Here is a 51,787-nt window from a genome sequence, read left to right as displayed (position 1 = left end):
GGCGGGCCCCGGACGCGGCGAGCAGCGGCGCGACCAGTCCCCCGGCGAGCAGCCCGGCCAGCAGGGCGGCCCCCGCGGACGGCAGCAGCCACCACTCCAGGACGACGGCCCCGCCGCACGCGATCGCGGCGGACGCCATCGGCAGGACGCCGCGCAGCCAGCGGTCCGCGACGCCTTCGGCGTTGTCGAGGACGACGCCGAGCGGCCCGCCGTCCCCGCTCGGCCGGACGGCCGGGGTCAGGTCGGCGAGCCGTTCGAAGACGCGCACGCGGGTGCGCGCGAGGAGCCGCAGCGCCGCGTCGTGGGAGACGAGCCGTTCGGCGTACCGGAGCACGCCGCGTCCCATGCCGAACGCGCGAACCGACACGATCGCGACCATCAGGTACAGGACGGGCGGGTGCTGCGAGGCCCGCGAGATCAGCCACGCCGAGGTCGCCATGAGCGCGATCCCGCAGGCCAGCGCCCCGGCTCCGGCCAGGACGGCCAGCCCGAGCCGGAACCCGGGCCGCCGCGTCGCCATCTCGTGGGCCGTCGTCTCATTCGTCGTCATGCGGGCACCGCCACTGCGTCGGCGTCGAGGCGGACGAGGTGGTCCGCGCGTTCCAGGAGGGCGCTGCGATGGGTGGTCGCGATGACCGTCCGGCCGCGCAGCGGGCCGTCGAGCAGGTCGAGGATCTCCAGTTCGGTGCGGGGGTCGAGGTGCGCGGTCGGCTCGTCCAGCAGGACGAGCTGGGTGTCGAGCACGTCGATCCGCAGGACGGCCCGCGCGAGCGCCACGCGCTGCCGCTGCCCCGCCGAGAGCGCCGCCCCGTCGGCGTCCAGCGAGGTGAAGCGGGTGACGCCGACCGCCTCGGCGGCGCGCCGCACGGCCTCGTCGGACGCGCCGGGAACGGCGAGCGCGATGTTCTCCGCGACCGTCCCGGCGATGAGGAACGTCCGCTGCGGCACCCAGGCGACGCCGCGCCGCCACTCGTCCCCGGGTGTGGCCTCGGAGCCGTCCGCGAGGACGCGGCCGGACGCCGCCGGGGTGAACCCGAGCAGGACGTCCAGCAGGGTCGTCTTGCCGAGGCCGGACGGCCCGGCCAGCACGGTCAGCTCCCCGGCCGGGGCCGTGAAGGAGAACGGGCCGACCACGTCGCGGCGCTCGACCGTGACGTCCTCGACGCGGATCTCCCCGCGCGGGCGCGCCGACCCGCCCTCGGGGACGGACCCGCCGGGCGCGTCCAGCACGGCGAAGATCTTCTCGGCCGCGGCGACGCCGTCCTGCGCGGCGTGGAACTGCGCGCCCGCCGCGCGCAGCGGCAGGTACGCCTCCGGCGCGAGGATCAGGACGAACAGGGCGGTCTCGAACGTCAGCGACCCCGACACCAGCCGCAGGCCGACCGAGACGGCGACGAGCGCGACCGACAGGGTGGCCGCGACCTCCAGGACCAGCGCGGACAGGAACGCGATCTTCAGCGTGCCCATCGTCGCGCGCCGGTGCTCGCCGGTGATCCGCTCGATCTGCGCGGCCTGCGCCTTCGCCCGCCCGAACGCCTTGAGCGTGGGCAGGCCGGTGACGACGTCGGTGAAGTGCCCGGCGAGCACCTCCAGGCTGCGCCAGCGGCGGCGCGTCCGGCCGGCGGTGTAGAGGCCGATCAGCGCGCCGAACATCGGGATCAGCGGCAGCGTCACCGCGACGATCACGGCCGACTGGAGGTCGGACACGGCCAGCGCGACGACCACGGTCACCGGGACCACGACCGACAGCACCAGCTGCGGCAGGTAGCCCGCGAAGTAGGGGTCGAGCGCGTCGACCCCTCGGGTGACCAGCGCGGTGATCTCGCCGGACGAGCCGTCCGGGCGGTCCCGGACGACCTTGTCCAGCACCCGCGCGCGCAGCTGCGCCTTCACTCCGGCGGCGGCGCGATGGGCGGCGACCTGCTGCCCCCACACCAGCAGCCCCCGGAACGCGACGACGCCGAGCAGCGCGAGCGGGACGGTCAGCCGGGCGATCCCGTGGGCCAGGAGCGCCGCCTGCGCGAGCGCGCAGGCGGCGGCCAGACCGCCGGACACGGCGCAGGCGACCAGGTAGGGCGCGGTCGCGCGGGCCTCGCGGACGAGCCTCGGGTCAAGCGGTCTGGGCATCGGGAACCCGTTCCTCGTGCGCCGGTTTCTAATGTGCCTGGTAGGCGGGGATGTCGCGCACGCCGATGCGCTTGCGGAACACCCAGTACGTCCAGCCCTGGTAGAGCAGCACCAGGGGCAGGAAGACCACCGCGACCCAGGTCATGATGCCGAGGGTCTTCGGCGTCGCGGACGCGTTGTCCACGGTCAGGCTGTTCGCCGGGTCGATCGTGGACGGCAGCACGTTCGGGTACAGCGACACGAACAGCGTGACCACCGCGAAGACGATCGCGACGCCGGAGAGCGCGAACCGCCAGCCGTCCCGGCCGTCCGCCCGGGTCATGACCCAGGACGCGACCAGCGCGAGCGCGGCCACCACGGCGGTGATCGCGGTCGCGACCGAGCCGTGCTCGACCTGCGTCCAGATCAGGAACAGCGCCGCCAGGACGATGGTCGCGACGCCGACCCTCGCGGCCAGGGCGCGGGCCCGGTCGCGGATGTCGCCGTGGGTCTTCAGCACCGCGAAGACCGCGCCGTGGAAGGTGAACAGCAGCAGCGTCGTGAGGCCGCCGACCAGGGAGTAGACGTTCAGCAGGTCCCAGAACGAGCCGACGTACAGGTGCCGTCCGTCCAGCGCGACACCGCGGACGATGTTCGCGAACGCCACGCCCCACAGGATCGCGGGCAGCAGCGACCCGAAGAAGATCGCCAGGTCCCAGCCGTCACGCCAGCGCTTGGAGTCGCGCTTGCCGCGGTACTCGAACGCCACGCCGCGCACGATCAGCGCGACCAGGATGATCAGCAGCGGCAGGTAGAACCCGCTGAACAGGGAGGCGTACCACTCGGGGAAGGCGGCGAAGGTCGCGCCGCCCGCCGTGAGCAGCCACACCTCGTTGCCGTCCCAGACCGGCGCGATCGTGTTGATCAGGACGCGCCGCTCGGTCTCGTCCTTCGCCAGGACGCGGGTCAGGACGCCGACGCCGAAGTCGAAGCCCTCGAGGAAGAAGTAGCCGATCCACAGGACGGCGATGGCGATGAACCAGAGGTCTTGGAGATGCATCGTCGCGGTCCCCTCAGTACGCGAAGGCGAGGGGCTTGTCCTCGCCGTCCGACTCGTCGGGCTCGGGGGTCACGTCCGGCGGGTCGGACTTGGCGTACTTGACCATCAGTCCCACCTCCACCACGGCCAGCCCCCCGTAGAGCAGCGTGAACACGATCATCGAGGTCAGCACGGAGCCCGCGCCGACGGTCGGGGACACGCCGTCCTTGGTCTGCATCAGCCCGAACACCACCCAGGGCTGCCGCGCCATCTCCGTGAAGATCCATCCGGCGGAGTGCGCGATGAACGGGAGCGCGACGGCGAGCAGGGATGCGCGCCAGAACCAGCGGGAGTCGGGCAGCCGCCCGCGGCGGGTCAGCCACAGTCCGGCGAGCGCGATCAGCGCCGCCAGCCCGCCCGCGCCGATCATGACGCGGAAGCCCCAGAAGGCGACCGGGATGATCGGCCGGTAGTCGCCCGGCCCGTAGAGCTGCTGGTACTCGGCGTTCAGGTCGTTGATGCCCTTGACCTCGCCGTTCCAGCTGCCCGTCCCGAGGAAGGACAGCAGGTGCGGCACCTGCACCTGGAAGAGCGGCCGCGAGCCGTCCAGCGTCCCGATGGTGAGGATGGAGAAGGACGCGGGCTTCTCGGTGTTGTAGAGCGCCTCCGCGGCGGCCATCTTCATCGGCTGCGTCTCGGTCATGACCTTGCCGAGGAAGTCACCGGAGATCCCGACGCCCAGGAACCCGACGAGGGTCGCGACCAGGCCGAGCCGGAACGAGGTGCGCATGACCTCGGTGTTGCGCTTGCGCGCCAGGTGCCAGGCGGCGATCCCGGAGACCAGGACGCCCGCGGTGACCCAGCAGCCGAAGATCGTGTGGGGGAAGGTCGCGAGGGAGACCTTGTTGGTCAGCACCGCCCAGAAGTCGGTGAGCTCGGCGCGGTTGCGTCCCTGGTCGAAGCGGTAGCCGACCGGGTGCTGCATGAACGAGTTGGCGATCAGGATGAAGTACGCCGACAGCATCGTCCCGATGGCCACGGCCCATATGCAGGCGAGGTGGACCGCCCGGGGCAACCGGTCCCAGCCGAAGATCCACAACCCCAGGAACGTCGACTCCAGGAAGAACGCCAGCAGCGCCTCGATCGCCAGCGGCGCCCCGAAGATGTCGCCGACGAACCTGGAGTAGTCCGACCAGTTCATGCCGAACTGGAACTCCTGCACGATCCCGGTCACCAGGCCCATGCCGAAGTTGATCAGGAAGAGCTTCCCCCAGAACTTCGTGGCCTTGAGGTATCGCTCCTTGCCGGTGCGCATCCATGCGGTCTGCAGGATGGCCACCAGGAGAGACATGCCGATCGTGACCGGCACGAACAGGAAGTGGTACACGGTGGTCACACCGAACTGCCACCTCGCGAGAAGCAACTCGTTCACGCCTTGCCTCCTCGATCTACTACAGAGCGTAGATCTACTACACAGCGTAGAACTTAGACCCACCGGCCCGGCCGGACCGGGGTGTGAATCCGGTCATTGCCCCAAACTTGGCGAGAATTTGCCCAAGCCGGTTCCGGGCCCGAAGCGCCCTCCCCCGGCCCGATAGCCTGGACTCATGCCGCTCTCCCAACCCGAGCGCGACTGGGTCGCGCCCGTGGCGCACGGCCCGGTGAACGCCGTCGTTCCCCTGCCCGGCTCCAAGTCGATGACCAACCGGGCGCTGATCCTCGCCGCGACCGCGTCCGGCTCGTCCCGGATCGGGCATCCGCTGGCCAGCCGCGACACGCGCCTCATGGCGCACGCGCTGCGGGCCCTCGGCGCCGACGTCCTCGAGACCGACACGGCGGCGGAGGACGGCCAGGACTGGCTGGTCGACCCGGGCGAGCGCCTGCGCGGCCCCGCCGACATCGACGTCGGCCTCGCCGGGACGGTCATGCGGTTCCTGCCGCCCGTCGCGGCCCTCGCGGACGGCGACGTCGCGATCGACGGCGACCCGTACGCCCGCCGCCGCCCGATGGGCCCGATCCTCGACGCGCTCCGCGCGCTCGGCGCCGACATCGACGACGGCGGACGCGGCGCGCTCCCGTTCACCGTCCGGGGGAGGGGCGGCCTGCGCGGCGGCACCGTCACCCTGGACGCGTCGGCGTCGTCCCAGCTCATCTCGGGTCTGCTGCTGTCCGCGCCCCGGTTCGGCGAGGGCGTGGAGGTGCGGCACGAGGGGCCGCCGGTGCCGTCCGCTCCGCACCTGGCGATGACGGTCGCGATGCTCCGCGAGGCCGGGGCCGTCGTGGACGACACGCGCCCGGACGTCTGGCGCGTCGAGCCCGGCGCCCTCAAGGGACGCGACTGGGACATCGAGCCCGACCTGTCGAACGCGGCGCAGTTCCTCGGCGCGGCCCTGGTGACCGGCGGACGGGTGACCGTCCCCGGCTGGCCGCCGGCGACGACGCAGCCCGGCGACGCGCTGCGCGGCCTGCTCGCCGACATGGGCGGCGAGGTCGCCCTGGGCGCGGACGGCCTGACCGTGCGCGGCGGCTCCGGCTTCCACGGCCTCACCGCCGACCTGCACGACGTCGGCGAGCTCACGCCCGTGCTGACCGCGCTCGCCGCCCTCGCGGACGGGCCGTCCCGGCTGACCGGCATCGCGCACCTGCGCGGCCACGAGACCGACCGGCTCGCCGCGCTCGTCACCGAGATCAACGGGCTCGGCGGCGACGTCCGCGAACTGCCGGACGGCCTGGAGATCCACCCGCGCCCGCTGAGCGGCGGCGTCTTCCACACCTACGACGACCACCGGATGGTCATGGCGGGCGCCGTGCTCGGCCTCGCCGTCCCCGGCGTCCGGGTCGAGAACGTGGGCACCGTGGGCAAGACACTTCCCGACTTCACCGAACGGTGGGCCTCGATGCTGACCACGGCCGGATAAGGGGCGGACCACTGGCACGCCGAACACGCGACTACGACGAGGACGACGTCCGGATCCGGCCGGGACGCAAGGGCTCCCGGCCGCGCACCCGGATCCGTCCCGCGCACGAGGACGCCGTCATCGCGCTGGTGACGGCCGTCGACCGGGGCCGCTACCGCTGCCTCGTCCAGGGCGGCTCCGGCGACCGCGAGGTCACGGCCATGCGCGCGCGCGAGCTCGGCCGCAAGAGCGTCGTGGTCGGCGACCGCGTCGCCCTGGTCGGGGACGTATCCGGCAGGCCCGACACGCTCGCCCGGATCGTCCGGATCGAACCGCGGACGTCCACGCTGCGCCGCACCGCCGACGACACCGACCCGTTCGAGCGGGTGATCGTCGCGAACGCCGACCAGCTCGCGATCGTCGCCGCGCTCGCCGACCCCGAGCCGCGGCCCCGGCTGATCGACCGGCAGCTCGTCGCCGCCTACGACGCGGGCATGGACCCGCTGCTCGTCCTCACCAAGGCCGACCTCGCGCCCCCGGCGTCCCTGCTGGAGATCTACGAGCCGCTCGGCGTCCCGTATGTGGTGACGCAGCGCGGCGGCGAGACGGCGGAGCTGCGCGAGCTGCTCACCGGACGCGTCACCGTGCTCGTCGGGCACAGCGGCGTCGGCAAGTCCACGCTGGTGAACGCCCTGGTCCCGGACGCGGGCCGGGCCGTCTCGCACGTCAACGCCGTCACCGGGCGCGGACGGCACACCTCGTCGTCCGCGCTGGCCCTGGAGCTGCCGGACGACGCGGGCTGGATCATCGACACGCCCGGCGTGCGGAGCTTCGGCCTCGCGCACGTCAAGCCCGAGAACGTCATCGACGCGTTCGAGGACCTCGCCGAGGGCGCGGCCGAGCGGTGCCCGCCCCTGTGCGACCACCTGCAGGACGACTGCGGGCTCGACTCGTGGGTCGCCGACGGCCACGCCGGGCAGGCCCGGCTCGACTCGCTCCGCCGTCTGCTGCGCAGCCGGGAGGGCGAGCCCGAATAATTCGGGACGACCCCGGACGTATCGGTATGGTCTGGGGCCATGCCCCCCAAGGTGATCGCAGGGCGGTACGAACTCCTGGAGGTGCTCGGCCGCGGCGGGATGGGCGCCGTGTGGCGCGCCCGCGACCGGACGCTCGACCGCGAGGTCGCGGTCAAGGAGGTCGACCTCCCGCCGGGTCTCTCCGGCGACCAGCTCCGGCAGGTCCACGAGCGGACGTTCCGCGAGGCCCGGTCCGCGGCCCGGCTCGACCATCCCGGCATCGTGACCGTCCACGACGTCGTCGAGGAGGACGGGCGTCCCTGGATCGTCATGAGCCTCGTCCGCGCGCCCGCGCTCGACACGGTCATCGGCCGGCAGGGCCGTCCGCTGCCGCCCGCGCGCGTCGCCGCGATCGGCCTCGACCTGCTGGACGCGCTGCGCCACGCGCACGCCGCCGGGGTCGTCCACCGGGACGTCAAACCCGGGAACGTGCTGGTCAGAGACGACCGCGCCGTCCTGACCGACTTCGGGATCGCCTCGATCGCGGGCGACGAGACGCTGACGCGGACCGGCGTGGTCGTCGGCTCCCCCGCCTACCTCGCGCCCGAGCAGGCCCGGCACCAGAAGGCGACGCCCGCGTCCGACCTGTGGTCGCTGGGCGCGACCCTGTACGCGGCCGTCGAGGGGCGCCCGCCGTACAAGCGCGACGACGTGTGGGGCGTCATGGCCGCGCTCCTCGCGGACGAACCGGACCCGACGCGCCTCGCCGGGCCGCTCACGCCCGTCCTGGCCGGGCTGCTCCAGCGCGACCCGGACCGCCGGATGGGCGCGGACGAGGCCGAGCGGGCGCTGCGCCAGGTCGTCCAGGCGCCCCTGTCCGTCCCGGCGTCCCGGCCCGTCCCGCCGCCACTGCCGGGCGCTCCCGTCCTGGAGCCGCCCAAAGACCCTTCGGTGAACGGCCTGCCCTTCCCGCCACCGTCTCCCCCGCCCGGCTACATGGACGTACCGACCCAGCCGCCGCAGAGGCATGTCACGCGGGTCTCGCTTCCGCTGATCATCCCGGCCGCGGTGTTCGGGGTGCTGCTGCTGGTCACGGCCATCGTCCTGATCAACTTCCTGCACGGCACCAAGGAGAACGGCGCGGGCGTCGGCAGCTCCCCGACGACGGGCGCGACGAGCGGCGGCACGAGCGGCGGGACAACCGGCCAGACCTCGTCACCAGGCCCGCAGCCCGTCCCCAGCGGCTACACGCGCTACGACGGCGCCGCCTTCACCGCCGCCTACCCCAAGGGCTGGAAGGTGAACGACAGCGGAAGCGAACCCACGTTCCAGGACCCGGCGCCCGGCGTCGTCCGAGGCATCTCGGCGTTCCGGACGTCCGGCCTGTTCATCAGCAACGCGCTGACGCTCGACCAGGTCAGCACGTCCCTCAGCCGGAGCGGCGACTACCGCGACTACCACGAGGTCGCGCGGAAGAACTCGGTGCCCGTCGCCGGGCACGACGCCGGGGAGCTGGAGTTCACCTTCACGCGCACGACCAACGGGAAGGACGTCCCGGGCAGGGCCAAGGTGCGGGTCTTCGCGGTGAGCGGGGGCGCGGAGGGCATCCTCCTCGCCGCCGCGCAGAAGGACTGGGACGGCGGCCAGGCGGCCTACGAGGAGTTCTGCGCGTCCTTCCGGCTCAAGTGAGGGGCCGGCTCAAGTGAGGGGCCCCTCAAGTGACCGGCCCCTCAACTGACCGGCCGCCCCGGGGAGGTCAGCTCTCGGCGAGCAGGTCGAACAGCGTCGCCGCGCGCGCCTCGGTCTCCTGCAGCACCCGGACGTGCTCGGGCGCGAGCTCCTCGACGCAGTCGGTCATCGCCTGCGTGACGTGCGAGAACGCCGTCTCCTCGGCGCCCCGCAGCGCGGCCCGGACGGTCGCCGACCGGGCCCCGAGCGTGGCCCACTCCAGCTCCAGCCGCGCCACGGCCTCGTCGAACGTCCGGGACAGCTCGGTGCTCTCCTCGCGCAGCTCGTCCGGGACCTGGCCGCGCCCGGCCTGCCGGGCCCGCGTCGACAGGCCGGAGATGCGGCTCGCGAGCCCCAGCCCCTCCCGCGCCATCGGCAGGACGCCGTGGATCAGCTCGGTGACCGCCTTCGCCAGCTCCTCCACCCGCGTGAGCAGGGTCTGGGTGGCCTCCTCCAGCGCCGCCGACGTCCTCGCGGCGACCTGCTCGGCGACGTCCCGCTGCCGCCGGGTCAGCTCCGGGACGATGTCGCCCTCGAGCCGCCGCCGCAGCTCCCGCGCGCGCCCGCCGGACCGGTCCGTGGTGCGGACGCGCTCGAGCCACTCGGCCCAGATCCGCTCCACCCGCTCGGCCCCGGACGCCGCGATCTCGGCGGTGATCTCGTCCATCGCCTCACCGGCCCGTGTCTTCAGCCGGTCGACCCGCCCGTACAGGGCGTCCCGCTTGAACGGGTCGTTCAGTTCGTTCAGCAACGCCTGGAGCCTGCGGGACACGTCGATCGCGTGCTCCGCCAGCGGGACGAGCCGGTCGGCGAGTTCGTCGAGCGTGGAGGCCCGGCGCGGGTCGGTCAGCTCGGCCACCCACCCGGGAAGGTCGTGCGCCATGCGGCCATCGTCCCATCCCGGCACGCTCCGCCGCCCCTCCGCCACGCTCCGGCGGCGACCTTGGGGGGATGGCTGTCGCCGGACGAGCAGGTCACGGTAGCGTGTGCGGCCGTGGCGAGCTTTTCCGATGACCTGCGGCTGGCGCATGTGCTGGCGGACGCGGCCGACGACATCACCACCAGGCGGTTCCGGGCGCTGGACCTCACGATCGAGACCAAGCCGGACCTGACCCCGGTCAGCGACGCGGACCGCAGTGTGGAGGAGCAGATCCGCTCCACGCTGAGCCGGGCGCGGCCCCGGGACGCGGTGCTCGGCGAAGAGTACGGGCGCACCGCCGGGACCGGGGCCGGCAGGCGGTGCTGGGTCATCGACCCCATCGACGCCACCAAGAACTTCGTCCGGGGCGTCCCGGTGTGGGCGACGCTCATCGCGCTGATGGAGCACGACGAGGTCGTGGTGGGCGTGGTGTCCGCGCCGTCGCTGAACCGGCGCTGGTGGGCGATGCGCGACGGCGGCGCGTGGACGGGCCGCAGCCTGAACCGGGCGCAGCGGATCCAGGTGTCGCAGGTCACCGACCTGTCGGACGCGTCGCTCTCCTTCTCCTCGCTGAGCGGCTGGGAGGAGCAGGGGCGCCTGGACCGGTTCCTCGACCTCACCCGGTCGGTGTGGCGGACACGGGCGTTCGGCGACTTCTGGTCGCACATGATGGTCGCCGAGGGCGCCGTCGACATCTCCGCCGAACCCGAGGTGTCGCTGTGGGACCTGGCCGCCCTCCAGGTGATCGTCGAGGAGGCGGGCGGCATGTTCACCGACCTGTCCGGCATCCCCGGACCGGACGGCGGCAGCGTCGTGTGCACCAACGGGCAGCTGCACGCCGAGGTGCTGAAGGCCCTCGGCGGCGGGCGCCTCACCCTCCGCGTCTGACCCGCTCCCGGGCCGCTCCGAGGCCGCTCCCGGGGCCGCTCCCCGCCCGTCCCGCGACCGTCCCGCGACCGGCGTGGCGGCGTCCGGGGCGCCTGCCTGCGGGATCTTCCCGGGGCGCGGCGCTCGACCACCGGGGAAACGCGACATATCGTGGAACCGGCGGCCCGCCCCGGCCGTCTGAACAAGTGGGCGGCCGTATGGAGGTTCGGACATGTCATCGCCGGCAAAATTCGCCATCGGCGGCGTGATCGTCGCGTTGGTGCTCTGGCTCTTCCTGCCGACCTGGGTGGTCGGTCTCCTGGTGCTCGCCGCGATCGGCATCCCGGTCGCGGGGTACCTGATGCTCGACCCGTCGCAGCGCAAGCGGGTCCGCTCCCAGGGCCGCAAGCGGCTCGGCAGCTGACCGGCGCCTGACGACCCGGCCGATGGCCCAGGCGGGCCTGGGCAGTGGAACGGTCCGGGTCGTAAGGTGCCCGGGTGACCGGAATGCGCATCGGCGTGATCGGCGCGGGCATCCTCGGCCTGGCCGTGGCGCGCCGTCTGGGAGAGGTCCGTCCGGGCGCGGAGATCACCGTCCTCGACAAGGAGGACCGGGTCGCCGCGCACCAGACCGGGCACAACAGCGGCGTCGCGCACGCGGGCCTGTACTACGCGCCCGGGTCGCTCAAGGCGACCCTGTGCCGCCAGGGGATCGTCCTGCTCAAGGAGTACTGCGCCGAGCGCGGCCTGCCGTACGAGGAGTGCGGCAAGGTCGTCGTGGCGCGGACGACGCGCGAGCTGGAGCCGCTCCTGGAGATCGAGCGGCGCGCGACCGCCAACGGCGTCCCCGGGCTGCGGCGGCTGACGGCGGCCGGGCTCCGCGAGGTCGAGCCGAACGCGCGGGGCGTCGCCGCGCTGCACTCCCCCACGACCGCGATCGTCGACTTCCCGGCCGTCGCCCGGTCGTACGCGGCGGACGTGGTGAAGGCGGGCGGCGAGGTCCGGCTCGGGTTCGAGGTGGTCCGCATCGCGCGCCGGGGCGACCGGGTCGCCGTCGCGTCCCGGGACGAGGAGCTGGTGTTCGACCGGCTGGTGATCTGCGCGGGACTCCAGTCCGACCGGGTGGCCCGGCTGGCGGGCGACGGCCCGGGTCCGGCGATCATCCCGTTCCGCGGCGAGTACTACCGGCTGACCAGGCCGGACCTGGTGCGCGGGCTGATCTATCCCGTCCCCGACCCGCGCTACCCGTTCCTCGGCGTCCACTTCACGCGGCGGGTGGACGGCGGCGTGGACGTGGGCCCGAACGCCGTCCTCGCACTGGCCCGCGAGGGCTACCGCCGGCGTGACCTGAACCTCCGCGACGTCCGGGACACCCTGACCTGGCCCGGTTTCGGCGCGCTCGCCCGGCGGCACTGGCGGACGGGCGCGAAGGAGGTGTACGGGTCGCTGTTCAAGCCCGCGTTCGTGCGGGAGGCGCGCTCGTTCGTCCCCTCGCTGAGGACGTCGGACGTGGTGCCCGCGCCGTCCGGCGTGCGCGCGCAGGCCATCGACCCGGACGGCTCGCTCGTGGACGACTTCCGCATCAGCACGCTGGGGCCGGTCACGTCCGTCCGGAACGCTCCCTCGCCGGGGGCGACGTCGTCCCTGGCCATCGCCCGACACATCGTCGCCGAGGCGTTCGGGTAGGGGGTTCCGGGCCTCCCGGGTCCCCTTAGCGGAGCGCCTTCCGCATGACGACCGTCGGGCGGCCCTTCGCCACGTCCGGTCGCCGGCCGACCTCCGTGTGGCCGAGGGCCGTCCAGAACGCGAACGCCTCGGGGTTGTTCTCCAGTACGCCGAGGCCGACCGCGGTCGCCCCGCGCTCACGAAGCCGCGCCTCCACCGCGCTCACGATGGCCCGCCCGAGGCCCCGCCGCCGATGCCCGCCGTGCACGAGCAGGAACCCGATCCACGGATACCCGTCCCGCGGGTGGTGCAGGAGCAACTCGACATACCCGACGAGCACTCCGTGCTCGTCCCGCGCGGCGAGCGCCTCGTGCCCGTCCACGTCCGCCTCGGCGCGGACCATCTCCGCGACGGCCTCCCGCGTCACCGCGTCCGGGTCGAGATCGCCGCTGTACCGCCAGTAGTCCGCGTTGGACGCGAAGACCCCGTGCAGTGCGGAGATCTCGGCCTCGCCGAACGTCACCGGCATCAAACTGATCATCCCGCGACCCTCCCAGCCCGCCTCCGGCCGCGCACCCCGATTTTCCGCGCGGACGGAGGCGGGCGCGGAGGTCACTCGTCCCAGAGGCTTCGGAGCGGGTCGTTGGAGGTGGTGGTGAGGGGGTTCTTCGGGTCGCCGAAGCGGCGGGTCCGGCGGGTTCCGGGGGTGTACTGGGGCCAGCCGGGGGTGCCGGAGGTGGCGTAGTCGACCCAGGCCTTGTGCATGGTGTCGGCGAGGGGCTGGGGCGGGTTGGGGCCCGCGAGGCCGTCGGGGTCGAGGGTGCCGAGGGTGTCGAAGACGAAGCCGATCTCCAGGGCGTGGCAGGCGCCCAGGTCGTGGACGGGGCTGCGCCAGGTGAACTCGTACATCCAGGTGCGGGCCCGGTGGGACTCGGCGACGCGGATCGCGGGGATGCGGAAGACGGCCTCGCTGATGACGGAGGCCAGCTGCTCGCCGGGGGTGGCGTGGAGCTCGCGGTGGGCGTCGACGACACGCGCCGGAACGCCCATCGCCGACGCCGTGGACGTCATGATCTCGCCGGTGATGAGGCCGGCCAGGCCGTTCGGCATGAGGAAGAAGCGGAACTCCTCGGAGTTGTGGCCGATGAGGAGGTCGGTGTCCGCGCCCGCGCCGTCCGCGATGGCCTCCTGCGGACGGCGGGTGAGCAGCTCGCCGTCCAGGACGGGGACGTGGGACATCGCCGTCCGCGCGGTCGTGGCGCCCCAGCGTCCGGGATCGGGGAGCATCGAGACCTCGGCCGCGATGGCCGCCTGGACCGGGATGATCCGGGACGGCGGGAGCTCGGCGAAGGCCGCCGCGGTCGGCTCGACGCCGAGGCGCGCGGCGGTCTCGGCGGTGACGAGCGCGGCGTCCTCGGCGGTCTGGGCGGCGTTGCCGGCGCCGCTCTGGGCGACGGCGCGGCGGAAGAGGCCGAGGTCGAGGGAGAGCAGGGTGGTGACGCTCATCGCGCCCGCGGACTCCCCGAAGACCGTGACGTTGCCCGGGTCCCCGCCGAAGGCGGCGATGTTGTCGCGGACCCACTCCAGGGCGGAGATCTGGTCGAGCAGGCCGCGGTTGGACGGGGCGTCCGGGAAGTGCGCGAAGCCTTCGACGCCGAGGCGGTAGTTGAGGGTCACGCAGACGACGCCGTCGCGGGCGAAGTTCGCGCCCGCGTAGGTGGGGACGGCACCGGAGCCGTTGCGGAACGCGCCGCCGTGGATCCAGACCATGACGGGCAGGCCGGAGCGTCCGGGGTCGGGCGTCCAGACGTTGAGGTTGAGGAGGTCGTCGCCCGGGACGGCCGGTTCGGGCAGCAGCCGGTCGAAGGGCCTCGGGTAGCCGGGCTTGGGGGCGGTCGGGCCGTACTCGACGGTGTCGCGGACGCCGTCCCACGGACGCGGCGGACGCGGCGCCCGGAAGCGGTTCTCACCGACGGGCGGCGCGGCGTAGGGGATGCCGAGGAAGGCCGAGACGCCGTTCGGGAGGACTCTGCCTCGGACCTTGCCGTGGCGGGTCGCGACGATCGCCGACTCCATGCGCGCCTCCGGTTCTAGAACAGGATTCGGAGGTTGCAGCCTAACCCGGCAGGGCGCGGTCTACCCCGGCAGGAGGCGGGTGAGGTGGACGCGGGCGAAGGCGCGGATCTCGGCGTCGTCGCCGAGCGGGATGCCGCCGTCGGGCAGCAGCAGCACCGACACCGCGACCCGCAGCATCACCTCGGACGCGACGGAGATCTCGGCGGGGTCGGCATCGGGCAGCGCGCGGCGCAGCCGGGCCGCGAGGATGTCGCGGGCGGCCAGCAGCACCGCGCCGCCGTTCATCCCGAGCTGCCGGACGAACACCTCCGGCTCGCTCTGCAGGACGCGGGTGATCAGCGGGTGCGTGCGGGCGGCGGCGAGCCCGGCGGCGAAGCCCTCGACGACGGCGTCCGCGGCGTTCTGCCGGCTCGCGGTGGCGTCCGACAGCGCCGTCAGGAAGTGGCGGACCTCGCGCAGGTGGACGGCCTGGAGCAGCAGTTCCTTGTTGGTGAACCGGCGGTAGATGGTCGTGCGGGCGACCCCGGCGCGACGCGCGACGTCCTCGACGCTGACCCGCCGCAGCCCGTAGGTCACGAACTCGGCGAGCGCCGCGTCCAGGATGCGGGTGTCCAGGTCGTCGGGGTCCGGGGCGGCCTCCAGCAGCCCGGCCAGCGGGAACGCGTCCATCGTCATGACCGAAGCCTATGCTGGCCGAGAGAGAGGAACATAGTTACAATCATGATGCCTTTGTTCCTCTCCGGCCACTCCCGGCGGTGACCCATGACGGCCACGACCCCTCCCACTCCCCTCGGTCCGACCTCGTTGACCTGGGCCTACTTCGCCGATACCCGGATGCTGCTGGTCGGGCCGCGCGCCGCCGTCCTCCAGAACATGCTCCCGGCGCTCGGCCAGGGCGTTCTCGACCACTCGGTGTTCTTCGACGAGACGTTCGCGCGAATCAAGCGCTCGACCGGGCCGATCCTCGACACGATCTACGGCGGGGCGGACGCCGCCGCGTCCGGACGCCGGGTCCGCGACTTCCACCACGGCATCAAGGGCGTCCTGCCGGACGGCACCCGCTACCACGCGCTCGACCCGGACACCTACTTCTGGGCGCACGCGACCTTCCTCGACCATCTGGTCCACGGGATCGAGACGTTCGTCCGGCCGCTGACCACGGCCGACCGGCGGCGCCTCTACGAGGAGTCGAAGACCTGGTACCGGATGTACGGGGTCAGCGACCGGAACATGCCCGCGACCTGGGAGGACTTCGAGGCGTACTGGGAACGGACGCTCGCGGGGGGCATCGTCGCGCACAAGACCGCCCGGTACGGCGTCGGGTACGTGACCAAGGGCCTGCCCGCGCCGCCGAAGGTCCCGAAGGCGCTCTGGCGCGCGGTGTCGCCGCCGCTGAACGCCGTCGCGCGCTTCCTCACGGTCGGCGGCTGCCATCCGCGCATGCGCGAGCTGCTGGACCTGCCGTGGAGCGAGGCGGACGAACGCCGGTACCAGCGGTTCGCGGCGGGAGTGCGGCGTCTCGCCGTCCTTTGGCCGGTTCTGCCGGACGTCGTCCGATACCTTCCACAAGCGAGGCGCGCCTTCGCCCGCGACGGCAGGCCGCGCGTCCGCTGACCCGCGCTCCCCGAGTCGGCCGGATCGCTTTCCGCTGGGCGGAAAGCCCCGGCGCGCGGACGCCGGTCCAGGGCGGAGACTGCGCGGAAACCGACAGGTCGCGACGGCGCGGCCCCTGAAGGAGTCACCATGCCCATCACCCGCGACCTCCTGATCGGCGGCAAGGACGTGCCGGCCCGCTCGGGGCGGACCACAGGCGACGTCTCCCCCTACACCGGCGAGGTGTACGCGACCGTCGCGGCGGCCGGGCCGGAGGACGTCACGGCGGCCGTGGACGCGGCGGACGCGGCGTTCGAGGCGTGGGCGGCGCTGTCCCCCTTCGCCCGCCGAGCGATCTTCCTCCGCGCCGCGGACCTGCTGGACGAGCGGGCGGGCGAGGTCATCGCGCTGATGGCGGCCGAGGTCGGCGGGACGGCGCCGTGGGCCGGGTTCAACGTGATGCTCGCCTCGAACATCCTGCGCGAGGCCGCCGCCGCGATCACCGCACCGCGCGGCGAGGTGCTGACGGCGCAGCAGGAGGGCGTGCTCGGCCTCGCGGTCCGCGAGCCGGTCGGCGTGGTCGCCGCGTTCTCCCCGTGGAACGCGCCGGTCATCCTCGGCGTCCGGTCGGTCGCGGCCGCGCTCGCCGCCGGGAACACCGTCGTGATGAAGCCCAGCGAGGACGCCCCGGTCGCCTGCGGCCTGCTCGTCGCGGACGTGCTGCGCGAGGCGGGCCTCCCGGACGGCGTGCTCAACGTGGTCACCAACGACCCGGCGGACGCCGCCGAGATCGCCGAGACCCTGATCGCGGACCCGCGCGTCCGGGCGGTGAACTTCACCGGCTCCACCGGGATCGGCCGGATCATCGGCACGCACGCGGCCCGGCACCTCAAGCCCGCGCTGCTGGAGCTGGGCGGCAAGAACGCGATCATCGTCCTCGAGGACGCGGACCTGGACTACGCCGTCGACGCCGTGACGTTCGGCGTGTTCATGAACGCGGGCCAGATCTGCATGTCCGGCGACCGGGTGCTGGTGCACGAGTCGCTGGCCGCCGCGTTCACCGAGAGGTTCGCCGCCAAGGTCGCGGCGCTGCCGTCCGGGGACCCGTCGGTGCCGACCACCGTGATCGGGCCGCTGGTCACGCGGACCGCCGCCGAGCGCGTCGCGGCGCTGGTCGAGGACGCCGTGGCCAAGGGCGCCACGGTCGTCACCGGCGGCGGCGAGCCCGACGGCGCCGTCCACCCGGCGACCGTCCTCACCGGCCTGCCGCGGGACGCCGAGCTCTTCCACGGCGAGGCGTTCGGGCCGGTGTGCGTGATCGACACCTTCGCCACCGACGACGAGGCCGTCGCGAAGGCCAACGACACCGAGCACGGCCTGACCGCCGGGATCATCACCGAGAACGGCACCCGCGGCCTGCGCGTGGCGCGCCGCCTGAAGACCGGGATCGTCCACGTGAACGACCAGTCCGTGGGCGACGAGCCGCAGGCGCCGTTCGGCGGGTTCGGCGTGTCCGGGTACGGCCGGTTCGGCGGGCGCTGGGGCCTGGAGGCGTTCTCGAACACCCGCTGGGTGACCGTGGCCACCGAGCAGGCGCACTACCCGTTCTGATCCCGGGAGCCCGCCGGTCCCCGCGCTAGCCCCGGATGCGGGCGTCGTAGGACCGGCGGGCCTCGTGGTCCCAGTCCAGGAAGACCTTGTCGAGGCGGTACGTCCGCATGACGGCCTCCCGGACGCGCTCCGGGAACAGCTGGCCGAGCCGCGTCGGGACGCCGAGGCGCGCGGGGACGACGACCTGCGCGCGCGGCCGCCCGACGACCGCGACGACGGCGTCCGCGACGTCCCCGGGCTCGCAGTTCCGCTGCCCGCGCGGCGACGACGTCCCGGCGATGAGCTCGGTGTCGGTGAAGGACGGCAGGACGGCGCTCACGTGCACGCCGCTGCCCAGCGTCTCCAGCCGGGCGGCCTCGGTGAACGCGACGACGGCGGCCTTGCTCGCGTTGTAGAGCGCGAGGCCGGGCGTCGGGAGCAGGCCCGCGAGCGACGCGATGTTCACGACGTGCCCGCGTCCGCGCGGACGCATCCGGTCGAGCGCGAGCTTGGTGCCGAGCATGACGCCGTGGACGTTGATGTCCAGGCAGCGGCGCGCGTCCGCGTCGGACTCGCCGGTCACGGGCCCGATCGGCATGATCCCGGCGTTGTTGACCAGGACGTCCACGGGCCCGTGCGCGACCTCGGCCTCCGCGAGGAACGTCTCGAACGACTCGCGCGACGTGACGTCCAGCGGGAGGGCGGTCACGCCCAGCTCCTCCCCCGCGGCCTTCACGGCGGACTCGTCGACGTCGCCGATGACGACCGTCCCGCCCTTGGCCTTGCACGCGCGCGCGGTCGCGAGGCCGATCCCGCGCGCTCCGCCGGTGATGACGACGACCTTGCTCATCAGAGACGCTCCAGGTGGACGGGGAGACCGTCCTTCGGGGACGGCAGGGACGTGGTGTCGAGCGGCCAGGTGTAGCGTCCGGGCACGCTCCACCGGTACCGCAGCAGCCACTGGTGCATGACGCTCTTGACCTGCATGCCGGCGAAGTGCAGGCCGATGCACTTGTGCGCGCCGCCGCCGAACGGCGACCAGGCGTACTTGTGGGCCTTGTCCTCGCGCCGCTCCGGCGAGAACCGGGAGGGGTCGAACCGGTCCGGGTCCGCCCAGATGCTCTCCATCCGGTGGTTGGTCAGCTGCGGGACGACCACGGTGGTCCCGGCCGGGATGTGGAAGCCGAGCACCTCGGTGTCCTTGACGGCCTTGCGCGGCAGCGCGGGCACCGGCGACACCAGCCGCAGCGCCTCCTTCATGGCCGCGTCGATGCCGGTCATGGCGTCCAGGTCGGCGTGGTCGAGGACGGGCCTGCCGAGCGCGAGCGACTCGTCCCGCAGCCGCTCCTGCCACTCGGGGTACTTGGCCAGGTAGTACGCCATCGTGGTGAGCGTGATGGTGGTGGTGTCGTGCGCCGCCATCAGCGCGAAGATCATGTGGTTGACGACGTCCTCGTCGGTGAACCGGTGGCCGTCGTCGGTCTCGGCCGCACAGAGCGCCGCGAACAGGTCGTCGCCGCCGTCCCGGCGCTTGGCGGGCAGGTGCGTCCGGAAGAAGTCCTCCAGCGTCCTGCGCGCCCGCAGGCCCTTCTGCCAGCGCAGGCCGGGCACCGGGAAGCGGACGTAGGCCGTCCCGGCGCGGACGGCGTCGACGAACGCGCCGTTGATCCGGTCGGCCTCCGCGCGGTCGAGGTCGACGCCCATGAACACGTCGGTGGCGAGGTCGAGCGTGAGCTGCTTGACGTGGTCGTAGACCTTGAAGCCGCGGCCGGGGACCCACGCGTCCAGGCCCTTGCCGATGCTCGGCGCCAGGGTCTCCTGGTAGCTCTGGAGCCGCTTCCGGGTGAACGCCTGCTGCATGATGCGCCGGTGGTGCAGGTGCTCCTCGAAGTCGAGCAGCATGATCCCGCGGGTGAAGAACGGCCCGATGAAGAAGCCCCAGGCCGGGCCGTTCGCGAACGCCTTGTCCCGGTTGACCAGCACGGCCTCGGCGGCCTCCGGCCCCTGGACGGTCACCGCGCGCTGGCCGAGCAGCCAGGACCAGCTGACCGGGCCGAACTGCTCGTACCGCTCCCGCGACAGCTCGAACGGATGCCGCATCGCCCGCAGCGTGCTCCCGACGAGGGGGATCCCCGGATCGCCGATGACGGGCTTGAGGTCGCTGCCCGCCGGTGGGGCGGCGAGGACGCGTGCGGCCATGCGGTACCTCCTTGGCACTCGGACACGGCGGCCGCCGGGGGTGGCGGCCGGTGCGTCGGGTGCGCTACAAAAGATCAATATTTGTTCCTCTGTTGTAGCGTGCCGCCTCCCGCGTGTCCAGCCCCTGGCGCTCTGCCCGGTACCGGAAGCGCGCCCTCCCCCAGGGGAATCGGCTCGCTTCCAGCGTCGTCCAGGGGAGATGGGCTGGTAAAGGTTGAGTTCGCCGCCGGGTGTCACCGGACGCGGGCAGGGGTCGGGCGGCCTAACGTCCAGGCCATGCTCGCCGGTCTCGCGCTCGCCGCCACCTCCGCCTTCGCCGTCTCGTCCGTCCCTGTCCACGCGGCGGCCGCCGCGCCGGTCTCCGCCGAACCCGCCCGCGCCGTCCGCGCCGTCCACGCCGTCCGCGCGGACCCGTTCCCGGGCGACTACGAAGAGTTCCCCTGGTTCGACCCCGCCGGGGCCTTCGGGCCCTCGTTCATGGGGACGAACGGCGCGTCGGGGGCGGCGAAGGGCAGGCCCGACGGCCCGGCGGATCCCGAGTCCGCCGGACGGCCGGGCTCCGCCGCCGTCCACGCCGCCCAGCCGATCAGGCCCGCCGCCAAGCCGCAGGGGAGGCCCGCCGCCGAGCCGAAGGGGCGGCCCGCCGCCAGGCCCAGGGCGCACCGGCCCGCGGGCAAGGCCGTGGACCTCCGCGCCGTCCAGCTCCGCCTCAAGAAGCTGCACTACGTCCCCGGACCCGCGAACGGCGCCTACACCGAGTTCACCAAGGACGCCGTCTGGGCGTTCCAGAAGGTGAACGGCATGGCCCCCACGGGACGCCTGAGCAGGCGTTTCATGCACGCGCTCGCCCACCCGCGGCGGCCCCGGCGGCTGACCGCCGACCGGACCCGCAACCACGTGGACATCGACGTCCGGCACCAGGTCCTCACCGTGTACCGGGGCGGGAGGATCCGGATGATCTCGCACATCTCCACCGGCTCCGGACGCCACTACTGCGAGAAGGGCCACTGCGGCATCGCGCACACGCCCATCGGCGACTTCCGTGTGACGCACCGCGTCAACGGCTGGCAGCGGTCCCCGCTCGGCTACATGTACCGGCCGCTGTACTTCCACCTGGGCTACGCCATGCACGGCTCACTGGCGGTCCCGAACCGGCGGGCGTCGCACGGCTGCATCCGGCTGCCGATGAACGCCGGGGACGCGCTGCCCCACATGGTGAGGAACGGCGAGCCCGTCCACGTCCACTAGTGACGCCGGCGCCCGTCAGCGCAGGAGGCGGTTCCGGGCCTCGGCGGTGAGCGGGCGGTAGGCGCCCGCCGGGTCGCGGTAGTACGTCTCCCCCGCGTCCGGCTCCGGCACGCCCTCGGCGCGCAGCGCACGGGGATCGAGCCGGTGGCCGGGCGTGACGGGGATGGCGGCCACGATCCGGACGACCGCCGGACGCAGCTCCGGCTCGACGCGCAGCAGCGTCTCGGCCAGGTCGACCGGCTTCAGCTCGCTGCCCGCGCACAGCGTGATCGCGGCGGCGACCAGCTCGGAGTCACCGGCCGGGACGCCGTAGACCGCGACCGCGTCCACCTGCGGGAGGTCGCCGAGGGCGTCGCGCGCCGGGCCGGGCGGGACGATCCCGGCGGCCGTGCGGACCAGCTCGGCGTCCCGTCCGACCAGCCAGAAGTCGCCGCCCTCGTCGCGGCGGAACAGGTCGCCGGTGACCTTCCAGGCGTCCTCGGGCGCGAACACGCCGCGCAGCGGGCGCCGCCCGAGCTGGACGGTCTCCGGCCGGACGCGCGCCAGCAGCATCCCGATCTCGCCGGGCGCGCTCTCCACCGCGAACCCGTCCGGGCCCTCGACGAGCCGCCCGTCCTCCAGGTCGTAGCGGGCGAGCCGGACGTCGGCGCTGCCGGGCAGCGGGCGTCCCAGCGAGCCGGGCTTCTTGCCGCTGAGGTTGACGAGCACCGCCTCGCCCTCGGTGGACGCGTAGAACTCCAGCACGCGCGCGGGCGCGAACCGCTCCTCCACGCGCCGCCACAGCCCGCGCGGCATCCCGGACCCGATGAACAGCCGCACCGGATGGTGCAGCTCGGCCGGGTCGGGCGGGGCGTTGACGAGGTCGCGCAGCAGCGTCCAGGTGTAGGACGCGACGGTCACGCCGTAGCGGCGCGCCTCGTCCCAGAACGTCTCGGGGTCGTAGGCGGACGCGAGCGCCAGCCGCGACCCGGCCGCCGCAGCGCCGCCGAGGCTCATCATCAGCGCGGACGGATGCTGGAGCGGCGTGATGGAGAAGACCGTGTCGGCCGGGGACAGCGCCGCCGACGACGCCGTGCCGAACGCCGACAGCGCCCACCGCCGGTTGGTGACGCGGTTCGCCCGCGTGTGCTCGCCGTCGCCGGCGAACAGGACGAACGCGGCGTCGCCCGCGCGGCCGGGGTTCGGCCGGTACCAGGCGGGGAGCGGCACGGCGTCCGGGTCGATCGCCTCCATGTCGGGGACGTCCGTGCCGTCGCGGCGCTTCCGCACACCGCCCAGCAGGTGGACGGGCAGCCCGAGCGCGGCGGCGGCGGACGCGTTGTCGGGGTCGGCGATGACCCTCGTGACCCCGGCGAGCGCGGCCTCACGCCCGGGGTCGCCGTCCGGGCGCAGCAGCACCGCGACCGCCCCGAGCCTGCTCAGCGCCGCGACGAGCGCGAGCGCCGTGGGACGCGTGTGCATGAGCACGCCGACCGGGTCGCCCTGCCGGACGCCGATGTGGATCAGGCCCTTCACGACGGCGTCGATGCGCTTCTTCGCCGCGTCCTGCGTGTAGGCGCGCCCCTGGTAGAGGAAGAAGACGTCGTCCGGCGCGCGGTCGTGCTGCTCGTCCAGGAGGAGGCCGAGCGACATGCGCGTGTCGTGCTGGATGCGTTCCAGGCGGGCGAGCCGGGGCAGGTTCTGCGTCGCCTCGTGCGCGAGCAGGCGACTGCCGTGGACGGCGCGCGTCGCCGTCCGGACGGCGGACCGCAGCGTGTTCGTGCCGATCCCGAGGGCGAGGTTGAAGCCGTAGCCGGCGGCCCCTCCGGGCGGCGCGGGCGAGGCCGCGTCACCCGCCTCCGGATCACCGCTGCGTTCGCCGTCCACCCTGCGCACCGGGGACGGGAGGTCGGCGGTGCCCGCCCGCCAGCGGGCCCATGCGGCGACGGTCGGCCAGGTCTGCGCCATGGCGAGCGTCCCGACGACGAGGCCGAAGTGCCCGGCGCGCAGCGCCACCTCGTACACCTCGGCGCGCGGCGCGGCCCGCCGGATGCCGCGGACCATCGGCGGCGAGGCGATCTCGTCGACCTCGCCGACGAACATCAGCACCGGGCAGGTGATGTCGGCGAGCGTGACCAGCCGGTCACCGATGACGAAGCCGCCGGTCAGCATCCGGTTGTGCTGGATGAACTGGCGGACGAACTCGTTCAGCGCCGGGCCGGGCCAGGCGACCCAGCCGGTCCGCTCGAGGAACTGGCGCTGCCGCTCGCGCGGCGCGAGCGCCTCGCGGTCGTGCAGCTGGAACAGGAAGTCGACCCGGCTGCGCACCGACTTCACCGGGCTGAGCAGCTGGAACCCGGTGCGCGTCACCCAGCCGGGGACGTCGAAGTTGCGGAGCAGCACGTCCGGGACGCGTTCGGCGGCGTCGGTCGCGAGCCAGCTCGGCAGCCCGAACGGCAGCGCCACGGACGTGTCGGCCGGGCTGCCGAACGTCACCAGCGACGCGATGCCGCGGCTGCGCCGGTAGGCCGCGGTCTGGTAGACGAACATGCCGCCCTGCGAGTAGCCGCCGAGGTGGACGTCGCGTCCGGTCGCGGCGCGCACCCGGTCGATCGCGTCGCTGACCGCGAGGACGTGGTCGGTGACCGTCCGCTCGAGCCCGCCCGGCTCGCGCTCGGGGGCGCCGAAGTCGACCACCCACGGGTCGACGCCGAGCCGGTGCAGCTCGGCGACCGCGCTCACCCGGGACGAGATGTCGTACACCTCGGCCGTGATCATCAGCGGCGGGACGAGCAGCATCACCGGCCGCTTGTCGTCCTCGGGAGCACTCGCCTGGGAAGGAGACCCGGAAGGAAAGTAGTGGCGGAGGCGGTAGATGCGCCGCCGCGCGACGACCTCGCTGGGCGAGGCGTCCTCGTCGGTGGCCAGGCCGCCGAACCGCGCCACCTCCAGGGCGTTCTGCGCGGTCGACCCGAGCCGCGCGCCGAGCCGGAGCAGGGACCTCGCACCAGAGGGCATCGTCGACCTTCCGCCGGTCACGCCATGGACACCGCTATCGACTGTTTTATCAACATGCGATGACCCACGCGTGTGATCTTGCGCCTGACGAAGGTCCAACGTGCCCGACTTCACACCCTGTTCCCGGACGGGCACCCTTCGCCCGCCCGGGAACGCGAGTCCTACTCCGACGCCAGGCGGGCGTTCGGGAGGCGGCCGTCCCGGAACTGCTCCCACATGAAGCGGCGGCGCGGCTTGCCGCTGGACGTCCGCTGGATCAGCCCCGTCCCGACGATGATCGTGACCTCGACGTCCTCGCCGACGCGGCGGCGCAGCATCTCGCGAACGTCGCCCGCCCACGCGTCGTCGTTGGTCTCGGCGAACAGCGCCAGCCCCTTCCGGCCCGCGCCCGGCACGGCCGTGACCGTGATCCGGCCCTTGCCGAGCCGGGTGACCTCGGCGATCCGGGCCTCTAGGTCCTCGACGTAGACGGACCGTCCGCGCACCTTGATGCTGTCGCCCATCCGCCCGAGGACGAACAGCCGTCCCTCGTGGAAGAACCCTGCGTCTCCGGTCAGAACGAGCCTGCCCCGACCAACCGACCCCGACCGACCTCCCGGGCCGTCCGCGAACCGTGTCGACTTGCCCTCGGCGCCCGCGTAGTAGCCGGGGCACGCGGACGCGCCGCCGACGACGATCTCGCCCAGCAGCCCCTCGGCCAGCTCGTTCCCGTCGTCGTCCAGGATCCGGACCGGGACGTCCTCCTCCGGCGTGCCGCAGCCGACGATCCAGCCCGACTTCGCGCCCTTGGACTGCGCGCCCAGCTCGTGCTGCTCGAGGATCCGCACCGGCTCGCCGAACGCCAGCGACGCCGGATCGGGCCGGACGGCCAGTGGACGCCGCCACACGTGGTCCATGGTGACCAGCAGCGTCGTCTCGGCCATGCCGTAGGCGGGGTTGAACGCCTCGCGGTGGAACCCGAACGGCTCCAGCAGCTCGGCGAAGACCTCCAGCGAGTGCGGGTCGATCGGCTCGGCGCCGATCAGCGCCATCCGCCAGCCGGACAGGTCGACGCCCTCGAGCTGCTCGGGCTTCACCCGCCGCGCGCAGTAGGCGTACGCGAACGGCGGCGCGGCGGTGTGCGTCGCGGTCGCGAAGCAGCGGATCCAGCGTGCGGGGTCGCGGATGAAGTGGTCCGGCCGCATCAGCTTCAGGTCGCACTGGAGCGAGATCGGGGTGATGAAACAGCCGATCAGGCCCATGTCGTGGTAGAGCGGCAGCCAGGTCGCGACCTCGTCGCCGTCCCGGAACCCGGCGGTGCGCGCGATCAGCTCGCAGTTGGCCTCCAGGTTCTCCCAGGTGACCATGACGCCGCGCGGCTCCCCCGACGACCCGGACGTGAACTGGAGGATCGCCAGTTCCCCGGCGGGCTGCACCTCCGCCTCGTCCTCGGCCTGGCGGGGGGCCCACGGCTCGCCGTCCAGCCCGGCGTCGGCCATCGCGCGGGCCGCGAGCGGGGCCAGGTCGTCGGACGCGATGGTCAGCACCGGCCTCGCCTGCCGCAGGATCGCGGCGACGTGCGCGACGTAGTCGTCGCCGTCCTGGAACAGCGGCGGGGTGACCAGGCAAACCGTGGCGCCGGCCGCCCAGACCCCGAAGTAGGTCTCCACACAGGTGAAGTCGGTCGGCAGGACGACGCAGACCACGTCGCCGGGCCGGACGCCCGCCTCGATCAGCGCACCGGCGGTGCGCCGCGCCGCGGACGCCAGCCGGCCGTAGTCGCGGTGGTCCCAGCCGCCGTCGTCGGTGGCCAGGCTGACGCCGCGTCCGGTGTTCGGCTTGTCCAGCCAGTCCCGCAGCAGTGCGGATGCCATCGGTGTCCCCTTATGCGCTTTCTCCCGGTCACTCCCGTGACTCGTGGGTAACTTCACCAGCGTCCGGCCGTCCGCGTCAACAGGCGCCGGACGGCCGCGCGACCCGCGCACGGGGCCCGCAAGCCCGGCCCGTTCCGCGCCTCTTCAGCGCCCTTCCAGGCGGCGTGCCCGGGCCGCGTCCGGGCCGGGCTCGGGCCGGGTCACGGCCGGGCTCAGGCCGTCCGGGCGCGGCGGCGGACGAGCGCGGCGACGGCGCGCCAGCCGAGCAGCACCAGCCCGAGGAAGAGCGTCGCGACGATCACGAACGCGACGGCGATCCCCTGCCCGGACACCACCCGCAGCAGCATGCCGATCGCGACGGCCGCGACCCAGATCCCGACGCCGGACGGCACCAGCCGCGCCGGGTCACGCCAGGCGCGCGTGGCGAGCCAGCCGAGGAGCGCGCCGGTCAGGAACGGCCACGCCGTGTTCAGGAACCCGGTGACGCTGCCCGCCTCGTCGTGCGACGCGCGCCCGATCGCCACGAAGACCAGCACGCACACGGCGTCCAGAACCGCCGCTCCTGCCACATTCCGCATATCCCCAGGCTAGTGCGCCCCTCCGAAAGCCCCGAACCGGCCCCGGACGGGCTTCGGACGGGCTTCGGACGGGCTTCGGACGCGAAAACGCGCCGCGATATCGAAGGAACGCGGAAACGCCGAAGGGCCCGATCCTGATTCGGATCGGGCCCTTCGGCTCTTGGTAGCGGGGGCAGGATTTGAACCTGCGACCTCTGGGTTATGAGCCCAGCGAGCTACCGAACTGCTCCACCCCGCGGCGATGTCTTAACTCTATGGGGTCCCGGATCCTTAGGCAAACTGGCGGCGCGGGCGTTGAATGGCGGGGGCCGATACTTCCCGGGAGGCCCGGCATGACCGAAGCGACCGACGTGTACTCCCCGTTCGATCCCGCATTCCAAGCCGACCCCTATCCCGCCTACCGGCGGCTGCGCGACGAGGACCCCGTCCACCGGCACACCGACCCGCCGTTCTGGGCGCTGTCCCGCTTCGAGGACGTGTGGGACGCCGTCCGCGACCACGGCACGTTCTCGTCCGCGAGCGGCCTCACGTTCTACGAGGACGAGATCGGAAAGCTCGGGCTGGCCCCGACGATGGTGATGCTCGACCCGCCGCGGCACACCGTCCTGAGGCGGCTGATCAGCCACGGGTTCACGCCGCGCCGCACCGCCGCCATGGAGGACCGGCTGCGCGCCTTCGTGCGCGCGCGCCTGGCCGTGATGCGGGAACGGGAGGCCGGCGGCGAGACCGTCGACCTCCACCGCGACCTCTCGTCGCCCCTGCCGACGTTCGCCCTGGCCGAGCTGCTGGACGTCCCGGAGGCCGACCGGGCCCGGTTCGGCCCGTGGGTGTCGGCGCTCACGACGTTCCAGGACCAGGGCTTCGACACGGGCGCCATGCTCGAGGGGTCCGGCGCGCGCGCCGTGGCGGAGATGTTCGCGTACTTCGGCGGCGTCATCGCCGAGCGGCGCGCCAGGCCGGGCGACGACCTGATCAGCGTCCTGACGACCGCGGAGGCGGACGGCGAGAGGCTGACCGACTGGGACGTCCTCGGGTTCTGCTTCGTGATCGTCGCGGGCGGCAACGACACGACCGGGAACCTGGTCTCGCATGCCGTCGCGCTGCTGTCCGGGCGTCCCGACCAGCGCGGACTGGTCGCCCGGGACCCGTCGCTGATCCCGAACGCGCTGCTGGAGTCGCTGCGGCTGGAGGGCTCGGTGCAGGCGCTCGGGCGGACGACGACGCGTCCGGTCGCGATCCGCGGCGTCGAGATCCCCGCCGGGGAGAAGGTGATGCTGCTCTACGGCGCCGCGAACCGGGACGAGCGCGAGTTCGGGCCGTCCGCGGGCGAGCTGGACGTGACGCGGGCGATCCCGCGGCACCTCGGGTTCGCGAGCGGCGTCCACTTCTGCATCGGGTCGCACCTGGCCCGGCTCCAGGCGCGGGTGGCGCTGGAGGAGCTGCTCGCCGCGCATCCGCGCGTGGACGTGGACCAGCCCCGGGCGAAGAGGCTCATGTCTCCCTTCACCCGGGGCTGGGTGTCATTGCCCGCCTACCTGGGCGGTCAGCCCATGTGCGGGTAGCGGTAGTCCGTCGGCGGGACGAACGTCTCCTTGATGGAGCGCGGGGACGTCCAGCGCAGCAGGTTCAGGATCGAACCGGCCTTGTCGTTCGTCCCGGACGCGCGCCCGCCGCCGAACGGCTGCTGCCCGACGACCGCGCCGGTCGGCTTGTCGTTGATGTAGAAGTTGCCGGCGGCGAAGCGCAGCACCTCAGCGGTGTGCGCGGCGGCCGCGCGGTCCTGCGCGATGACAGCGCCGGTCAGCGCGTACGCCGACACCGACTCCATCTGCGCGAGCATCTCGTCGTACTTCTCGTCGTCGTAGACGTGGACGCCGAGGATCGGGCCGAAGTACTCGGTCCGGAAGATGTCGTTCTCCGGGTCCTCCGACACCAGGACGGTCGGGCGGACGAAGAAGCCCTCCGTGTCGTCGTAGGTGCCGCCCGCGACGACGTCGACCTTCGGGTCGGCCTGCGCGCGGTCGATCGCGGCCTTGTTCTTGGCGAACGAGCGCTCGTCGATGACCGCGCCCATGAAGTTCGCCAGGTCCGTGACGTCGCCCATGGTCAGCGACTCGACCTCGGCGGCCAGCTCCTCGCGGAGGCCGTTCTCCCAGATCGACCGCGGCACGTAGGCGCGGGACGCGGCGGAGCACTTCTGCCCCTGGTACTCGAACGCGCCGCGGACGAGCGCGGTCTTCAGGACGCCCGGGTCCGCGGACGGGTGCGCGACCACGAAGTCCTTGCCGCCGGTCTCGCCGACGAGGCGCGGGTAGGCGCGGTACTTGTCGATGTTGCCGCCGACGGTCTTCCACAGGTGCTGGAAGGTGGCGGTCGAGCCGGTGAAGTGGATGCCGGCGAGCTCGGGGTGCGCGAGCGCGACCTCCGAGACCGCGATGCCGTCGCCGGTGACCAGGTTGATCACGCCCTTGGGCAGCCCGGCCTCCTCCAGCAGCTCCATGGTCTTCACGGCCGCGTAGGTCTGCGTCGGGGACGGCTTCCAGACCACGACGTTGCCCATGAGCGCGGCGGCCGTCGGCAGGTTCGCGGCGATCGCGGTGAAGTTGAACGGGGTGATCGCGTAGACGAACCCCTCCAGCGGCCGGTGGTCCGACCGGTTCCACACGCCGGGCGAGGAGACCGGCTGCTCGGCGAGGACCTGCCGGGCGAAGTGCACGTTGAAGCGCCAGAAGTCGACCAGCTCGCACGGGCTGTCGATCTCGGCCTGCTGGGCCGTCTTGGACTGGCCGAGCATGGTCGCGGCGGCGATCGTCTCGCGCCACGGCCCGGACATCAGGTCGGCGGCCTTCAGGAAGATCGCGGCGCGGTCGTCGAACGACAGCGCGCGCCAGGCCGGGGCGGCCTTCAGCGCGGCCTGGATCGCGTCGCGGGCGTCGTCCTGCGTGGCGGTGCCGAACGTGCCGAGCACGGCGGACTTCTTGTGCGGCTGGACGACCTGCACCTTCTCGCCCGCGCCCATGCGCCGCTCGCCGCCGATGGTCATCGGCAGGTCGATCGGGGCCTGCGCCTGAAGCTCGGCCAGCTTCGCCTCCAGGCGGGCCCGCTCGGGGCTGCCGGGCGCGTAGCCGTGGATCGGCTCGTTCACCGGTGCGGGGACGTTGGTCACGGCGTCCATGGGACCTCCTGCGAAGTGGTCGTTGTCGGCGGGCGGCTGACCGCGGTCAGCGGGAGACGGATCAGCGGGAGACGAAGGAGCGGAGGAAGAAGGCCAGGTTGGCCGGGCGCTCCGCCAGGCGGCGCATGAAGTACCCGTACCAGTCCGAGCCGTACGGGACGTAGACGCGCATCTCCTCGCCGGCCTCGGCCAGGCGGCGCTGCTCGCCCGCGCGGATGCCGTACAGCATCTGGAACTCGTAGCTGCCGGGCTCGCGCCCGTTGCGGTGGGCCAGGTCGAGCGCGATCTCGATGATGCGCGGGTCGTGGCTGCCCACCATCGGGTGCCCCTGCCCCTCCATCAACGTCTTCAGCGCCCGGACGTATGCCCGGTCCACGTCCTTCTTCGACTGGTGGGCGACCGACTCGGGCTCGGCGTAGGCGCCCTTGACGAGCCGGACGCGCGAGCCGGGGCCGGTCAGCTCCTCGAGGTCGCCCTCGGTGCGGTGCAGCATCGCCTGGATCGCGACGCCCGTCCCCGGGAAGTCGGCGCGCAGCTCGCGCAGGATGCCGAGGGTGGAGTCGACCGTGGTGTGGTCCTCCATGTCGAGCGTGATCGTCATGCCGAGGCCGTCCGCGGCGGCCGCGACCGTCCGGGCGTTCTCCAGCGCGATCGCCTCGCCGTCGCCGGGCAGCGCCTGGCCCAGCGCGGACAGCTTCAGCGACGCGTCCGCGTCGGCGGTCATGCCCTCGGCGGCGAGCGCCTTGAACAGCTCGAGGTAGGCGTCGCGGGTGGCGTCCGCCTGGGCCCGGTCGGTGGTGTCCTCGCCGAGGTGGTCGAGGGTGACCTTCAGGCCGTCCCCGTTGAGCTCCTGGATGGCGAGGATCGCCGCGCCGAGGTCCTCCCCGGCGACGAAGCGGTCCACGACGCCCCGGGTGAGGGGCACGGAGGTGACGAGTCCGCGCATGCGCGCGCTGCGCGCGGCCGCGAGAAGAAGTGGAGCAAGCACGCTGAACCTCCGGATTCCGCCGAGTCGGTCGGGACGAGTCGGGATGGACGGGTCGGGATGAACATGGCGGCACGGGTCGTCGGCAGGACGACACGGACCCTCACTTCGACGCTAGGCCCTCCTGACCTGCACCGATATAGTCAACTGTCACTTGATGGCGGCCGGTTGTTCAGACATGTGTATGAGGGGTGGCGGTGGCCGGAGCGGGGGACCTCCAGGAGCTGACGGAGCTGGTCGCCGACCTGCTCGGCGCGCCCGCGACGCTCGAGGACCGTGACTTCCATCTCGTCGCGTACGCCGCGCACGGCGGGGCCATCGACCCCGTCCGGATGGAGTCGATCCTCCACCGGCGCGCCACCGACGAGGTCCGCTCCCGGTTCGAGCGGTACGGGATCGCCCGCGCCACCGGCCCGGTGCGGATCCCGGCCGACCCGGACGCGGGCGTCCTCGGCCGGCTCTGCCTGCCCGTCCGGTGGCGGTCGGTGACCTACGGCTACCTGTGGCTCCTGGACGACGAGGGTCGCATCGGCGACGACCTGCTCGCCCGCGCCGCGCCGCTCGCCGAGCGCGCCGGGCTGCTGATGGCCCGGCAGTCCCGCGAGCGCGCCGACCAGGGCTGGCAGCTCGCCGACCTGCTGTCCGCGCACGCCGAGGTGCGGACGTCGGCCGCCACCGCGCTCGCCGAGGTGCTCGAACCGCCGGTCGTCGTCGCCGTCCTGCGCACCCCGGACGACGAGCCCCAGCCCCTGAACCCCTGGTTGCTCCCCAGAGCGGTTCTGACGACGACCTGGGAACGCGACCACGTCCTGGCCGTCCCGCACGACAGCTCGTCCACTGAGACGGTCGTAGCGCGTGCCAGGCGGCTGCTGGAGGAGCGCGGATCCGGGCCCGTCGCGGCCGGGCTCTCGGATCCCTGCCCCGACCTCGCGCGCGTGCGCGAGGGCTGGCTCCGCGCCCGCGTCGCCGCCCGTGTCGCCGCCCGCGCGGCCGCCGGGACGACTCGCGCCTGGCCCGAGCTGGGCGCGCTGCGGCTGCTCCGGCTCGGCGACGACGAGTCGCTGGCCCAGACCGTCCTGACGCCGGGGATCTCGCGGTTCCTGGACCCGAAGCACGCCGAGCTCGCCCGGACGGCCCTGGCCTACCTCGACCACGCGGGCAGCGTCCACGCGACGGCGGCGGAGCTGAGCGTCCACCGGCAGACGCTGTACCACCGGCTGCGGCGCATCGAGGAGATCACCGGCCTCGTCCTCTCGGACGGCCGCGACCGCCTCACCCTGCACCTCGCCCTGACGATCGCCCCGCACCTCGCACGCTGACCCACCCCGCGCGCACCGACCCGCCCCGCACACGCCGACCCGCCCCGCGCACACCGACCCGCCCCGCGTTTCCGGCTGTGACCCGTCCGGCGCGAAGGGGGGCGCGGGGCGTGGGAGCGCTGTCGGCCACACGCGACTGTCCCGCAGGTCACAGGCGGGTGCTCTCCCGGGGCGCTTGTGCGACAACCCTTGTCAGGAGTTGTCTGGCAGGACAGTCAAAACCACCACGGGGAGGTGGGATCGGCATGACGAACCCATGGCCGGTGCTGCGCAGGGGAAGCCACGGACCGGACGTCACCACACTTCAGTTCATCCTCCGGGCGGCCCGGGACGCCTGGCGGCACCTGGCGGCGGACGGTGACTACGGTCCGAAGACCGAGGAGATCGTCCGGGCCTTCCAGGGCTTCGCCGGGATCACCGTCGACGGCGTCGTCGGCCCGGTGACCTGGGACAAGCTCACCGACGGCCACACCATCGGATCGATCGTCCGGCCGGGCGAGCACGGCGACTTCGTCCGCGCCGCGCAGACCGAGCTGCACAAGCAGGGCTACCTGGCCGCGAGCGGCATCGACGGGATCTTCGGCCCGCACACCGAGGCCGCCGTCCGCCGCTTCCAGGAGGACGTGGGCCTGACCGTGGACGGCGTCGTCGGGCCGCACACCTGGCGGCAGCTGGTCACGCACAAGCGCTGACCGGACGGGCCCTCCGGCCGCCCGGCACGCGAAATTCCGGGGAAATGCCGAAGGCCCGGAGCCATTTCTGACTCCGGGCCTTCGGACCTGGTAGCGGGGGCAGGATTTGAACCTGCGACCTCTGGGTTATGAGCCCAGCGAGCTACCGAACTGCTCCACCCCGCGGCGATGTCTTAACTCTAGGGCATGAACGGGAAAGGACCAAATCGGTTTCCCGGGGCGGCGTCCCGGGAAACCTCGGGACCCTCCGGAGACGCCCCGGGAAGGCTCCCGGGGCGTCTCCGGAGGTCACTTCGCGCAGGCGGGAATGTCGCCCTTGCCGGACGTCAAAGCGTCCAGCGACTGGATCGCGCCGTGCAGCGTGTCCGCGCGGACGAGCCGGAGCCCGTCCGGGCGCGCGCCCATCGCCTCGGCGCAGTTGTCCTTCGGCGTGAGGAAGACCGTCGCCCCGGCGCGGCGCGCCGCGACCATCTTCTGCTGGATGCCGCCGATCGGGCCGACCTGCCCGTCCGGGGTGATGGTGCCGGTGCCCGCGATGAACTTGCCGCCGGTCAGCGACCCCGGGGTGAGCTTGTCCACGATGGACAGCGAGAACATCAGGCCCGCGCTCGGCCCGCCGATGTCCCCGACACTGATGTTGATCTTGAAGGGGAACTTGTAGTCCTCGGCGAGGACGACGCCGATCACCGGCTTGCCGTCCTGGCCCTTCGCCGTGGTCAGCGTCACCGTCACCGGCTTGCCGCCGCGCAGCACCTCGACGTTCGCGCTCCCGCCGACCCCGACCTTGCCCATCTGGGCCTTGACCTGGTCGACGTTCGGGGTCTTCACGCCGTTCACCGCGGTGATCTCGTCGTTCGGCTCGAGCTTCCCGGTCGCGGGCATGTTCGGCTGGACGGAGTTGACCACGACCCGCGTCGGGACGGCGATGCCCAGCTCGTGCAGCGCGGCCGCCTCGGCGTTCTCCTGCGAGTCCTGCATCTGCCGGGTGTTCTCGGCGTCCACCTGCTGCTGCGTCTCGTGCTTGGGGAAGATCGTCTCCTCGGGGACGATCGCGGTGTCCGACGACAGCCACCCGCGCAGCGCGGTGAACAGGTCGATCCGCGCGTCCGGGCCGCCCCGGTAGGTGACCGTGACGAAGTTCAGGTGGCCGGTGGCCGGGTACGTCTGACGCCCGTCGATCTGGACGAGCGGCGTGCCCTTCCCGTTGTCGCCCAGCGTGTTGGCGGTGGGGCCGGGGTACAGCGCGACGTACGGCACCGGAAGCAGGGCTCCGACGATCACCAGCGCCAGCAGAAGCGTGCTCGCGACGGCGAGCGTGACGGCACGACGAGACATGTCGGAAAGCCTACGGGCACGCCCGGACTCAGCAGGCCCCGACCCACTCGTCCTCGCCGTCCGCGAACGCCTGCTGCTTCCAGATCGGCACCTCGGCCTTGAGGTCGTCGATCAGCCTCCGGCAGGCCGCGAACGCCTCCGCGCGATGCGGGCAGGACGCCGCGACCACCACGGCCAGATCGCCGATCTCCAGGTCGCCGACCCGGTGCGCGGCCGCGATCGCCCGCACCGGGAAGTCGGCCGCGACCTTCTCCATCACCCGGCGCAGTTCCCGCTCCACGCTCGGGTGGGCGCTGTAGGACAGCCCGCTGACCTCGCGCGCGTGATCATGGTCGCGGACCGTCCCGACGAACACCGCCGTCCCGCCGGCCGCCCGGTCCTGGACGGCCGCGAACACCTCGTCCACCGACAGCGGTGTCCCGCGCACCTCGCACATCCGGACGACGTCGACGGCGTCCGGTTCGGGGGCGTTCGTGCTGGATACGACTGGGGAGTGGGTGGCCTCGCTCACGCGTCGCAGCCTACTCGACCGCCTCGCCCCCGCCCTTGTCCCAGCGTGCTCACCCCGGGCCCGGCCGGCGCCGCGACGCAGGGCGGAACGCGGCGCAGGGCAGGGGCGGGGTGGGCGGCATGGGGTGGGTGGGGTGGGTCAGGCCTGCTCGGCGGGGACGTCCGGCTCGAGGGTGGCGGCGAGGGCGTCGGCGAGCGCGGGCACGAGGTCGGGGCCCACGAGGACCTCGTCCTCCAGGTCGTGGCGGCGCAGCCGGAGCGCGGAGTGGCGCTCGCCGTCGCGCAGCACGCCGACGATCATGCGGACGTCCTCGCGGGCCGGGTGGTCGGCGGCGAACGCCGCGGCCTGCTCGGGGTCGGCCGGGATCTCCTCCTCGGCCTCCGGCGGCAGGACGACCCGCTCGATGACCAGCGCGCATCCCGCGACCGCGTCCGGCCAGGCGATGGTAGCTAGCGCGTCCTCCACGGACGCCTGCGCGGGCAGCTCCGGCTGCTCCAGCGCGGCGAGCGTCTCGCCCTTGTCCGAGCCCTCGGCCAGGCCCAGCTCGGCGGCGAGCTCGGGCTCGGTGGTGCGGATCTCACTGCCGAACACCAGCGCGTACAGCTTGGGCGCCGCGTCCCACCCCTGCTGGGCAGCGTGGCGTTCCAGGTCCAGGACGACTTCTTCGAGATGGCTCACAAGGCCATCTTCCCCCGTCCGCACCCATGCGTCGGCCGCCCCCTCCCGTCCGTTCTCCCTGGGGGCGGATCCCGGTCGGGGGGTGCGTTTCGTGCGACGCGCCTTGGCCGGGAGCCGGTTGGCAGCGGGTTATCCACAATTGGACGTGAAGCTGGGGACGCCGCGGGGCCAGTCGGTAGGTTTCTAGGACAGCACCGGCGGGGGATGTCGGTGGGGGCGCGATCAGAACGGAGGGGCCCGTTGACCTTCCGGACACCCGGTATCCGGCGGCGGCTCGGCGGCGGCCGGTCCCGGCTGCTGCTTCCGACCCTGGTGACGCTGGCCGTCCTGGTGATCGCCTTCATGGTCGTCACCTCGGTCTGGACCGACCTGCTCTGGTACCGCTCGGTCGGGCTGTCGCGCGTGTACACGACCCAGCTGTGGGCACGCACGTCGCTGTTCTTCGGCGGCGGCCTGCTCATGGCGCTGCTGGTCGCGGTGAACATGGCGGTCGCGCACCGCCTGCGCCCGGCCTACCGGCCGCTGTCGGTCGAGCAGCAGGGCCTCGAGCGGTACCGGGCGATCATCGATCCGCGGCGCCGGGCGGTCACGTCCATGGCACTGCTGCTCCTCGGCGTGCTCACCGGCGCGTCCGTGGCCGGGCAGTGGCCGGTCTGGCTGGCGTTCCTGAACCGGACGAGCTTCGGCGTCCGCGATCCGCAGTTCCACAAGGACATCTCGTTCTACGTCTTCACCTATCCGTTCCTGCGGCTGGTGCTCGGCGTGGTGTTCGCGACCGTGATCCTGTCGATGCTGGCCGCCGTGATGGTGCACTACCTGTACGGCGGGCTGCGCATGCAGGGGCCCGGCGACAAGGTCAGCCCGGCGGCGCGCGCACACCTGTCGGTGCTGATCGGGCTGTTCGTGCTGCTGAAGGCGTTCGCCTACTGGTTCGACCGGTACGGCCTGGTGCACTCCGAACGGGGCGTGCGCACGGGCGCGTCCTATACCGACGTCAACGCGCTGCTACCGGCGAAGACGATCCTCGCCGTCATCGCGATCGTGTGCGCGCTGCTGTTCTTCTCCAACCTGCTGCGGCGCGGCATGGCGCTGCCCGGCGTGGGCCTGGTCCTGCTGGTGCTGTCGGCGCTGCTCATCGGCGGCCTCTACCCGCTGCTGATCCAGCGCTTCCAGGTGAAGCCGGACGAGCAGAACAAGGAGCGCCGCTTCATCCAGCGCAACATCGACGCCACCCGCGCCGCGTACGGCGTCGACGGCATCACGCTCGAACCGTACGGCGGCCGCCCGGAGACCGACCAGGGCAGGCTCGCCGCCGCCGCTCGCGACCTGTCCGGCGTCCGGCTGCTCGACCCGGTCGTGGTCAGCCCGACCTACCAGCAGCTCCAGCAGATCCGCGAGTTCTACCGCTTCCCCGACACCCTCGACGTCGACCGGTACCAGGTGAACGGCCGCCCGGAGGACTCGGTCGTCGCCGTCCGGGAGCTGTCCGGCCCGCCGAAGGGCCAGAACAGCTGGGTGAAGGACCGGCTGATCTACACCCACGGGTACGGCTTCGTCCGGGCGCCCGGCGAGCGCCTCACCGCCGACGGCACCCCCGACTTCCAGCAGAAGGACATCCCCCAGAAGGACGTCACCGGCCCGCCCGTCGGCACACCGCAGATCTACTTCGGCGAGCGGACGACCGACTACTCGGTCGTCGGCGGCCAGGGGCAGAAGGAGTTCGACCACCCCGACCCGTCCGACAGCTCGCAGCAGGTCAACACCACCTACCAGGGCCGGGGCGGCGTTCCGGTCGACTCCGCGCTGAACCGGACGCTGTTCGCCGCCGAGTTCCAGGACTGGAACCTTCTGCTGTCCGGCGCGATCAAGAAGGACGCCCGGATCCTCTACCACCGCACCCCGCGCGAGATCGTGCACCGCGCCGCGCCCTGGCTCACCCTCGACGGCAACCCGTACCCGGTCGCGGTCGGCGGCCGCATCCAGTGGGTCCTCGACGGCTACACCACGTCCAACGGCTACCCGTACGCCCAGACCCTCGGCCTCCAGGACGCCACCCGCGACACCATCACCGACACCCGTTCCGCCGTCGCCAAGCAGGCCGACCACCAGGTCAACTACCTGCGGAACTCGGTCAAGGCGACCGTCGACGCCTACGACGGCACCGTCCACCTCTACCTCTGGGACGCCCAGGACCCCATCGCCAGGACGTGGACGAAGGTCTTCCCCGGCACCGTCGAGCCCAAGTCCAAGATCCCTCCCGAACTGCTGGACCACCTGCGCTACCCGGAGGACCTGTTCAAGGTCCAGCGCCGCATCCTGGCCCAGTACCACGTCACCCAGGCCGACGCCTTCTACGGCGGCCAGGGCTTCTGGGACGTCCCGGAGGATCCGTCGCCCGCGAACAAGGGCAAGACGCAACCGCCGTACTACCTGAGCCTGCGCATGCCGCAGCAGCCGGGCGTCCAGCCCCGGACCTCCCAGCCGACCGCCCCCGAGGCGGGGCCGCAACGTCCCGGCGGGCGCCCGGGCACGACGACCGCCATGACCCCGCTCCCGCCGAGTCCCACCCCGTCCCCCACCCAGCCGAACCCCCCGACCGGAACCCCAGGCCCCGGCCAACCGCCCCAAGGCGCCGGGCAGCCCGTCCAGGGCGGCGGCCAGGCGAACCCGCCGGGCGGGCAGCAGAACATGCGGGGCGGGAAGCAGCCGGACGGCGCGGGGACCCAGTTCGGGGCGCCCCGGTTCTCCCTGACCTCGGTGTACACGCCACGAGGCCAGCGCAACCTGTCGGCGTTCCTCACCGCGGACTCGACTCCCGGCGACCCCGGCTACGGAAGGCTGCGCCTGCTGGAGATGCCGACCGCCGACCAGCCGGGCCAGCCGCGCCCCCAGGGTCCGGGCCAGGTGCAGCAGGCGTTCGAGAACGACCATGGCATCCGCAACCTGCTGTTCCCGACCCGAGGCAGCGGCACCGAGACCAAGCTCGGCAACCTGCTGTCCCTGCCGTTCGCGGGTGGGCTGCTCTACGTCGAGCCGCTGTACTCGCAGACGACCCAGAGCAACCAGGCCCCGTACCCGACGCTCCTGGCCGTCCTGGTCAAGTACGGCGACCGGGTCGCCTTCGCGAGCCGCTCCGACACGCCCCAGCCCACCACGGACCTCTTCCAGTCCGCGATGAGCAGCCTGTTCGCCTCCGGAACCGGCCAGTCCCCCGGCGTCCAGCCGGGCCTGCCCGGCAACGCCAGGCTCTCCCCCGAGGCCCAGAAGGCCATCAGCGACCTGTCCAAGGCCATCGACGACTACAAGACCGCCATGTCCAAGAACGACTACGCCGCCCTGGGCGACGCCTGGAACCGCATCCTCCAGGCCCGCAGCGCCCTCACCGCCGCCACCCGGAAACCCGCCACGTAGGAGCGTCCGGCGACCGTTCCAGTTCGGAGCGACCGGCGGCCGTTCCAGCTCGGAGCAGCCGCGGACGGCGCGCGGAGTCAGCGGCGACCAAGCCTCGGCCAGGACAGGCATGGCCGAGAGGCGGTCGGGGGCGAGGGGCGGTCGGGGGCGGGGGCGGCGGAGGGGCGGGGTCAGGGGATGGCCGGGCGGCGTCGAGGCATGAGGCCGAGGGTCAGGATGATGCCGACCACCACGTGCAGGAGGATCAGCACGACGGTCGAGCTCGCGCCGACGGCGTTGCTGGACGGGCCGGTGAAGGACGCGATGAGCACTCCCGGGGCGACGAACGGCCAGGCGCGCTCGGCGCGGGGGGTGCGCCGACGCAGGATGGCCAGGAGGATCCAGCCCGAGAGACCGGCCAGGACGCTCGTCAGAACGATCATCAGCGGGCCGACGGTGCCGGTGCCGTCGCCCATGCGGACGGTCAGGTCGACGCCCGCCACGGGAACGGCCACCGTCCACACGGCGAGGGCGGCCGCCGTCGCTCCGGCGATGGTGAGGAGAGGCTGCTTCAGTGAGGTGTTCACGAGGATCAGCCTGGCCCCCGGGGCCACACGCGCACATCGAGCGGACGGTCGCGGAAGGTCCGACTCCGGTGCGCCCCGGCTCCGACTTTGGTAGGTGTCGCCCGTTCCGGCCCCGCCGTTAGCTTGACCCGATGAACAAGCCCCCAGGCCCACCCACGCCCCCGAACCCACGCCCGAACCCGACCCCGAACCCGAGTCCGGGAGCGGGCACGGGCTCGCCTGCGGGGCCCCGGCTGCGGGCGGGGGCGTGGGCGCGCGGGGTCGGGGTGGTGGGGGTGGTCGTGCTGGTCGGGGGGTTGACCGGGGCGTCCGTGGTGTGGCGGCCGGGTGGGGCTCCGCTGTGGTTGGACGGCGGGGTCGCGGTGTTGAGCGTGGTCGCGGCGGTGGCGCAGGTGTGGTGGCCGCTTGCCGGAGCGGGCGCCGCCACCGTCCTCGCGGCGTTGTCCCCGGCGGCCACCCCGGCGGCGACGACGGGCGCGATGCAGGTGGCCCAGCGGAGGCGGCCGGCCGTCGCGGCGGGCGTGGCGGCGGCGGGGTTCGGCGCGCATCTGGTCCGGGGGTTGTGGCGTCCCAGCGCGGGGATCTCCCTCGGCTGGTGGCTGGTGCTGATCTTCGCGACGTACGGGGCGCTGCTCGGCTGGGGGGCGCTGGCCCGCTCGCGCCGCGCCCTGCTCCTCTCGCTGCACGAGCGGGCCGTCCGGGCGGAGGCCGAGCAGGGACGGCGGGTCGCCGAGGCGCGCATGGCCGAGCGGCGCACGCTCGCGCGGGAGATGCACGACGTCCTCGCCCACCGGCTCACGCTGGTCGCGACGCACGCGGGAGCGCTGGAGTACCGTCCGGACGCCTCTCCGGAGCGGGTCGCGAAGGCCGCGGGCGTCGTGCGCGCGGGGGTGCACCAGGCGCTGGAGGAGCTGCGGGAGGTGATCGGCCTCCTCCGCGAGGACGGCGCGGACGACATCTCCGCGCCCCAGACCACCCTCGCCGACGTCCCGCGCCTGATCGGCGAGGCCCGCGAGGCCGGACAGCACGTCGACCTGCGCGACGAGGTGGGCGACGCCCCCGGCCTCCCGGCCGCCGTCGGGCGGACGGCCTACCGCGTCGTCCAGGAGGGACTGACCAACGCGCGCAAGCACGCCCCCGGCCGACCCGTCGAGGTGCGTCTGCACGGCGCCCCCGGGGACCGCCTGCTCATCGACATCACCAACCCCCTGCCCTCCGACACCGGAAGTGTCGGCGACGCGCAGGTCACAGGCGTGGTGAGCGCACGCTCCACGACCGTGGCGGCCATGCCCGGGAGCGGGGTGGGGCTGGTCGGGCTCACGGAGCGGGTGCGGCTGGGCGGCGGACAATTGGATCATCAGGGCGTCGGCGGGCGGTTCGCGCTGCGCGCCTGGCTACCATGGCCCGCGTGATCCGGGTGCTGCTGGTCGACGACGATCCTCTGGTCCGTGCCGGGTTGTCCATGATGCTGGACGGCGCGTCCGGCATCACGGTGGTCGGGGAGGCCTCGGACGGCGGGGAGGCGGTCGCCGGGACGGACGCGCACGCGCCCGACGTCGTCCTGATGGATCTGCGGATGCCCGGCGTGGACGGCATCACCGCGACGCGGCGGCTGCGCGCGCGGCCCGTCCCGCCGGAGGTGATCGTGCTGACGACCTTCGACGCGGACGAGGACATCCTGCGCGCGCTGCGGGCCGGGGCCAGCGGGTTCCTCCTCAAGGACACCCCGCCGCCGCAGCTCGTGGAGGCGGTCGCGCGCGTCGCCGCCGGAGAACCGATCCTGTCGCCCCGCGTCACGCGGCGCCTGATGGAGCGCACCGTCACGCAGACCGGCGCGTACGAGCGCGCCCGCGGGACGCTGGCGGCGCTGACCCCGCGCGAGTCCGAGGTGGCCGTGGCGATCGGACGAGGCCGGACGAACGCCGACATCGCCGCCGAACTCGCCATGAGCGTGACCACGGTCAAGGCCCACGTCTCGAGCATCCTGACGAAGCTCGACCTGGACAACCGCACCCAGATCGCTCTTCTCGCCCACGACGCGGGCCTGACCTGATCCGGATCCCCGGTCAGTCCTCATCCGGATCCCCGGTCAGTCCTCATCCGGATCCCCGGTCAGTCCTCATCCGGATCCGCGGTTCAGTCCTTCTTGGCGAGGTCCCGGGTGGTCTGGTCGACGCGGCGGATCCGGCCGTCCGCCGCGAGGTGGCCGAACATGTAGACCTCCGCGCTGAAGTCGCCGCCCTTGCCCATCGCGACGTTCAGCGTGTAGCGGACGGCGAACCGGTCGCCCGACAGCACCGCCTCGTGGACGTCGAGGGACTGCACGTCCGAGGGTGAGACGCGCTTCCGCAGGCCGCGGGTGTGCGCCAGCATGCGCTCCCGGTTGATGACGAGCCCGTCGTTGCAGTACTCGAAGTCGGGGACGAAGTAGCGGGCGAGGATCTCGGCGGGGTCCTGGTCCGGCTCGACCATGTCCCGCGTGTAGGCCGCGAGGAACTCGGACAGGTCCTGCTCCGAACGAATGGCCATGGCTCCACCTTCGTAGGTGTACGACATACGCTTACGTCCGTTCCAACGTACCCCGCCCCCGCACGGTTCCCTGAGATCTCCGTGCGGCCTCCAGGAGCGGAGGGCGGTCTCGACGGCCGTCCGCAGGGGAATCCGGCGGCGGAGTTCGGGGTGAGATCTCCGCAAGAGTCCGTCACTTTCGGCGACGATCCTGAAGCTCTAAGTTGACACCCGAGCAATCCAACGACCGAAGGGGCGAGATGAAGCGGATCACCCAGCTGGCCACGGCGGCGTTCGCGGGGGCGGCCGTCGTGCTGGCATCGACGGGCACGGCGAACGCGGACACGGGGACGACGGTCATCACCTTCGAACCGGCCTCCGCCGCGCACCCCGCCGCCGGACACGCCGCCAAGCACCCCGCCGCGAAGCACTCCACCGGCAAGGGTTCCGCCGTCAAGCCCGGGACCATCCGCTGCGTGCTCGCGGCCCGCGACCCGCACTCCCCCCGCCGCCCGGACGCCGAGGCCCGCGACGTCATCGACGTCGCGGGCTCGGTGAAGTGCGATCATCCGGTGGCCCGGATCAGCATCCGGGTCGGGCTGTACAAGAAGGGCCGGCTGTCCAGGCAGAGCGCGGTGAAGACCAACGCGGGCAAGACGTCCATCGCCCAGAACGCGTCCCACCGGTGCGTCGCGCCGCAGGACTACACCGGCGTGGCCATCGCGAACATCGTCGCCCCTCCCGGCTTCCGTCCGGAGCACGCCAAGGGCAGGGCCATCGGCAGGACCGTCCGCATCGCCGCCTGCAGGCCCGGCGGCTGACACCCGGCGTGGCCCGGCCCCTCACCCGGCCGGGCCACCCCCGCCGAGAGTCGGGCTCAGGCGAGATCGCCGGTCTCGAGGAGGGTCTTCAGGTCGGCGACGATGGCGGGCCAGCCTTCGCTGATCATGGGCCGGAGGGTGCTGTCCGGGGCGAAGGCGGTGTGGGTGACGGTGAGTTTGACCCTGCCGTCGTGGGGTTCGAGGTCGAAGGCGACCCGGGAGCGGGGCTCGGCGGCGAGGGCGGCCCGGGTCGGCTCGTCCACGCCGACGGCCTCGGCCCACCCGGGCGTGAAGGTGTGCCAGGTGTAGGCGAGGCGGCGGCCGGGCTCCGACTCGAGGACGACCTGGTCGGGATGGGCGTTGGCGGGCCCCTCGCCGTTCCAGGTCATGGGCGAGCCGGGCTTCCAGTCGGTGTCGAACCCGACGCCCCAGTAGCGGCGGGTGAAGACGGGGTCGGTGAGGGCCTCCCAGAGCCGCTCGGGCGTGGTGCGGATGTAGGTGGTGTAGACGAAGTCCGGGCTGTCCTGCGTGGTCATCGGCGTGTCCTCCAGTGCGCTCTTGAGGTCGGCCAGGGCGCGGGCGCGGTCACGGTCGTAGCGGCTCATCCACCGGTCGGCGATCGCGTTGACGGGCTCGGCGTTGAGGTAGTGCAGCTTCTCCCTGCCGCGCCGGACGGCGGTGACCAGGCGGGCCGCCTCCAGGACGGCCAGGTGCTTGCTCACCGACTGGCGGGCCATGTCGAGGCCGTCGCACAGTTCGGTCAGGCGCTGGCCGTTGTGGTCGTTGAGCCGGTCGAGCAGCCTCCGGCGGACGGGGTCCGCCAGTGCCTTGAACACCTCGTCGTCCATGTCCATGGGAACCGTCCTCGAAAATGCAGCCGCTCGGCTGCCTATGGGTCCATAATAGGCAGCCGAACGGCTGCATTTCAAGCGACCGGACTCGCCGGCGATCACACGTCGGCGGTCAGACGTCGGCGGTCACACGCGTCGGCGGCGGCGGGCCCGGCGGATCGCCGCGGCCGCGCCGATGGCGGCGACGGTGGCTCCGGCGGCGGTCGCCATCGTGGCCTCCTTGCCCCCCACGCGGCGTCCGACGACCGCGTGCCGCCCGGAGCCCTCCTCCATCAGGACGAGCAGGGCGGTCGCGTTGTCGTAGGCGGGCTTCCAGCCGGCGGCCCGCAGGCGCGCCGCGTCCACGACCCAGGGGTAGGCGACGTAGTGCAGGTCGGTCGCGGGGGCCGGGGTCATGCCGAGGCGGTGCAGGCGCTGCGCCATGCCGAAGGTCACGGCGGCGGGCAGCTCGAACCCGCGCTTGCCGGTGATCTCGGCCACCTCGTCCATGCCGAGCCAGCCGTCGCAGCCGACCGCGACCGGGCCGGGCAGGTCCTCGATCACGACCGTCTCCAGCGCGGACGCTAGGTCCTCGATGTGACAGAACTGCCAGGCGGGCTCGCTGCCCTTGACGGTCAGCAGCCGCGGAGCCTCGAAATGCCTGGTCACGACCGTGTCCACGCCGGGCCCGACGAGGGCGGCCGGGCGGACGAGCGTGACCGAGAGCCCCGGGTGGGTCGCGGCGGACGACGCGGCGAGCTCCTCGATCTCCAGGTAGTCGCCCGCGATCGAGGTGCTGGCCTCGGCGAGCAGCGGCGCGTCCTCGCGCAGCGGGACCTCGTTGCCCGCGGTCGCGCCGTACACCATCGCGCTCGTGACCAATACGACCCGCCGGACCCGGGCGGCCGCGGCGGCCGTCACCACGGTCTGGGCGCCGCGGACGTTGTGCGTGCGGCGGTCCTTGGCGTCCACGTCGGGTGAGCGCTCGATGTCGAGGTTGACGATCACGTCGACGTCCGAGAGCCGGTTGGACAGCAGCGGGTCACGGATGTCCACGACCCGCCAGGTCACCCCCGGCACGTCGCCGCGGTGGCCGTCCACGGCCACGACCTTGCGGATCTCCTCGCGCTCGGCGAGCCGGGCGGCCAGCAGCCGCCCCGCGCCGGACGCCGCGCCGGTGACGGCGACGACCGGGCCCTTGCTACGCCGAGGGCGAACCTTGCCCGTTGCCACGGGAGCGCCCCCTTCTCTGTGTACGCGACCTCGCCGGGACCGGCTAACGTTGCGGATATGAGCCCATCATGCATGCCGGGGGCAAACCGATGAATGACACTCCGTTCGGCTTCAACCGTCCTGGCGACGGTGACGACGACAAGCCCCGGGACCCGTTCGGCGGTATGGGCGGCGGCATGGGCGACATGAGGCAGTTCGCCGACATGCTGCACCGCTTCGCCGACATGATCGGCACCCAGGGCGCCCCTGGGGGCGGCTCCGCCGGCCCCCTGAACTGGGATCTCGCCAAGAACATCGCCCGGCACACCGTAGTGGAGGACGGCGGCGACCCGTCCGTCCTGGACGCCGAGCGCACCAAGGTCGTGGAGGCGCTCCGCCTGGCCGACCTCTGGCTGGACGAGGGCACCACGCTGCCCGCGGGGATCCGCACCCCCCAGGCGTGGAGCCGGTCCGAGTGGATCGAGAACACCCTCCCCGTCTGGGAGAAGGTCTGCGACCCCATCGCGTCCCGGATGGTCGAGTCGATGGGCGGCGCCCTCGGCGGCGGCCTCGGCGAGGACGTCCCGGCCGAGATGCAGGCGATGGCCGGCCCGCTGATCGGGATGGTCCGGCAGATGGCCGGGGCCATGGTCGGCGGCCAGACCGGGCAGGCGCTCGGCGCGCTCGCCAAGGAGGTCACCTCGTCCAGCGACGTGGGCCTGCCGCTCGCCCCCGCCGGGGTCGGCGCGCTGCTGCCCGCCGCCGTCACCGCGTTCGGCGACGGCCTCGAGGTCTCCGAGGACGAGGTCCGCCTGTACCTGGCGCTGCGCGAGGCCGCCCACCAGCGGCTGTTCGCGCACGTCCCGTGGCTGCGGGCGCACCTGCTCGGCGCCGTCGAGGACTACGCGCGCGGCATCACCGTCGACCTGTCCGGGATCGAGCAGGCCGTCTCCGGGCTGGACCTGTCCAACCCCGAGGCCCTCCAGGAGGCGCTCGGCGACGGGATCTCCCTGACGCCCGCCGAGACCCCGCAGCAGAAGGCCGCGCTCGCCCGCCTCGAGACCACGCTCGCGCTGGTCGAGGGCTGGGTCGACACGGTCGTCAACCGGGTCGCGGACGGCCGGCTGCCCGAGGCGGTCAAGCTCGCCGAGGCCGTCCGGCGGCGGCGCGCGACCGGCGGTCCCGCCGAGCGCACCTTCGCCACGCTCGTCGGCCTGGAGCTGCGGCCCCGCCGGCTGCGCGAGGCCGGGGCGCTGTGGCGGACGCTCACCGAGGTCCGCGGCACCGACGGCCGGGACGCGATCTGGGAGCACCCCGACCTGCTGCCCACCGCCGACGATCTCACCGATCCGGATTCCTACGTCCACGGCGACCCCGATTCGCCGGGCCTGTCGGACGCCGACCTGACCGCCCTCACCGAGCAGCGCCCCGACGAGGACGCCGCCAAGGACGAGGGCAAGGACGAGAGCAGGGACGAGAACAAGGGCGAGGACGGCGAGGGCAAGGGCGACGCGGAGCCGGGCGCATGAGCGCGGCCCGTCCCGCCTCCCACGTCAACGGCTGCTCGCTGACGCCGTCCCGCGCGGCGATCATCCGCCGCCGGACGGCCCGCACCGCCCTGTGCTGGCAGCGTCCCAGCGACCAGGAGCGCCGACGCCACCAGCGCACCGACTCCCGCTACCCGCGGGTGGGGCGCGTGTGACGTCCCTCCCCCCGGTGCACGCCGGCCTCCCCCCGGTGCACGCCGACGCCGTCCGCGTCCTCTCGGCGTGGACGGCGCCCGACGCCGGCCAGAAGGCCGTCCGCGACGGGTTCCTCGAGCACCTGGCGGCGCATCCGGACGGCACCTGGCGTGAATGTGTTCCCGGTCACATCACGGCGAGCACGCTCGTCCTGGACGCCTCGCGGTCGCGCGTGCTGCTGACCCTGCACGCGAAGGTCAAGCGCTGGCTCCAGCTCGGCGGGCACTGCGAGCCGGGCGACGCCACCCTCGCGGACGCGGCGCTGCGCGAGGCCACGGAGGAGTCCGGAATCTCCGGGCTCGTCCTGCTGCCGGGTCCGCTGCGGCTCGACCGGCACCTCGTGCCCTGCCATCCCGGGGGCTCCTGGCACCTGGACGTCCAGTACGCGGCGGTCGCGCCGCCCGGCGCGCGGGCCGAGCGCAGCGACGAGTCGGACGATCTCCGCTGGTTCCCCCTGGACGACCTTCCCGAGCCGACCGACGACGTCGTCCGCGCCCTGGTCGCCGCCGCCCGCACCGCCCCTTAGCCGAAACGGGACGAGGCGTCAGAAGACGGGGCGGCCTTCGAGGAGGGCGCGGGTCGACTCCCAGCCCTCCAGGCGGGGGTCGAGGAGTCCGACGTCGGCAGGAACGCGGAGCCGGTGCCAGCTCGGGCCCTGCGGGATCTGCCCAGGACGGGGGGCCGCGGCGCGCAGCCGGGTCAGGGCGTCCGGGTCGTCCAGGTCCGTGCCGGTCAGGGCGTCCGCGAGCCAGGACGCCAGGGGCAGCCGGGCCGCCAGCGCGACCAGCCCTCCCCCGGCGGACTGGCAGGCCGCGGCCGGGGCGTGCCCGAGCGCGCGGAACAGCTTGCCGAGCAGCAGCGGCGGAAGATCGGGGGCGTCCGGGGCGATCAGCGCGGCCTCGGTCGCGCCGAGCGCGTGCAGCGCGGCGAACGCGCCGGGCAGGGCCGGCTCCCGGACGATCGGGGTCCCGGGCCAGGTCAGCGCCTCGGCGTCGGGCTGGTCGGGCGGGTCGAGGACGAGCGCCGCGGTCACCAGTTCCAGGCCCGCGACGACCTCGTAGGTGTCCTCGAGCAGCGCCAGGCGGTACTCGTCGGCGTCCACGCCGGGCGGCGCCTGCGCGTGCCCGCCGGACGACCGTACCGACAGGACCCCCGCGTACCGGACGGCCCGCTCCGGCGAGTACTCCTCGCCCTCCGTCCCGTCCTGCGCGAATGCGTCGTCCACCTGCGGAAAGACCTCGTTCTGCGGAAGAGTGCCGTCGTGTGCGGCGGCCGTGGCGGGCCGCGGGCGGGTGGTCAACCGGCCACTCCGTGACGGAGATCGTCCTCGTCGGAGGCGCCGGACTCCATGGGGAGGTGGGCCGCGGCGGCGACGCCCTCCAGGTAGCCGCGGGCGCGCTCGGTCTTCGGGTAGTGGGCGACGAGTTCCCAGAAGTCGGCGCCGTGCCCCGGGACGAGAAGGTGTGCCAGTTCGTGGACCAGGACGTAGTCGACGACCCAGGCCGGCATCCCGCGGAGCCGGGTGGAGAGCCGGATGGTCCCGTCCTCCGGGGTGCACGATCCCCAGCGGGTGCGCTGGTTCTCGACCCAGCGGACGCTCACCGGGACGGCGCGGCCGTCCAGATAGCGGCGGGACAGCTCGTGGGCGCGCGTCTCCAGGTCGGCGTCACTGGGACGGCGGCGGCGCTCACGGTCGGCGAGCCGTTGGAGGATGGTCGCGATCCACTGTTCCTCCTCGGCCTTGCTGAGCCGGGACGGCAGCATCACCACGACCTTGTCCCCGTCCCGATATGCGGACACCGTCCGCCGACGTCTGCTGCTCCGGCGGACCTCAACGTTTGGGGGCACGCAAGAACCGTACCCAAAACTTTGCGCCCGCCACAGGGGGGGTTGGCCGTTTTCCCAGGTCAGGACCGATGTTTTCCCCACCTGGGGGCCGCTTGACGGTCCCTTCTCGGCACCCCGGACGACACGCCGGAAGACTCCCGGGCGAATTCGGTCCGACCGAAATGGGTACGCAGCGTGACGGGAGATCGCACCCGCCGAGCCCCGCGCCGAGCCGTGTGCCGGGCCACGTGCCGAGCCCGAGCCGGACGGCTCACAGGAGCTCCCCGGGAGCGGCAGAGGAGATCATCTGTCACATTCCCGAAGTTCCTTCCGTCTACCCAGGAGACGGGGCGAAACAGTCACCGTCCCCTCGGAACGGAGTAAGTCATGACGGCACCGATTCTGGTCACCGGCGGCACCGGGACGCTCGGCTCCCTGCTCGTCCCCCGGCTGCTGGACGCGGGGCGCCCGGTCCGGGTGCTCACCCGGCACACCCGCCCGGCCGCGGACGGCGTCGAGTACGTCGCCCGCGACCTGCTCCAGGGCGACGGGATCGACGAGGCCGTCGCCGGGGCGGAGACGATCGTCCACCTGGCGGGCGGTCCCAAGGGCGACGACGTCGCGACCCGCAACCTCGCCGCCGCCGCGAAGCGGTCGGGCGCCCGGCACCTGGTCTACGTCTCGGTGACCGGGGTGGACGACGTCCCGGTGGCGTGGATGCGCACGAAACTCGCGTCCGAGCGGGCCGTCGCCGACTCGGGCGTGCCGTGGACGACGCTCCGGCCCGCCCAGTTCCACAGCCTGGTCCTCGGCATCGCGGAGAAGATGGCGAAGATGCCGGTGATCCCGGCCCCGGGCGCGCTGCGCTTCCAGCCCGTGGACGAGCGGGACGTCGCGGCCCACCTGGCCGGGCTCGTTCTCGGGGAGCCGTCCGGGCTCGTCCCCGACCTGGCCGGACCGGCCGACCTCACCTTGCCCGAGCTGCTGGCCGGGTACCTCGCGGCGGCGGGCAGGCGCCGTCCGATGCTTCCGGTCCCGCTGCCGGGCAAGATCGGCCGTGCCTACCGTGGCGGGCTCAACCTGGCGCGCGAGGGCGCGGTCCGCGGTACCCGCACCTGGGAGGACTACCTCGCCGAGCACGTCGCCGACGCCCGCGCGGCCCGCGCCGCCCGGCCCGCCGCGCGGTGATCGATCAGCGGCCGGTGAACCTCGGGGAGCGCTTCTCGCGCTGGGCGGTGAGGCCCTCGATCATGTCGTCGGTCGTCATCGTGAGCGGCTGCGCGAGGGCCTCCCAGCGGAGCGCGGTCGCCATGTCGGGGTGGCCGCCGTTCGCGAGGGCGGCCTTGGTGAGACGGGTCGCGATCGGGGCCTGCGCGGCGACGCGGCCGGCGGCGGCGAGGGCCTCGGCCAGCACCTCCTCGCGCGGGACGGCCCGGTTGACCAGGCCGTTCTCCGCGGCCTCGGCCCCCGTGAGGACGCGTCCGGTGAGCAGCATCTCGCGGGCGAGCGGCAGTCCCGCGACCTCGGGGAGGAGCCAGGTCGCGGCCATGCCGGGGTGCAGGCCGAGGGCGGTGAAGGGCGCGAGGAGCTTGGCGTCGTCGGCGGCGTAGCGCAGGTCGCAGGCGAGCGCGAGGCAGAGCCCGGCGCCGACCGCGTGGCCGTTCACGGCCGCGATCGTCGGGACCTCCAGGTCCCGGATCATCAGCCAGGTCCGGTAGTACCCGGCCATCCGGGTGCGCAGCTCGGGCAGCGCGGCCGCGTTGGTGTCGGCGAGCCAGGACAGCACGCCGCCCGAGGTGAACGCGCTGCCCGCGCCGGTCACGACGACGCAGCGCAGGCCAGTGTCGGCGCGCAGGTCGGTGAGCGCGTCCCGCCAGGCGTCGGTCATCTCGTCCGACATGGCGTTGCGCCGGGACGGGTCGTTCAGCGTGAGGACGGCGACGCCGTCCGGACGGCGGTCCACCAGCAGGACGTGATCTTCAGCCATGGCCGAACCGTACCGCGGGGGCCGCGCAGGGTACCCCCCGCCCGCGTGAGAAAGCGCACACTTACCACGTTGTCGCAGGTAGTCAAGGTGCGGCAGGATCCGGCCGTCGGTTTTGTCCGGGATCGTTGTGGCGCGAACGACAGCCGTCCCCGACAATGGTCGCCGTGAGCGATCTTCCCCGCCGCGCGGTGACGCGGTCCGCAAAGCTGGCGTCCCTCCCGCTCGGTTTCGCCGGGCGCACCGCTCTGGGCGTCGGGAAACGCACCTTCGGCAAGTCCGCCGAGGCGGTCGCCATGGAGATCCAGCAGCGCACCGCCGAGCAGCTGTTCAAGGTGCTCGGGGAGCTCAAGGGCGGCGCGATGAAGCTGGGGCAGATGCTCTCGATCTTCGAGGCCGCGCTGCCTCCGGAGATCGCCGGCCCGTACCGCGCCACGCTCACCCGGCTCCAGGAGGCCGCGCCACCGCTGCCCGCCTCGACCGTCCACCAGGTCCTGGCGGAGGCACTCGGCGAGGACTGGCGGGACCGGTTCCAGGAGTTCGACGACAGGCCCGCCGCCGCGGCGTCCATCGGCCAGGTGCACCGCGCCGTCTGGGCCGACGGCCGGGACGTCGCCGTCAAGGTCCAGTACCCGGGCGCGGGCAAGGCGCTGATCAGCGACTTCAACCAGCTGGCCCGGCTCGGCCGGCTGTTCGGCGTGCTCATGCCCGGCCTGGACGTCAAGTCGATGCTCACCGAGCTCAAGGAGCGGGTGATCGAGGAGCTCGACTACACCGTCGAGGCCGAGTCCCAGACGATCACGCGCGAGGGCTTCCCCGCGGACGACCCCGACTTCTACATCCCCGAGGTCGTCGCGCAGGCGGGGAACGTCCTGGTCTCCGAGTGGATCGACGGGACCCCGCTCTCGAAGATCATCAGCGACGGCGACCAGGAGACCCGGGACCACGCGGCGCTGCTGTACTGCCGGTTCCTGCTGTCCGGGCCGAGCCGCTGCGGGCTGCTGCACGGCGACCCGCACCCGGGCAACTTCCGGCTGCTCCCGGACGGGCGGCTCGGCGTCCTCGACTTCGGCGCGGTGGACCGCATCCCCGAGGAATTCCAGTACCGGATGGGCCGCCTGCTGCGCATCGGCACGCTGGACGACATTGACGAGATCGAGGCCGCGCTCCGCGACGAGGACTTCATCCGCGAGGGCGTCGAGGTCGACATCGAGGGCCTGGAGGCGTTCCTCGCCCCGATCACCGAGCCGTTCGTCACCGAGACCTTCAAGTTCAACCGCGAGTGGCTGCGCGACATGGCCGCCCGCGTCACGGACCTGCGTCCGACCAACGTCGTCCGGCAGCTGAACCTGCCGCCGCAGTACGTGATCGTCCACCGCGTCCTGTCCGCCGGGACGGGTGTCCTCTGCCAGCTCGAATGCGAGATCCCCGCACGCGCCGAGTCCCTCCGCTGGGTCTCCGGCTTCGCCGACGAGGCCGACGCAGCCGACGCAGCCGACGCAGCGGCCGACGCGGCGGCCGAGCTGGACGAGGCGGTCGGATCGGGCGAAGGCGAGCCCGAACCGGTCGCCTGACAAGCCTCCGAAAGCAGAACGGGGCCGCGCACTGATGGAGTGCGCGGCCCCGCCTTTTCGCGTCCGGCCAACGAGAGGGAGAGCCGGACGCGCGGCGGCCGCGTCGGGAGGCGCGCGGACCCGTCAAACCATCCAAGAAAGAACGGGTCGGGCCTGCCACCGAGACGGCCTGGTTCAGGGGGCCGCCGCGCCGGGCGGACGCGGCGGCCGGTTCCGGTCAGTCGAGCGGACGGCGCGGGGCCGGGG

45 protein-coding genes, 2 tRNA genes and 1 pseudogene are annotated in these 51,787 nt (G+C 73.2%); 21 read left to right on the top strand and 27 right to left on the bottom strand.

Annotated features, from left to right (window positions below):
• The 4 genes and pseudogenes from EBO15_RS26930 to EBO15_RS26915 all read right to left on the bottom strand — a co-directional run.
• A pseudogene (locus tag EBO15_RS26930) lies at positions 1 to 550 on the bottom strand (thiol reductant ABC exporter subunit CydC); the annotation flags it as partial.
• Complete coding sequence (gene cydD / locus EBO15_RS26925) at positions 547 to 2,127, bottom strand: thiol reductant ABC exporter subunit CydD (protein ID WP_122197241.1); 1,581 nt, start codon at positions 2,125 to 2,127, stop codon at positions 547 to 549. The gene cydD and the pseudogene EBO15_RS26930, both read right to left, overlap by 4 nt.
• Before the next feature lie 28 nt (positions 2,128 to 2,155).
• Positions 2,156 to 3,166, bottom strand: a complete 1,011-nt coding sequence (cydB, locus tag EBO15_RS26920; RefSeq protein WP_122197240.1) for a cytochrome d ubiquinol oxidase subunit II — start codon at positions 3,164 to 3,166, stop codon at positions 2,156 to 2,158.
• A 13-nt stretch (positions 3,167 to 3,179) separates the two neighbouring features.
• Positions 3,180 to 4,577, bottom strand: a complete 1,398-nt coding sequence (locus tag EBO15_RS26915) for a cytochrome ubiquinol oxidase subunit I (protein ID WP_122197239.1) — start codon at positions 4,575 to 4,577, stop codon at positions 3,180 to 3,182.
• Positions 4,578 to 4,752: 175 nt separating this feature from the next.
• Between EBO15_RS26915 and aroA the strand changes: the two genes are divergently transcribed.
• The 3 genes from aroA to EBO15_RS45455 are packed head-to-tail and all read left to right on the top strand — an operon-like array spanning position 4,753 to position 8,747.
• Positions 4,753 to 6,063 carry a 3-phosphoshikimate 1-carboxyvinyltransferase gene (gene aroA, locus EBO15_RS26910; protein ID WP_122197238.1) on the top strand — a complete coding sequence of 437 codons (1,311 nt, stop codon included), beginning with the start codon at positions 4,753 to 4,755 and terminating at the stop codon, positions 6,061 to 6,063.
• The gene (gene rsgA, locus EBO15_RS26905) at positions 6,060 to 7,079 is read left to right on the top strand and encodes a ribosome small subunit-dependent GTPase A (RefSeq protein WP_378239256.1); all 1,020 of its coding nucleotides are present in this window, start codon (positions 6,060 to 6,062) and stop codon (positions 7,077 to 7,079) included. The genes aroA and rsgA overlap by 4 nt, the downstream gene beginning before the upstream one ends.
• 39 nt (positions 7,080 to 7,118) lie before the next feature.
• Positions 7,119 to 8,747 carry a serine/threonine-protein kinase gene (locus EBO15_RS45455; protein ID WP_199744827.1) on the top strand — a complete coding sequence of 543 codons (1,629 nt, stop codon included), beginning with the start codon at positions 7,119 to 7,121 and terminating at the stop codon, positions 8,745 to 8,747.
• Positions 8,748 to 8,814: 67 nt separating this feature from the next.
• Here EBO15_RS45455 and EBO15_RS26895 read toward each other — a convergent pair whose 3' ends face one another.
• Positions 8,815 to 9,669, bottom strand: a complete 855-nt coding sequence (locus tag EBO15_RS26895; RefSeq protein WP_122197237.1) for a hypothetical protein — start codon at positions 9,667 to 9,669, stop codon at positions 8,815 to 8,817.
• A 111-nt stretch (positions 9,670 to 9,780) separates the two neighbouring features.
• Between EBO15_RS26895 and hisN the strand changes: the two genes are divergently transcribed.
• From hisN to lhgO, 3 genes are all read left to right on the top strand, one after another.
• On the top strand, positions 9,781 to 10,593 hold the full coding sequence (gene hisN / locus EBO15_RS26890) for a histidinol-phosphatase (RefSeq protein ID WP_122197236.1): 813 nt from the start codon (positions 9,781 to 9,783) through the stop codon (positions 10,591 to 10,593).
• A gap of 211 nt (positions 10,594 to 10,804) precedes the next feature.
• The gene (locus EBO15_RS26885; protein ID WP_122197235.1) at positions 10,805 to 10,996 is read left to right on the top strand and encodes a hypothetical protein; all 192 of its coding nucleotides are present in this window, start codon (positions 10,805 to 10,807) and stop codon (positions 10,994 to 10,996) included.
• An 83-nt stretch (positions 10,997 to 11,079) separates the two neighbouring features.
• Positions 11,080 to 12,258: an L-2-hydroxyglutarate oxidase gene (gene lhgO / locus EBO15_RS26880; protein WP_122197234.1), complete on the top strand. Its 1,179-nt coding sequence runs from the start codon at positions 11,080 to 11,082 to the stop codon at positions 12,256 to 12,258.
• 25 nt (positions 12,259 to 12,283) lie between these two features.
• Here lhgO and EBO15_RS26875 read toward each other — a convergent pair whose 3' ends face one another.
• The 3 genes from EBO15_RS26875 to EBO15_RS26865 all read right to left on the bottom strand — a co-directional run bounded on the left by EBO15_RS26875 (position 12,284) and on the right by EBO15_RS26865 (position 14,988).
• Positions 12,284 to 12,778 (bottom strand): GNAT family N-acetyltransferase, encoded by a 495-nt coding sequence (locus EBO15_RS26875; protein WP_122197233.1) that lies wholly within the window; start codon positions 12,776 to 12,778, stop codon positions 12,284 to 12,286.
• A 71-nt stretch (positions 12,779 to 12,849) separates the two neighbouring features.
• On the bottom strand, positions 12,850 to 14,313 hold the full coding sequence (locus EBO15_RS26870; RefSeq protein WP_122197232.1) for a carboxylesterase/lipase family protein: 1,464 nt from the start codon (positions 14,311 to 14,313) through the stop codon (positions 12,850 to 12,852).
• Between the two features lie 60 nt (positions 14,314 to 14,373).
• Positions 14,374 to 14,988, bottom strand: coding sequence for a TetR/AcrR family transcriptional regulator (locus EBO15_RS26865; protein ID WP_122197231.1), 615 nt, complete (start codon positions 14,986 to 14,988; stop codon positions 14,374 to 14,376).
• Positions 14,989 to 15,075: 87 nt separating this feature from the next.
• On the opposite strand from EBO15_RS26865, the gene EBO15_RS26860 reads away from it, so the two are divergent.
• Together EBO15_RS26860 and EBO15_RS26855 are read left to right on the top strand one after the other, a co-directional pair.
• Complete coding sequence (locus EBO15_RS26860) at positions 15,076 to 15,927, top strand: oxygenase MpaB family protein (RefSeq protein WP_122197230.1); 852 nt, start codon at positions 15,076 to 15,078, stop codon at positions 15,925 to 15,927.
• A 129-nt stretch (positions 15,928 to 16,056) separates the two neighbouring features.
• On the top strand, positions 16,057 to 17,517 hold the full coding sequence (locus EBO15_RS26855; protein WP_122197229.1) for an aldehyde dehydrogenase family protein: 1,461 nt from the start codon (positions 16,057 to 16,059) through the stop codon (positions 17,515 to 17,517).
• Positions 17,518 to 17,542: 25 nt separating this feature from the next.
• Here the strand turns inward: EBO15_RS26855 and EBO15_RS26850 are convergent, their stop codons facing one another.
• Positions 17,543 to 18,346 (bottom strand): SDR family oxidoreductase, encoded by an 804-nt coding sequence (locus EBO15_RS26850; protein WP_122197228.1) that lies wholly within the window; start codon positions 18,344 to 18,346, stop codon positions 17,543 to 17,545.
• Positions 18,346 to 19,695 (bottom strand): cytochrome P450, encoded by a 1,350-nt coding sequence (locus EBO15_RS26845; protein WP_122197227.1) that lies wholly within the window; start codon positions 19,693 to 19,695, stop codon positions 18,346 to 18,348. Before EBO15_RS26845 ends, EBO15_RS26850 begins: the two co-directional genes overlap by 1 nt.
• A gap of 276 nt (positions 19,696 to 19,971) precedes the next feature.
• Between EBO15_RS26845 and EBO15_RS46900 the strand changes: the two genes are divergently transcribed.
• The gene (locus EBO15_RS46900) at positions 19,972 to 20,943 is read left to right on the top strand and encodes a L,D-transpeptidase family protein (protein ID WP_122197226.1); all 972 of its coding nucleotides are present in this window, start codon (positions 19,972 to 19,974) and stop codon (positions 20,941 to 20,943) included.
• Positions 20,944 to 20,958: 15 nt separating this feature from the next.
• Here EBO15_RS46900 and EBO15_RS26835 read toward each other — a convergent pair whose 3' ends face one another.
• From EBO15_RS26835 to EBO15_RS26820, 4 genes are all read right to left on the bottom strand, one after another.
• Entirely contained in the window at positions 20,959 to 23,940 is a 2,982-nt protein-coding gene (locus tag EBO15_RS26835; RefSeq protein ID WP_122197225.1) for an alpha/beta fold hydrolase, read from the bottom strand.
• Between the two features lie 161 nt (positions 23,941 to 24,101).
• Positions 24,102 to 25,793, bottom strand: coding sequence for an AMP-binding protein (locus EBO15_RS26830; protein ID WP_122197224.1), 1,692 nt, complete (start codon positions 25,791 to 25,793; stop codon positions 24,102 to 24,104).
• Positions 25,794 to 26,005: 212 nt separating this feature from the next.
• Positions 26,006 to 26,371 carry a DUF3054 domain-containing protein gene (locus EBO15_RS26825; RefSeq protein ID WP_122197223.1) on the bottom strand — a complete coding sequence of 122 codons (366 nt, stop codon included), beginning with the start codon at positions 26,369 to 26,371 and terminating at the stop codon, positions 26,006 to 26,008.
• A gap of 161 nt (positions 26,372 to 26,532) precedes the next feature.
• Positions 26,533 to 26,609: transfer RNA gene (locus EBO15_RS26820), tRNA-Met, on the bottom strand.
• 94 nt (positions 26,610 to 26,703) lie between these two features.
• Here EBO15_RS26820 and EBO15_RS26815 point away from each other — a divergent pair.
• Complete coding sequence (locus EBO15_RS26815) at positions 26,704 to 27,933, top strand: cytochrome P450 (RefSeq protein WP_122197222.1); 1,230 nt, start codon at positions 26,704 to 26,706, stop codon at positions 27,931 to 27,933.
• Here the strand turns inward: EBO15_RS26815 and pruA are convergent.
• The gene (gene pruA, locus EBO15_RS26810) at positions 27,915 to 29,546 is read right to left on the bottom strand and encodes an L-glutamate gamma-semialdehyde dehydrogenase (protein WP_122197221.1); all 1,632 of its coding nucleotides are present in this window, start codon (positions 29,544 to 29,546) and stop codon (positions 27,915 to 27,917) included. The genes EBO15_RS26815 and pruA overlap by 19 nt on opposite strands.
• Before the next feature lie 61 nt (positions 29,547 to 29,607).
• The gene (locus tag EBO15_RS26805; RefSeq protein WP_122197220.1) at positions 29,608 to 30,534 is read right to left on the bottom strand and encodes a proline dehydrogenase family protein; all 927 of its coding nucleotides are present in this window, start codon (positions 30,532 to 30,534) and stop codon (positions 29,608 to 29,610) included.
• 194 nt (positions 30,535 to 30,728) lie between these two features.
• Here EBO15_RS26805 and EBO15_RS26800 point away from each other — a divergent pair, with 194 nt between their 5' ends.
• Complete coding sequence (locus EBO15_RS26800; RefSeq protein WP_122197219.1) at positions 30,729 to 31,850, top strand: PucR family transcriptional regulator; 1,122 nt, start codon at positions 30,729 to 30,731, stop codon at positions 31,848 to 31,850.
• 245 nt (positions 31,851 to 32,095) lie between these two features.
• Complete coding sequence (locus tag EBO15_RS26795) at positions 32,096 to 32,542, top strand: peptidoglycan-binding domain-containing protein (RefSeq protein WP_122197218.1); 447 nt, start codon at positions 32,096 to 32,098, stop codon at positions 32,540 to 32,542.
• An 88-nt stretch (positions 32,543 to 32,630) separates the two neighbouring features.
• Here EBO15_RS26795 and EBO15_RS26790 read toward each other — a convergent pair.
• From EBO15_RS26790 to EBO15_RS26775, 4 genes are all read right to left on the bottom strand, one after another.
• Positions 32,631 to 32,707, bottom strand: a tRNA-Met gene (locus EBO15_RS26790).
• A gap of 123 nt (positions 32,708 to 32,830) precedes the next feature.
• The gene (locus tag EBO15_RS26785; protein WP_122197217.1) at positions 32,831 to 33,877 is read right to left on the bottom strand and encodes a YlbL family protein; all 1,047 of its coding nucleotides are present in this window, start codon (positions 33,875 to 33,877) and stop codon (positions 32,831 to 32,833) included.
• A gap of 28 nt (positions 33,878 to 33,905) precedes the next feature.
• Entirely contained in the window at positions 33,906 to 34,313 is a 408-nt protein-coding gene (locus EBO15_RS26780; RefSeq protein ID WP_122197248.1) for a molybdenum cofactor biosynthesis protein MoaE, read from the bottom strand.
• Positions 34,314 to 34,526: 213 nt separating this feature from the next.
• Positions 34,527 to 35,066, bottom strand: coding sequence for a PPA1309 family protein (locus tag EBO15_RS26775; protein WP_122197216.1), 540 nt, complete (start codon positions 35,064 to 35,066; stop codon positions 34,527 to 34,529).
• Between the two features lie 240 nt (positions 35,067 to 35,306).
• On the opposite strand from EBO15_RS26775, the gene EBO15_RS26770 reads away from it, so the two are divergent.
• On the top strand, positions 35,307 to 38,477 hold the full coding sequence (locus EBO15_RS26770; protein WP_122197215.1) for a UPF0182 family membrane protein: 3,171 nt from the start codon (positions 35,307 to 35,309) through the stop codon (positions 38,475 to 38,477).
• Between the two features lie 170 nt (positions 38,478 to 38,647).
• Here the strand turns inward: EBO15_RS26770 and EBO15_RS26765 are convergent, their stop codons facing one another.
• Positions 38,648 to 39,043 carry a DUF6069 family protein gene (locus EBO15_RS26765; protein ID WP_122197247.1) on the bottom strand — a complete coding sequence of 132 codons (396 nt, stop codon included), beginning with the start codon at positions 39,041 to 39,043 and terminating at the stop codon, positions 38,648 to 38,650.
• 131 nt (positions 39,044 to 39,174) lie between these two features.
• On the opposite strand from EBO15_RS26765, the gene EBO15_RS26760 reads away from it, so the two are divergent.
• Both EBO15_RS26760 and EBO15_RS26755 read left to right on the top strand, forming a co-directional pair.
• Positions 39,175 to 40,455: a sensor histidine kinase gene (locus EBO15_RS26760; protein ID WP_122197214.1), complete on the top strand. Its 1,281-nt coding sequence runs from the start codon at positions 39,175 to 39,177 to the stop codon at positions 40,453 to 40,455.
• On the top strand, positions 40,443 to 41,096 hold the full coding sequence (locus EBO15_RS26755; protein ID WP_199744826.1) for a response regulator: 654 nt from the start codon (positions 40,443 to 40,445) through the stop codon (positions 41,094 to 41,096). The genes EBO15_RS26760 and EBO15_RS26755 overlap by 13 nt, the downstream gene beginning before the upstream one ends.
• A gap of 83 nt (positions 41,097 to 41,179) precedes the next feature.
• Here EBO15_RS26755 and EBO15_RS26750 read toward each other — a convergent pair whose 3' ends face one another.
• A complete protein-coding gene (locus EBO15_RS26750; RefSeq protein ID WP_122197213.1) occupies positions 41,180 to 41,572 on the bottom strand; it encodes a nuclear transport factor 2 family protein in 393 nt (130 codons plus the stop codon).
• Positions 41,573 to 41,811: 239 nt separating this feature from the next.
• Here EBO15_RS26750 and EBO15_RS26745 point away from each other — a divergent pair, with 239 nt between their 5' ends.
• Complete coding sequence (locus EBO15_RS26745; protein WP_122197212.1) at positions 41,812 to 42,372, top strand: hypothetical protein; 561 nt, start codon at positions 41,812 to 41,814, stop codon at positions 42,370 to 42,372.
• Between the two features lie 56 nt (positions 42,373 to 42,428).
• Here the strand turns inward: EBO15_RS26745 and EBO15_RS26740 are convergent, their stop codons facing one another.
• Positions 42,429 to 43,226, bottom strand: coding sequence for an ArsR/SmtB family transcription factor (locus tag EBO15_RS26740; protein WP_233616456.1), 798 nt, complete (start codon positions 43,224 to 43,226; stop codon positions 42,429 to 42,431).
• Between the two features lie 123 nt (positions 43,227 to 43,349).
• Positions 43,350 to 44,435 carry an NAD-dependent epimerase/dehydratase family protein gene (locus EBO15_RS26735; RefSeq protein ID WP_122197211.1) on the bottom strand — a complete coding sequence of 362 codons (1,086 nt, stop codon included), beginning with the start codon at positions 44,433 to 44,435 and terminating at the stop codon, positions 43,350 to 43,352.
• Between the two features lie 89 nt (positions 44,436 to 44,524).
• Here EBO15_RS26735 and EBO15_RS26730 point away from each other — a divergent pair, with 89 nt between their 5' ends.
• Genes EBO15_RS26730 through EBO15_RS26725 form a run of 3 tightly spaced genes read left to right on the top strand, consistent with a single transcriptional unit; the run spans position 44,525 to position 46,682 of the window.
• Entirely contained in the window at positions 44,525 to 45,943 is a 1,419-nt protein-coding gene (locus EBO15_RS26730) for a zinc-dependent metalloprotease (RefSeq protein WP_122197210.1), read from the top strand.
• Positions 45,940 to 46,116, top strand: coding sequence for a hypothetical protein (locus EBO15_RS44455; protein WP_158628360.1), 177 nt, complete (start codon positions 45,940 to 45,942; stop codon positions 46,114 to 46,116). Before EBO15_RS26730 ends, EBO15_RS44455 begins: the two co-directional genes overlap by 4 nt.
• Positions 46,113 to 46,682 carry an NUDIX hydrolase gene (locus tag EBO15_RS26725; protein ID WP_233616455.1) on the top strand — a complete coding sequence of 190 codons (570 nt, stop codon included), beginning with the start codon at positions 46,113 to 46,115 and terminating at the stop codon, positions 46,680 to 46,682. The genes EBO15_RS44455 and EBO15_RS26725 overlap by 4 nt, the downstream gene beginning before the upstream one ends.
• A gap of 18 nt (positions 46,683 to 46,700) precedes the next feature.
• Here the strand turns inward: EBO15_RS26725 and EBO15_RS26720 are convergent, their stop codons facing one another.
• Together EBO15_RS26720 and EBO15_RS26715 are read right to left on the bottom strand one after the other, a co-directional pair.
• Positions 46,701 to 47,456, bottom strand: a complete 756-nt coding sequence (locus EBO15_RS26720) for a hypothetical protein (RefSeq protein ID WP_233616454.1) — start codon at positions 47,454 to 47,456, stop codon at positions 46,701 to 46,703.
• A complete protein-coding gene (locus EBO15_RS26715) occupies positions 47,453 to 47,956 on the bottom strand; it encodes a M48 metallopeptidase family protein (protein WP_122197209.1) in 504 nt (167 codons plus the stop codon). Before EBO15_RS26715 ends, EBO15_RS26720 begins: the two co-directional genes overlap by 4 nt.
• 414 nt (positions 47,957 to 48,370) lie before the next feature.
• On the opposite strand from EBO15_RS26715, the gene EBO15_RS26710 reads away from it, so the two are divergent.
• Positions 48,371 to 49,171 carry an SDR family oxidoreductase gene (locus tag EBO15_RS26710; protein ID WP_122197208.1) on the top strand — a complete coding sequence of 267 codons (801 nt, stop codon included), beginning with the start codon at positions 48,371 to 48,373 and terminating at the stop codon, positions 49,169 to 49,171.
• Positions 49,172 to 49,175: 4 nt separating this feature from the next.
• On the opposite strand, the gene EBO15_RS26705 is transcribed toward EBO15_RS26710, so the two are convergent.
• Positions 49,176 to 49,970, bottom strand: coding sequence for an enoyl-CoA hydratase/isomerase family protein (locus EBO15_RS26705; RefSeq protein ID WP_122197207.1), 795 nt, complete (start codon positions 49,968 to 49,970; stop codon positions 49,176 to 49,178).
• A gap of 164 nt (positions 49,971 to 50,134) precedes the next feature.
• Here EBO15_RS26705 and EBO15_RS26700 point away from each other — a divergent pair, with 164 nt between their 5' ends.
• Positions 50,135 to 51,541, top strand: a complete 1,407-nt coding sequence (locus tag EBO15_RS26700) for an ABC1 kinase family protein (RefSeq protein ID WP_122197242.1) — start codon at positions 50,135 to 50,137, stop codon at positions 51,539 to 51,541.
• The last annotated feature ends 246 nt before the right edge of the window (positions 51,542 to 51,787 follow it).

The sequence above is a fragment of the Actinomadura harenae genome, assembly GCF_003696215.1.
In the GTDB taxonomy this organism is placed as follows: domain Bacteria; phylum Actinomycetota; class Actinomycetes; order Streptosporangiales; family Streptosporangiaceae; genus Spirillospora; species Spirillospora harenae.
The sequence above is the reverse complement of the archived record's forward strand: the minus strand, read 5'-3'. Positions and strand labels throughout refer to the sequence as shown.

Bases quoted from the DNA above. Each gene is read 5' to 3' on its own strand.
- EBO15_RS26705 (WP_122197207.1), bottom strand. From the start codon at position 49,970: ATGGCTGAAGATCACGTCCTGCTGGTGGACCGCCGTCCGGACGGCGTC.
- EBO15_RS26830 (WP_122197224.1), bottom strand. From the start codon at position 25,793: ATGGCATCCGCACTGCTGCGGGACTGGCTGGACAAGCCGAACACCGGA.
- EBO15_RS26875 (WP_122197233.1), bottom strand. From the start codon at position 12,778: ATGATCAGTTTGATGCCGGTGACGTTCGGCGAGGCCGAGATCTCCGCA.
- EBO15_RS26895 (WP_122197237.1), bottom strand. From the start codon at position 9,669: ATGGCGCACGACCTTCCCGGGTGGGTGGCCGAGCTGACCGACCCGCGC.
- EBO15_RS26745 (WP_122197212.1), top strand. From the start codon at position 41,812: ATGAAGCGGATCACCCAGCTGGCCACGGCGGCGTTCGCGGGGGCGGCC.
- EBO15_RS26710 (WP_122197208.1), top strand. From the start codon at position 48,371: ATGACGGCACCGATTCTGGTCACCGGCGGCACCGGGACGCTCGGCTCC.
- cydD (WP_122197241.1), bottom strand. From the start codon at position 2,127: ATGCCCAGACCGCTTGACCCGAGGCTCGTCCGCGAGGCCCGCGCGACC.
- cydB (WP_122197240.1), bottom strand. From the start codon at position 3,166: ATGCATCTCCAAGACCTCTGGTTCATCGCCATCGCCGTCCTGTGGATC.
- EBO15_RS45455 (WP_199744827.1), top strand. From the start codon at position 7,119: ATGCCCCCCAAGGTGATCGCAGGGCGGTACGAACTCCTGGAGGTGCTC.
- EBO15_RS26760 (WP_122197214.1), top strand. From the start codon at position 39,175: ATGAACAAGCCCCCAGGCCCACCCACGCCCCCGAACCCACGCCCGAAC.
- EBO15_RS26845 (WP_122197227.1), bottom strand. From the start codon at position 19,695: ATGGCCGCACGCGTCCTCGCCGCCCCACCGGCGGGCAGCGACCTCAAG.
- EBO15_RS26825 (WP_122197223.1), bottom strand. From the start codon at position 26,371: ATGCGGAATGTGGCAGGAGCGGCGGTTCTGGACGCCGTGTGCGTGCTG.
- EBO15_RS26750 (WP_122197213.1), bottom strand. From the start codon at position 41,572: ATGGCCATTCGTTCGGAGCAGGACCTGTCCGAGTTCCTCGCGGCCTAC.
- EBO15_RS26785 (WP_122197217.1), bottom strand. From the start codon at position 33,877: ATGTCTCGTCGTGCCGTCACGCTCGCCGTCGCGAGCACGCTTCTGCTG.
- EBO15_RS44455 (WP_158628360.1), top strand. From the start codon at position 45,940: ATGAGCGCGGCCCGTCCCGCCTCCCACGTCAACGGCTGCTCGCTGACG.
- EBO15_RS26865 (WP_122197231.1), bottom strand. From the start codon at position 14,988: ATGACGATGGACGCGTTCCCGCTGGCCGGGCTGCTGGAGGCCGCCCCG.
- EBO15_RS26740 (WP_233616456.1), bottom strand. From the start codon at position 43,226: ATGGACATGGACGACGAGGTGTTCAAGGCACTGGCGGACCCCGTCCGC.
- lhgO (WP_122197234.1), top strand. From the start codon at position 11,080: ATGCGCATCGGCGTGATCGGCGCGGGCATCCTCGGCCTGGCCGTGGCG.
- EBO15_RS26870 (WP_122197232.1), bottom strand. From the start codon at position 14,313: ATGGAGTCGGCGATCGTCGCGACCCGCCACGGCAAGGTCCGAGGCAGA.
- pruA (WP_122197221.1), bottom strand. From the start codon at position 29,546: ATGGACGCCGTGACCAACGTCCCCGCACCGGTGAACGAGCCGATCCAC.
- EBO15_RS26850 (WP_122197228.1), bottom strand. From the start codon at position 18,346: ATGAGCAAGGTCGTCGTCATCACCGGCGGAGCGCGCGGGATCGGCCTC.
- EBO15_RS26885 (WP_122197235.1), top strand. From the start codon at position 10,805: ATGTCATCGCCGGCAAAATTCGCCATCGGCGGCGTGATCGTCGCGTTG.
- EBO15_RS26855 (WP_122197229.1), top strand. From the start codon at position 16,057: ATGCCCATCACCCGCGACCTCCTGATCGGCGGCAAGGACGTGCCGGCC.
- EBO15_RS26755 (WP_199744826.1), top strand. From the start codon at position 40,443: ATGGCCCGCGTGATCCGGGTGCTGCTGGTCGACGACGATCCTCTGGTC.
- EBO15_RS26815 (WP_122197222.1), top strand. From the start codon at position 26,704: ATGACCGAAGCGACCGACGTGTACTCCCCGTTCGATCCCGCATTCCAA.
- EBO15_RS26860 (WP_122197230.1), top strand. From the start codon at position 15,076: ATGACGGCCACGACCCCTCCCACTCCCCTCGGTCCGACCTCGTTGACC.
- EBO15_RS26780 (WP_122197248.1), bottom strand. From the start codon at position 34,313: ATGTGCGAGGTGCGCGGGACACCGCTGTCGGTGGACGAGGTGTTCGCG.
- EBO15_RS26835 (WP_122197225.1), bottom strand. From the start codon at position 23,940: ATGCCCTCTGGTGCGAGGTCCCTGCTCCGGCTCGGCGCGCGGCTCGGG.
- EBO15_RS46900 (WP_122197226.1), top strand. From the start codon at position 19,972: ATGCTCGCCGGTCTCGCGCTCGCCGCCACCTCCGCCTTCGCCGTCTCG.
- EBO15_RS26730 (WP_122197210.1), top strand. From the start codon at position 44,525: ATGAATGACACTCCGTTCGGCTTCAACCGTCCTGGCGACGGTGACGAC.
- aroA (WP_122197238.1), top strand. From the start codon at position 4,753: ATGCCGCTCTCCCAACCCGAGCGCGACTGGGTCGCGCCCGTGGCGCAC.
- EBO15_RS26795 (WP_122197218.1), top strand. From the start codon at position 32,096: ATGACGAACCCATGGCCGGTGCTGCGCAGGGGAAGCCACGGACCGGAC.